The organism is Maricaulis sp. B-26, from assembly GCF_056857855.1.
Genome location: NZ_JBSXNX010000019.1, coordinates 1 through 55,427 on the forward strand (window position 1 = coordinate 1; position 55,427 = coordinate 55,427).

Consider the following 55,427-nt stretch of genomic DNA (forward strand, 5'->3'; position numbering starts at 1 on the left):
AGGATGCCGGCTGATGCCGGAGTGTTGCTGTAAGTGTGAGTGACATCAGGGACATCCTGCACACGGAGATTTACCGGAGCCCTCACGGGCTCCCTCTCGAAACCGGTCTGGACAGACAGTCAGCGCTTTTGCTGCCTCTCCTTACCGATGGCCACCACCGGGCCCTGCTTTGGTCAGTCAGCAGAGACGGGCAGGCTCCGTACTCCCCACACCCCCGGCGAACCAGGCCGGGCCTCGAGCGGTGCGAGAACGGGGAAGAGTCTAAGCGAGGTTTGGTGGGTGGGGATAAGTTGCGAATACGCGCCCCTCAGGCGCTGGGCTTGAATGCCTCCCGCAACTCCCGTTTGAGCACTTTTCCGATAGCGCTGCGGGGGAGTTCGTCGACGATCCGGATGGCCGAGAGGCGCTGCATCTTGCCGAGTTTCGCATTGGCGGTGTCGAGGATATCCGCCTCGCTGGCCGTCTTGCCCGGCTTCAGCACGACGAAGCCGACCGGCGTTTCGCCCCAGTCCTTCGAGGGCACGCCGACCACCGAGACATCCGCGACGGCCTCCTGTTCCATCAGAATATCCTCGAGGTCCGACGGGTAGATATTCATGCCGCCGGAAATGATCATGTCCTTCGCCCGGCCGACGATGGTGAAGAAGCCGTCCGCATCCCTGCTGGCCAGGTCGCCAGTGCGGATGAAGCGCTCGCCCTCCGGACTGATCCATTCCGCCTCACGCGTCTTTTCCGGCTTGCCGTGATAACCCGTCATCATCGCCCCGGACCGGCCAACGACTTCGCCCACAGTGCCAGGCGGGACTTCCCGGCCCTCGCTGTCGATGACGCGTATGTCGTGGCCCGGCATCGCCTTTCCGACCGTGTGGAGCTTGTCGGGGTGTTCATGAGCGAGGAGGACGCAGGTCCCGCCGCCTTCCGTCATCCCGTAATACTCGACCAGTCCGCCGGGCCAGCGTCCGAGCACGTCGGCCTTGAGCTCTGCAGAGAACGGCGCCGATGTCGCGAATTTGAGCCGGAACCGGTCGAGATCGAAATCGCCGAAATCGGGCAGCGCCATGATCCGCTGATACTGGACCGGTACGAGCATGGTGTGGGTAACGCCATGTTGTTCCGCCAGTTCGAGATAGCGGCGGGCGTCGAATTTCGGCATCAGGACGACGCATCCGCCACCCGCGAGGGCGGGCAGGAAATGGACCAGTGTCGTGTTGGAATAGAGGGGCGTGGACACGAGAGCCACGGCATCGGGGCCGAAACCGGGCGGATCGGTCAGGCTGTTGTGCGGCCAGCGCATGCGGTGCGACTGGACGATTCCTTTCGGGGTCCCGGTCGTGCCGGACGAATAGATGATGTTGAACGCCATGTCCGGCCGGATATCGACCGGTGCCGGCGGGCTGCCCGGGGGCATAAGCCAGGCTTCGAATGCCTCCCCGTCGCCCCCGGCGCCGAGCGCGACCCGGCGCGCGGCGATATCCGAAGCCGCGGGCGCCAGATGGGCGGAGACCCCGGCATCCGTGAAAAGGTGCCCTGCCCCGCAATCCGCGACCATGGAGGCGAGCTGGGCCGGCGTCGCGGAGGGCGACAACGGCGCGATAGCGGCACCGGTTCTAAGCGTGCCGATGAAAACGGCGGCATAGGCGATCGAACTCGCCGCGCAGATCGCCACCACATCGCCCGGTTTGACGCCATCGCGCTGGAGCGCTGCTGCGACGCGGTCGGCCAGCGCGTCGAGTTCGCCGCGCTTGATCGTCTGACCTTCGCAAATCAGTGCGGTACCATCGGGGTTTTCCAGGGCTTGCAGGGCGAAAAGTTCGGCAAAGGTGCCGAAGGGGCGAGCGACATATTCCTGGATGGCAGCGGGCGTCTCGGTCATCGGCTTATTCCATACCGTACACGGGAATGCCGCAGAATGCCTCGCTCGCCGGAGCTTGTCGCGGCCCAATACCAGTCCGGATTGCGGTTGCACCCTGCCCGCGCAAAAAGAAACGGGGCCGCCTTTCGGCAACCCCGTCACAAAGACCTGTGAAGTCGGCCTGCTATTCGCCCAGGCGGGCGCGGAGGCAGGCGCAGTTCTTCATCTCGCGCTCGCACATCTTGTCGAGCCACTGGTCGAGCGCCTCGGAGAGAATGCGCTGCTGGGACCAGTTCATCTGCACCGCAACCGTTTTGAGTCGGCGTTTCTGTTCGGCGCTGAGGCGTACCCCGGCCTTGAAGACGGAGGCCGGGTCATAATGCTCGTGGTGCGCCTCATCAGAGGCCATCGCGGCCATGCCGCCGCAGCAGCCGCTCTCGACCGGCGGCGTATCGCGAGACGAGGTTTCGCGGGCGTGACTCTCGGCGGAAGAAGACGGCGCCGATGCGGGCGCTTCCCGGCGCACCGGGCGAGGCGAAGGCGATTCCGCCGGACGCGTGGGAAGGCGGCGCAGGCCACGGGCTTCGCCGTGTTGAGCCGGGGTGTTCTCGGTCGGAGCGTGCTCCGGCTTGCGGGCGATCAGAGGGGCATTGGCCTGCGGTTCGATATCGCGGCGCTCATGGGGCTCGTCCGTGTAGGAGACATGCGCCAGGGGCGACGGTATGGCGGGCGAAGCGTGTCCCTTCCGGGCGAGCAGTCCGCTGTGCAGGCTGGCATATTTGGAACTCATGGCAATAACTCGGTCTGGGCGTTGACGCGAAGGGCTCAGGCGCTGTGACGGCGGCCGAAAGGCTGGCCGAAGCGGCGGCGTTCGATCTTGCCGGCCGGCGGACCGGCATCCGCCTTGCGGCGTTCAACACCATCCCAATTGCTGTTCGCACCGACTTCCTCGGCCGGAGGCTGGGTCGTCGTGACACGGCTGCCGAAAGCGGAGACCGCGGCCGGCTCGATCCCGAAGATGTCGTCGGCGGGCTGCGGGTCGTGTCCCGGCTGCGTCGGATGCGTGCCGGAAGCGGCAGGACGCACGGGCGCAGGAGGCGCGGTCGGTGCAGGAGCCGGAGCAGGACGCGGAGCCGGCGGAGGCGGCGGTGCAACCGCCTGCGGACGGGCCTGCTCGCCCTCGGCTTGGGCCAGTGCGGCGCTGACCGGGGTGAGGATGTCGTCCTCCATCGTCATGCTCGGCTTGTGCAGCGGGGCCTTTTCGTCGCGCATGCGAAGGAGCCGATCGCCGAGATAGGTCCAGAGATTGGCCACTTCCTTGGCCGAGCGGCCCTGCGGATTGGCCTCGCCGACCGTGCGCCCGTCGATCATGCTGGCGGCGAAATCGACGCGGTGATGCAGGGTGACCGGGGCGACCATGCCGTGCTGCGAGAGCGCGACGGCCGTCTCGCCGGTAATCCGGGCCCGGGCGGTGGCCGAATTGATCACGAAGACGAGCGGCTTGTGCTGCATCTGGATGATGTCCACCGTCGGCCCGACGGCACGCAGATCGTGCGGGCTCGGACGGGTCGGCAGCACGACGAGGTCGGCATGCGTGATGACTTCCGCGATCGTGGAGGTCACGGCCGGGGGCGTGTCGATGATGATGAGCTTGTAGCCCGCATCCTCGAGCGCCTTGATGTCGCGTGCCAGGTTCGGCACGGAGATCTGCGCGAAGGCCGGCGTCTCGCTGGCACGCGCATTCCACCACTTGGCCATCGAGCCTTGCGGGTCGGTATCGATCAGCGCGACCGGGCCTGCGCCGGCGCGTTCGGCTTCCACCGCAACATGTGCGGAGACCGTGGTCTTGCCGGATCCGCCCTTCTGTGAGGCGAAGACGACGACTTGGGCTTTGCTGGACATCTCGGACACCTTTCCTCGCACCGGATTCCCTGTCTTGTCAGGCACAGGAAAGCAGTCAGGTGTTGCGGCACGGATAAGTGAGGTCCCGAAAATTTACGACAATTCGCGTCGCAAACGATTCAAGTTTGAACGATCTCGCGCCCGGGCCGGCGCGGGCATGCCAAGATTCCTGATTTGTCGTTCCGTGTCAGAGCGATGGACAGCGTGCAAAGGACTGCACATATACTCGCCCCTGCCGCGGGCGCAGCGGAAATTATTTCGCAAACGGTCCGGAGTGCCGCACAGACGGCAAGCTTCCTGCCCTATTTGTTCCAGCGCACGGCGTAGAGATCGAAGCGGCGGTCCTTCAGATTGCGGACGGTTCCGTCATGGCGGGCCCAGTCGAGATCGGTGAGGTCCATGTCGGCGATCTCGACCGTCTCGACATTCTCCGTGCACTCCGCGGCGATACCGTCGCGCGCGAAGGGAAAGTCGCAGGGGGTCAGAATGCAGGACTGGGCGTACTGGATATCCATGTTTTCCACGCCCGGCAGATTTCCGACATTGCCGGACATGATGACATAGCACTGGTTTTCGATGGCCCGTGCCTGGGAGCAGTAGCGTACGCGCATATAGCTCTGGCGGTTGTCCGTGCAGAACGGCACGAAGAGCATTTTCGCACCGGCATCGACGAGCCGGCGCGCGAGTTCGGGGAATTCGCTGTCATAGCAGATCAGCACGCCGATCGGCCCGCAATCGGTCTGAATCGCGGTCACGGTGTCGCCGCCGCGGATATTCCACCAGTGCCGCTCGGACGGCGTGGGATGGACCTTTTCCTGCTCGTGCACCGAGCCGTCGCGCAGGAAGACATAGGCGACATTCTTGATCTCGCCGCTTTCGGTGCGGGTCGGATGAGAGCCGCCGATAATGTTGATGTTGTAGCCGATCGCCATCTCGCGCATGGCATCGACGAAATGCGGCGTGTACTCCGTCAGCCGCTCGATCGACTGGGCCGGCGTCAGGCGGGTTTCCTCCAGTGCGAGGAGCTGGAGCGTGAAGAGCTCCGGGAAGATCACGAAGTCGCAGCGATAGTCCGAGGTCACATCGACGAAATACTCGATGTTGGACATGAACTCCTCGAAGCTCGAGACGCGCCGCTGCTGGAACTGCACCGTCGCGACTCGCACCACGTCCTTGTTCCCCGGCGGCGCGGTCTCGCTGCGCGGGCTGTCGACGGCGTAGGGATTGCGCCAGACCATGTGCGAGGCGCTTCCGCCCGAAGCGTTGTCGTAATCCATGTATTTGCGCAGCACGCCGATCGGCTCGAAGCCCATGCGGGTCTGGAAGCGGATGACCGGGTCGTTGATCTCCTGGGCCATGACCGCGTCGAGATAGTCCTGCGGATCGGGATATTGCTTCCTCTTGCGCCCCCAGCCCGGCATGCGCCCGCCGAACACGATCCCCTTCAGCCCAAGCCGCTCGCAGAGCTCGCGCCGGGCGTCGTAGAGGCGTTGTCCGATTCGCAGGCGGCGGCGCTCCGGATCGACGCAGACTTCCATGCCGTATAGCCAGTCGCCCTTGGGGTTATGACGCGAGCCGAAGCCATTGCCGGTAATCTCGTTCCAGCTGTGCGGGGATAGCGCGGCTTCCTCGTCGATGACGAAACTGGCCGCATAACCGACGATATCGCCTTCGTATTCGACGACGACCTGGCCTTCCGGGAAGTTGATGATCTGCCCCTGAAGCATGCTCTGCGAATAGGTCTCCATTTCCGGATAGACCTTCTCGACCAGCGCCGAGATGCCGGGAATGTCGGAGAGGGTCGCATTGCGGACATTCAGGGATGGCCGCTTGGACGTCTTGGGCATGGAGAACTCGCTTATTGCCGCTTACCAGCAATCATTACGCCGCCTCTGGCGTCAAGGTATAGACGATGTAGCGCGAACCGCGGGCGTCGGACCGCCGCGAACTCGATGACGGACCAGGTAATTTAAAGCGGCCGAGTTCGCCAGAATATACTGATGGCGCAAATCAGAACGCCTGTTTGGCTGGTACAATAACAGGCTCTTCACGGCCGCGCCGGTGTTTCCGGGCAAATGCGTGATCAGGATCACGATAGGGCCGGTTCCCGATCACGAAAGCGTGGACCCGGGAGACGTCGCGAATATTCGCCCTAATATCCCCAGGAGTGCAGACGAGAGACCCGCAAGATGTTCATCAAATCCCGAAAGACCTGGCAGGGCCGCGAGAGCGATGTCACCCCGCAAGCCCTTTATCTTGACCGCCGCAAGATCATGGCGGCAGGCGGTGCGCTGGCTGTTGCCGGTCTGACCGGCGGGTTGGCTGCCGGTGCGCAGGCACAGCCCCTGCCCCCGCGCGGGCGGCGCGTCACATCCGGGCCGCTCGTCGCCTCCCCGACCGATTATGGCGTTCCGGACGCCTCCACACCTTATGATGCGGTCACGGGCTATAATAATTTCTACGAGTTCGGCGTCGGCAAGAGCGATCCCGCGCGCTATGCCGACGCCATGACGACGGATCCCTGGTCGATCGAGGTCGAAGGCCATGCCGCGCGCACGGGCCGGTTCGCCCTGGAGGACGTCGTCAACTTCTCCGTCCTGGAGGAGCGTATCTACCGGCTGCGCTGCGTCGAGGCCTGGTCGATGGTCATTCCCTGGGTCGGTGTGCCGCTCGCAGACGTGCTCGCCCAGTTCGAACCCACTTCCGATGCGCGCTACGTGCAGTTCGAAACCTATCTGAACCGCTCCGAAATGCGCGGCACACGCTTCCCGGTACTGGACTGGCCATATGTGGAAGGCTTGCGGATGGACGAAGCCATGAACGAGCTCGCCTTCGTCGCGGTCGGGCTTTACGGCGAAGTTCTGCCCAACCAGAACGGAGCACCGGTCCGCCTCGTCGTGCCGTGGAAGTATGGCTACAAATCGATCAAGTCGATCACCAAAATCCGCTTCGTCAGCGAACAGCCGGCGACGTCCTGGAATATCTCCGCGCCGAACGAGTACGGCTTCTATTCCAACGTCAATCCGAACCGGGCCCACCCGCGCTGGAGCCAGGCGAGCGAACGCGTGATCGGCAGCGGCCTCTTCAATCGCCGCGAAACCGAGATGTTCAACGGGTATGGCGAGCAGGTCGCCCATCTCTATGCCGGCATGGACCTGATCGAGAATCATTGAGTATGGCGAAATCCGCTTTTCTGCGCGTGGTGGGCCAGCACTGGCTCAAACCGATTGCCTTCTGGCTGCTGGCGGCTCCCGGTATCTGGCTGGCCTGGCAATGGGGATCCATGCTCACGGGGCAGCCGCACGAACTCGGTTTCAATCCGATCGAGACGACCCACCGATTCCTGGGCGACACGGCCCTGCGCATCCTGTTGATCACCCTGATGGTCACGCCCGTGCGGGACATCACCCGCTGGCTTCCGATCATGAAGATCAGGCGGCGGATCGGCCTGGCGGCTTTCTGGTATGCCCTGGCGCACGTGCTCGCCTATCTGGGTCTCGACCTCTATGTGGCGGCCGGTTTTTCGGTGCCGGGCGCCTTCGACGGTTTGTGGGACGATGTGGTCGAGCGGATCTACATCACGCTCGGCATGACCGCCTTCGTCCTGCTCATCCCGCTCGCGCTGACCTCATTCAATGCGATGATCCGCGCGCTGGGCACACGCAACTGGCAACGCCTGCACTGGCTGATCTATCCGCTCGCCATCATCGCCGTCTTCCATCACGGCTTCATGGTGAAGGGTTTTCAGCTCATGCCTTGGATTCACGGTTCGATCCTGTTCGTCCTGCTGGCCTATCGCGTCGTGAAGAGCGCCCGGCCTAGATCGCGGACCAGCGCGGCCGCGTCCTGACGCTTCAGGATCAGCAGGACGAGACAGGATACCCAGACCGCGCACGCCGCCATGAAGAGCCCGCCGCCATCCTGGTTCGGATCGATACCCAGAGGGGTGAAGAGGTGGAAGTTCACGGCGCCGGTCATAATGGCCAGCCCAAACGCGCTTCCCACCACCTGCAGACGCCGGAATGCGGGTATAAATCCTATCAATAGACATGTTGAAGCAATAAGTTCCGCCGAACCGATAACGTATTGACTGAAGAGCCCTGTGTGGTCGAACAAGCCCGGCGCACCCAGACTGGCGGCCCAACCATCGAGCCGGCCGAAGATTTCCTGCGTCTCCGGAGCGTCGGTGAACTTGTAGCGGAGGGAATCGAGAAAGATCAGGCTGACGAAGACGGGCAGCACGATAAGGATGGTCTGGCGAATGCGAGCGAGCATGGAAAATCCTCAGCAATGACGGCCCTCGCCGAGCGTGCAGCCGGGCCATGTATCCCCGCAGCATTATGGGGTATCAGCGTCACACGCCATTCACCCTTTCGCGATCAGTCCACGGAACCCGCATGACCCTGCACATCACTGACCGTTTCGACAGCGGCAATATCGTCGTCGAGAATGCCGGCAACCCGTCCGATATCCGCCTCGCCATCCGCAAGGACAACAGGTCGGACTTCTATCAGTGGTTCCATTACCGGGTGACCGGGGCGGCCGGCGAGCCGCTCACCATGCGCCTGACCAATGCGGGTGCGGCAGCCTATCTGGAAGGCTGGCCGGGCTATCGCGCCTGCGCCTCCTACGACCGCGAGACCTGGTTCCGGGTCGATACGGACTATGTCGAGGACCAGCTCGTAATCCGCCACACGCCGGAATTCGACACGGTCTGGTATGCCTATTTCGCCCCCTATTCCATGGAGCGTCACCTCGACCTGATCGCCTGGGCGCAATTGCACGACCGCGTCGAGCTGGACGTGCTGGGCTATACGCATGACGGCCAGAGCATGGACAAGCTGACGATCGGCGAGCCTGGCACGGACAAGCGCACGATCTGGGTGACGGCGCGCCAGCACCCCGGCGAGACCATGGCGGAATGGTGGATGGAAGGTTTTCTGGGCCGCCTGCTGGACGATAGCGATCCGGTCGCGCGGACCCTGCTGGACAAGGCCGTCTTCCATGTCGTGCCCAACATGAACCCGGACGGCAGCAGGCGCGGCCATCTGCGCACCAATGCGATCGGGGTCAATCTCAACCGCGAATGGGACAAGGCGAGCATCGAGAATTCGCCAGAGGTCTTCCATGTGCTCGGCGCCATGCGAGAGACCGGGATCGACCTGGCCCTCGACGTCCATGGCGACGAGGCCCTGCCCTACAACTTTATCGCCGGCGGCGAAGGCGCGCCGAATTTCGACGAAAAAGGCCAGGCCCTGCTCGATGGGTACAAGTCGGCTCTGTGCGTTGCCAGCCCCGATTTCCAGACCGAACATGGTTACGATGTGGACGCGCCGGGAACGGCCGACCTTTCCATCTGCACCAATTACCTGGCCAATGAATTCAAATGCCTGGCGATGACGCTGGAAATGCCCTTCAAGGACAATGACAACCTGCCAGACCTGGCCCAGGGCTGGTCTCCGGAGCGCTGCCGCAAACTCGGCGCCGCCAATCTGGACGCCATGCTGGCCATGGTGGACCAGCTGCGGTGATCCTCTACGTCGATGCCGATGCCTGTCCGGTCAAGGACGAGGTGATCCGGGTCGGGGAGCGCCACGGCCTGGAAATGCTGTTCGTCTGCGATGGCGGCATAAGGCGTCCGCAGTCGCAATGGGCTCGGCTCGTCATCGTCGACCAGGGCGCCGATGCAGCCGACGACTGGATCGCGGAACAGATCGGACCGGGCGATATCTGCATCACGGCGGATATCCCCCTCGCCGACCGCTGTATCAAGGCAGGCGCCGATGCCATCGATCCGCGCGGCAAACCCTTTACGCCGGACAATATCGGCTCTGTCCTCGCAATGCGGAATCTGATGACGGATCTTCGCAGTGCCGGCGAACAGACCGGCGGCGCGAAACCCTTCTCCCAGCGGGACCGGTCCGACTTTCTCAATGGTTTCGAGGCGCTGATCCAGAAGATCCGTCGTCGTCCGCCCGCCCCGCGCGCTTGACGGGCAATGGGGGACTGGGCGTAAGCTCCCGCCAGTTCACGCCCGAAGAGGGTCCTGGAGGGAAATCATGGGTAAACTTCTCGGCGGCGTCGCGATCGGCGCCCTGATCGCCGGCGCCGGCATTCATTTCTATTACGGTCTCAGTCATGAGGACGGTGCCGAAGTCGCGGCTCCGACCGAAGTCGCGGAGACGGAAGCCACGGTCGAGGGCGCACGCGAATTCCTCGCCGAAGTCGAGGAAGAGACGCGCGATTTCGGCGAGTTCGGCGCCCGGACAGCCTGGGTCTATGCCAACTTCATCACCGAGGACACCGAGTATCTGGTCAGCCGGATGAGTGCCCAGGCCACCGAAATGTCCGTCGAGGCCGCGGTCGAGACCGCGCGCTGGGCCGATGTCGATCTGCCGCTCGATCTGCGCCGCAAGATGACGGCCCTCACCGCCGGCATCACACTGCCCGCGCCGTCCGGGGAAGGCCAGGCGCAGCGCCTGGCGGAGCTGACCACGGCCATGGCGTCGGACTATTCGACCGGCACCATCGACCTCAATGGCGAGACCCGGACGCTCAACGACCTGCAGGCGATGATGGGCACCGAGCGCGATCCGGCCGTGCTGCAGGAAATGTGGAATGAGTGGCGCGCCGCCATCCAGCCCGCCCAGATGAGCGAGAACTACGCCGAGATGGTGGAGATCGCCAATGCCGGCGCCCGCGAACTCGGATTCGCCGATCTCGCCGAAATGTGGCTGTCGAACTACGACATGCCGGCGGACGAGATGGAGGCCGAGGTCGAGCGCCTTTGGGGCCAGGTTGAGCCGCTCTACGAGCAGCTCCACTGCTATGTGCGCGACGGTCTGAACGAGTATTACGGCGACGAGGTGCAGACCGAGACCGGTCCGATCCGGGCCGACCTGCTGGGCAATATGTGGGCCCAGGGCTGGGCGCCGATCAATGACATCGTCAGCGCTGGCGAAGCCGATGCAGGCTACGACCTGACCGCCCTCCTGGAAGAAAACGACTATGACGCCACGGAAATGGTGCGGGTGGGCGAGCGCTTTTACACCTCGCTCGGCCTCGAGCCGCTGCCGGATACCTTCTGGGACCGCTCCCTGATCACCGCACCGGAAGGCCGCGACGTCGTCTGCCACGCCTCGGCGTGGAATCTGGACTATGCCGACGATATCCGGATCAAGATGTGCACGCTGGTCAATGCCGAGGACTTCCGCACCGTCCACCACGAGCTGGGGCACAATTATTACCAGCGCGCCTACAACACGCAGGACATCCTGTTCCAGACCGGCGCCCATGACGGCTTCCACGAAGCCATCGGCGATTTCGTCGCCCTGTCGGTAACGCCTGAATACCTGGTCCAGATCGACCTGCTCGATGAGGCCGATGTGCCGGACGCGTCCGCCGATGTCGGCCTCTTGTTCAACACCGCGCTCGACAAGATCGCTTTCCTGCCCTTCGCGGTGATGATGGATCAGTGGCGCTGGCGGGTGTTCCGCGGCGAAATCACGCCGGAAAACTACAACGAGGCCTGGTGGGAGCTTCGCAACCAGTATCAGGGCATCACGCCGCCGGTCGAACGCCCGGACGACGCCTTCGACCCCGGTGCCAAGTACCATATCGCCAATAATGTCCCGTACCTGCGCTATTTCCTGAGCTACATCCTGCAGTTCCAGTTCCACGAGGCGGCCTGCGAGATGGCCGGCTGGGAAGGCCCGCTGCACCGCTGCTCGGTGTACGGAAACGAGGAAGTGGGCGCACGCTTCAACGCGATGATGGAAATGGGGGCGTCAGAGCCCTGGCCGGATGCGCTGGAAGCCTTCACCGGTACGCGCGAAATGGACGGCTCGGCGATCATCGCCTATTTCCAGCCGCTCATGACGCATCTGGAAGAAGAGAATGAAGGCCGCGCCTGCGGCTGGTAATTCTGCGCTTCAATCAAGACGAGAAAGGCGGCTCCAAGCGGGGCCGCCTTTTTCGTTCTGGCGATCAGACTTGCTAGCCGCCCAGGAAAACCCGCTCGATCGTCCACCAGAGCGCGAGCGCCGCGATCAGGCCGGATGCGACTTGTACTGCCAGCGTGTGCCAGTGCGCGCTGCGGAAGCGCATGAAAGTCAGCCAGACGGCGAGGATAATGGACAGCTGACCCAGCTCGACCCCGACATTGAAACTCAGCAGCGCCGGGATGAACTGGTCCCGCGGCAGGCCGAGATCGAGCAGAACGCCAGCAAACCCCAGCCCGTGGAAGAGGCCGAAGGCGAAAACGAGAAGCGGCCGCCAGCGCGGCGGCTCCTTGCGGACGACATTCTCGATGGCGACGAAGGCGATGGAGAGCGCGATGATGGGCTCGACGATCGCCACGGGGACGGCAACGAGGCCCAGTGTCGCAAGCGCCAGAGAAATCGTGTGCGCTGCCGTGAATGCGGTGATCTGCCAGATCAGCGGCTTCAGCCGGGTGGCTGCGAAGACGAGGACCAGAACGAAGAGGATATGATCCAGCCCTTTGGGCAGGATATGCTCATAGCCCAGCTTGAGATAAAGGCTGACAACGTCGAGGACGGTCTGCTCCGTAGCGGCAATCAACACACGCATCTCCCTGCAAAAAGAACGGGAACGCTAGGGCCGGCCCTCCGGTGCATCAAGCGCGTTCGGCGGTTGATCGGGTCCGGCTTTACCCCCTACACCGGTCCCAACGACTTTTGCGTCGCCCGAGTCGCTCCAGACCGGCCGACCGGAGAACGGGGAGTACCGGCATGAGCGAAACATTCTCGTCCAGCGTGGACGTGTCCGACGAGGACATTCACTGGGATTTCAAGGACGCCATGTCCTATGGCGGCTATCTGGCGCTCGACCGGCTGCTGACCTCGCAGAAGCTTTTGACGCAAGAGCATGACGAAATGCTCTTCATCGTCATCCACCAGGTCGCGGAACTCTGGATGAAACTCATCATCCACGAGACCGAGGGCGGTATCGCCCATCTCCAGCGGGACGATGTCGGTCCGGCGCTGAAAATGTTCACCCGTGTCAGCCGCGTGCAGGAACAGCTTATCCAGGCCTGGGACGTGCTCGCCACGATGACGCCGACCGATTATCTCGCCTTCCGCGACGAGCTGGGACAGAGTTCGGGCTTCCAGTCCTTCCAGTATCGCACGCTGGAATTCCGGCTCGGCAACAAGAATGCCGCCCTCGCCCGCGTCCATGCCGACAACCCGCCTGCCAACGCCATGGTCATGGGCGCGCTGGAAGCGCCGAGCCTCTGGGACGAGACGCTGAAATTCCTGGCCCGCAAGGGTTACGCGATCCCGCAATCCTGTCTCGAACGCGACTGGAAGGAGCCCTACCAGGCTTCCGCCGAGGTCGAGGATGTCTGGCGCGAGATCTATCGCGACAGCGAGACCCATTGGGAAGCCTACGAGCTGGGCGAAAAGCTGGTCGATCTCGAGCACAAATTCCAACAATGGCGCTTCAACCACATGAAGACGGTCGAGCGCATCATCGGCTATCGCCGCGGCACGGGCGGCACGAATGGTGTTTCCTATCTCGTGAAGGCGCTGGATCTGCGCTTCTTCCCGGAAATCTGGACCGTGAGGACGAGCCTCTGACCATGGCGCGGATATGGGACATATCGCAGACCCTGCGGCCCGGTCTTCCGGTCTGGCCCGGCGACACGCCGTTCGACATCGAGGAGACCTGGACGATCAGCGATGACTGCCCGGTCAAGGTCTCCAAACTCACCCTGTCGACCCATTCCGGCGCCCATGGCGACGCGCCCTCGCACTATGACGTGCATGGTTCCGATATCGCCTCGGTCGGACTCGATCCTTATCTGGGCCCCTGCCGCCTGATCACGGCCACCGGGCCCGGCGAGGCTGTCATGCCCGACGAGATCGACTGGGAATCGCTCGCAGGCGAAACGCGCGTATTGATCCGGACCTATCCGCAGTTTCCGCATGACGAATGGGACGAGGATTTCCGTGCCATTGCCGCCGATACGATCGAGCGCCTGGCGCAGGGCGGCGTTCGCCTGATCGGGGTCGACGCCCCCTCCCTCGATCCGCAGGCCTCCAAGACGATGGGTGCGCACCACGCCGTGCGCCGGAACGATATGCGTATTCTCGAAGGCCTTGTGCTCGATGGCGTGCCCGACGGTCGCTATGAACTCATCGCCCCGCCCCTGAAGATCGCCGGCGCCGATGCGGCCCCCGTGCGCGCCGTCCTGAGGGAGATCGACTGATGCTGCCCGACCCTATCCGCCAACTCGATGCCGACGATCCGCTCAAGGATTTCCGGGCGCGCTTCGACCTGCCGCCGGGCGTGGTCTATTTGGACGGCAACTCCCTCGGCGCGCTGCCCAAGGCCACCGCAGACCGGATCGCCGATGTCGTCGGGCGCGAATGGGGCCAGGACCTGATCCGGTCCTGGAACAGCAATAACTGGATCGAGGCGCCCCGCCGCGTCGGCGCGAAGATCGCCCGCCTGATCGGTGCCGAGCCGCATGAAGTCGTGGCCGCCGATTCCACATCCATCAACGTCTTCAAGGCGCTATCGGCCTGTCTTCAACTTCGCCCCGGACGCACGACCATCCTGACCGAACGCGGTAACTTCCCGACGGACGGTTATATGATGCAGGGCCTCGCGGCCATGTCCGGCGGCAAGGTCACGGCGAAGCTGGTCGAAACGGAGGAGATCGAGGACGCGCTGGACGACGACGTTGCTGCCCTGCTCCTCACCCAGACACACTACAAGACCGGCCGGCTGCACGACATGACGGCGCTCACGGACGCCGCCCACGCCGCCGGCGCGTTGACGATCTGGGATCTCAGCCACTCCGCCGGCGCCCTGCCCGTCGATCTCGACGGCGCCCGTGCCGATTTCGCCGTCGGCTGCGGATACAAGTATCTCAATGGCGGTCCGGGCGCGCCCGCTTTCATCTACGCCGCCGAGCGTCATCATGACGACGTGATGCCGGCCCTCTCCGGCTGGCTCGGCCATGCCCGCCCCTTCGACTTCCTCGACGATTACGAGCCGGCCGGCGGGATCGACCGTTTCCAGTGCGGCACGCCGGGCATTCTCGGTATGGCGGCTCTGGAGTGCGGTCTCGATCTCATGCTCGAGGCGGACATGAAGGATATCCGCGCCAAGTCCATTGCGCTCTGCGATCTCTTCATCGAACTGGTCGAGACGAGGCTGGACGGGTTCGAAATCGTCACGCCGCGCGACGGCGAGGCGCGCGGCAGCCAGGTCTCCATGACCCATGAGCACGGCTATCCGATCATGCAGGCGCTGATCGAGCGCGGCGTCATCGGCGATTTCCGCGCGCCGGATATTCTGCGCTTCGGCTTTACCCCGCTCTACACGCGCTATGAGGACGTCTGGCGCGCCGTTGAGACGCTGGCCGAGATCATGGAAAGCGGGGCCTGGCAGGACGAGCGGTTCGCTGTCCGCTCGGCCGTCACCTGACCCGGGGACATGTTACCGATCCCGCACTGGCGAAGGGTGGGCGAAGACGGCGTATCAATGGTTCAATCTCGTCAGCTATCCGTTAGTCTGACGGCGAATTCGCAGGCGATCCGGCCTGCCGACCGGTTTCAGGGAGTCCCGCGATGCGGCAATTCTACGTCTTCATCAAATGCGAGCTCGGCCACACCTATGACGTGGCGGCGAAGCTGGTCGACACGCTCGACGAAGCGCCCATGGTGCATTCCATCTCCGGCGCCTTCGACCTGCTGGCGCATTTCAACCTCGATGACGATGCGGATATCGGCCGCTTCGTGAACCAGAAGGTCCAGACCATCGAGGGCATCAAGGACACGCAGACCATCATCTGCTTCAACGCCTTCACACGCGACAAGGGGCTCAGCGACGGCTGAGCCGCGTCGGAGCTGACGAGAGAAAACCATGCATTTCGGTGTCTTCGACCTCTTCAAGATCGGGGTCGGCCCCTCAAGCTCGCATACGGTCGGTCCGATGAAGGCCGCGCGCCGGTTCGTCCTGAATGTGCAGGAGGAGCACGGCGCCGACTCCATCCACCGGCTGGAGGCGGAACTCTATGGCTCGCTGGCCCTGACCGGCCTCGGTCACGGCACGGATACGGCCGTTCTGCTCGGCCTGGAAGGCAATCATCCCGCCTCCATCGATCCGGACACGATTCCGTCCCGGCTGGAGCGGATCCGCGAGGAGAAGTCCCTCAAACTCGCCAATGGCCGCGAGATCGGTTTCGAGGAACGCCGCGATTTGCATTTCCGGGGCGATATCCGCCTGCCCTTCCACTCGAATGCCATGAAATTCCGGGCGTTCGGCGAGGGTGAAGAGCCGCTCAAGGAAGAGATCTGGTATTCGATCGGCGGCGGTTTCGTCATCGACGAGCACGAGGCCGGGCGCAATTCCGCCGCCGAGGTGAAGGAAGGCGAGCCCTTCCCCTTCAATTCCGCGGAAGAATTGCTGGCCATCGGCGAGCGCGAGGGCCTGTCCATCCACCGCATCATGCTGGCGAACGAGCGCACCTTCCTGCCGGAAGATGCGATCCGGTCCGGCATCGAGAGCCTGTGGTGGACGATGGAGACCTGTATCGACCGCGGCCTGACCCAGGACGGCATCCTGCCCGGCGGTCTCAATGTCCGCCGCCGTGCGCCCAAGCTCTACAAGGACCTCAAGGCCGAAGAGAAGAACCCGACCGACGATCCGCTTTCGGCAATGGACTGGATCAATCTCTGGGCCATGGCGGTGAACGAGGAAAATGCCGCCGGCGGACGCGTCGTGACCGCGCCGACCAATGGCGCAGCCGGGGTGATTCCGGCCGTGGCGCGTTATTTCAACAAGTATCACCGCGACCCGGACGATGAGGACGCGCTGCAGCGCTTCTTCCTCACGGCCGCGGCGATCGGTTCGCTCTACAAGAAGAACGCCTCCATCTCGGGCGCGGAAGCGGGATGCCAGGGCGAAGTGGGCGTGGCCTGCTCCATGGCTGCTGCGGCCCTTGCTGCCGCCATGGGCGCGAACAACAACCAGATCGAGGACGCCGCCGAGATCGGCATGGAACACAATCTGGGCCTCACCTGCGATCCGGTCGGCGGTCTCGTCCAGATTCCCTGCATCGAGCGAAACGCGATCGGCGCCATCAAGGCGATCGACGCGGCCCGCCTCGCGCTGCGCGCCAATTCGGCCGACATGAAGGTATCGCTCGACCAGGTCATCGAGACCATGCGCCAGACCGGCGTCGACATGCAGGAAAAATACAAGGAAACCAGCCAGGGCGGGCTGGCCGTGAATGTCGTGGCCTGCTGATCCGGCAGCCTTGTCCGGCGCACGAAAAAGGGCGGCTCCGATCGGGGCCGCCCTTCTGGTTTCAGCTTTGAAATCGCCTACGCCGCTTCGTGCTTCACGAGGGCGTCGGAGACAGCGTATTTCGCCTCGGTCTTCTCGGCGATTTCCTCGAGCGTGGCGCCCGGGGCGAGCTCGATCAGCTCCAGACCGTCATCCTTCACGTCGAACACGCCGAGCGTGGTGATGATGCGGTGTACGCAGCGCTGGCCGGTGAGCGGCAGCGTGCATTCCTTGAGGAGCTTGGGTTCGCCCTTCTTGTTGGCGTGATCCATGATCACGACGACGCGCTTGACGCCGGCGACCAGGTCCATGGCGCCGCCCATGCCCTTCACGAGCTTGCCCGGGATCATCCAGTTGGCGATATCGCCGGTCTCGGAAATCTCCATCGCACCGAGAATGGAGAGGTCGATATGACCGCCCCGGATCATGGCGAAGCTGTCGGCGGAGGAGAAATAGCTCGTCCGGCGCAGTTCGGTGATGGTCTGCTTGCCGGCATTGATCAGGTCCGGATCGACCTCGTCGTCATAGGGGAACGGGCCCATGCCGAGCATGCCGTTCTCCGACTGGAGCGTCACATCGATGTCTTCATCGATATAGTTCGCCACCAGGGTCGGAATGCCGATGCCGAGATTGACGTAGAACCCGTCCTCGAGCTCCTGGGCGGCGCGGGCCGCCATTTCATCGCGTGTCCAGGCCATCAGGCAGTCTCCCTTTCACGGATCGTCCGCTGTTCGATGCGCTTCTCGAAATCACCCTTGAACACGCGCTGGACGAAAATGCCCGGCGTGTGGATGGCATCCGGATCGAGCTCGCCCAGTTCCACGATTTCCTCGACCTCGGCGATGGTCACCTTGCCGGCGGTCGCCATCATCGGGTTGAAATTACGGGCGGTCTTGCGGAAGACGAGATTGCCCTGCGGGTCCGCCTTCCAGGCTTTCACGATGGAAACGTCGGCGGTCAGGCCGGTTTCCATGATGTAGGTCTCGCCGTCGAACTCGCGATGCTCCTTGCCTTCCGCGATCAGCGTGCCGACGCCGGTCTTGGTGAAGAAGCCCGGAATACCCGCGCCGCCGGCCCGGATACGCTCGGCCAGCGTACCCTGCGGGTTGAATTCCAGTTCCAGCTCGCCGGACAGGAATTGACGCTCGAATTCCTTGTTCTCGCCGACATAGGACGAGACCATCTTCTTGATCTGGCGCGCATCCAGAAGGATGCCGAGGCCGAAACCGTCGACGCCGCAATTGTTCGAGATGACGGTCAGATCCTTCACGCCGCTCTCGTGCAGGGCGGCGATGGAGTTCTCGGGGATGCCGCAGAGACCGAAGCCTCCGGCCATCAGCGTCATCCCGTCGAATGCCAGCCCCTCAAGGGCGCTTTTGGCATCGGGATATACCTTTTTCATGCGGACCTCTGTCGAAAGTTGATAACTGGTTCATGTTTATATCGCGGCGCAGCAGAAATGCTAGCCAGCGGGTGTTTTTCGGGATTTTCCGTCCACCCTCGCATCGATCTCGATCGCCAGCGCGCCACCGAAGAAGACGGCGTAGGAGGACCAATAAATCCACAGCAGGAAGACCACAAGGGCACCCAGCGAGCCGTAGACACCGAAGTCGACCACCTGCGAGACGTAAAGCGAGAACCCCTTGGACAGTCCGAGCCAGAGCGAGGTCGCCACGAGGGCCGCGATCGTCGAGGCACGAAGCCCGACCGCTTCGCGGCGGCGGCGCATCGTCATCCGGTATAGAAGTTCCAGCGCGATGAACATGAAGACGGCCGCGACCGTCCACTCATTGATCACGCCGCCGATATCGAGCGGAGCAAAGCCCAGGAATTCCAGGGCCTGGCGCAAAAAGACCGGAATGAAGAGCACGGCCAGATTGGCCATTACGAGAAGAATACTGCCGATAAGGACAGCGAACAGGGCCAGTACGTTGAAATGAATGACATTGCGTATGTCCCGGTCCTCAGCGAGATGATTCAGCCCGGCGATCACGGCCTTGGCTCCGCGCGCGGCCGCGAACAGCGAGATGGCGAGCGCGATCGCGCCATTGACCGAGAGTGCCGCGATCGGGGCATCGGCCAGCCTGCCCATCTGACCGAGCACGAATTGCTGGGCTCCGACCGGCATGATCTCCGCGAAACGGGCGATCTGGGCCTCGGCATCCTCTACCGAGAACAACAAGCCATAGGCCGACATGACAAGCGCGATGGCGGGAAACAGGGCCAGCATGCCGAAATAGGAAGCCCCGCCGGCAAACAGCATCACGTCCCGGCCCATAGCCCGGCTGATCGCGGCGACGACAATCCCGCCGACACTGAGGACTGGTTGGGGTATGGGCAGGCGATCTTTAAGGGACTTGATCATGACGCGCCGCTGAGGCCCCCTTGGCATCCGGAGGCCGAGTCGGAGCCGCCGCGAATTCCGGCGCCGAGAATAGGATGTCCCGATGTCATTTTCCAAGGCCGTTGATCTGCTGCGACTGGCGCGGATGGCGAGCGGCTATGTAGGCGTGTCCCTGCCCGAAATCGAGGCCGAGTTCGGCTGCGTCCGGCGAACGGCGCAGAGGATGACGGACGCCCTCACCCAGGTCTTTCCCGATACGGAGGACTATTACGACGGCGAGGGTCACAAGCGCTGGCGCGTTCCGCGCCGCCGGGTCGGCGAGTTTTTCGCGCCGGCAGCCGATGAAGTGGCGGCGCTCGAACTGGCATCCTCGACGCTGGAGCGTCAGGGCCTGGACAGTGAAGCCGGCAAGCTGCGCTCGCTGAGGGAAACCATCAAACTGCTGACACCGGACCGCAAACGGGCAGGCCTGGAGGCCGACGAGGAAGCGCTGCTGGAGGCGATGGGCCATGCCGCCCGTCCCGGCCCGCGCCCGGCGTCGGATCCGGATGTCGACGCGGCGATCGCACAGGCACTCAAGGGCCCCTTCGTCCTGCGCATGCGATATGTCGGCCGCCGGGATACCGAAGCGTCCGAACGCGAGGTCGAGCCCTACGGCCTTTTGCTTGGCGCAAGGCGATATCTGGTCGGCCGCGACCGCCGGCGCGGCGACGGAATCATGCGGCATTATCGCGTGGAAGACATCGTCGAGGCCGATGCCACCGAGGACTGGTTCGCCCGAGACGAGGATTTCGACTTCGAGGCCTATGCCAGCCGGGCCTTCGGCGTGTTCCAGAATGACGAGGAATATGGCGAAGTGGTCTGGAAGTTTACGCCCGAGGCTGCCCCGCATGCGGCGCGCTACCGTTTCCATCCCGATCAGAGCAGCGAGACCCTGACCGACGGTTCCCTGCTGGTACGCTTCATGGCCTGCGGATACCTGGAAATGTGCTGGCACTTGTATGCTTGGGGCGATCAGGTCGAGGTGGTCGAGCCGAAGGCCCTGGCCGACATGGTCGCCGGCCATCGTCGCGACGACTTCCCCGCCCTGCCCTGATGGCGGGGAAGCGACGCATCAGCGGACCGCGATACGGACCGAATCCGGAGCGAGCCAGGACGGCATGGAATGACCGTCCGCCGCGCTCATGGCCAGCTGGTAGCCCTTGTTGAGATAACGGCAGACCGAGCGCAAATCCTTCACGTGCAGGCAGCTGATCTCGTCGCCCGGACGCTGCATGCGGTAGTAACCGTCGCGGAAGCGGTGCGGCACCATATTGCGCATCGCGCCGCCGACACCTTCAACATATGCATTGATCGCAATCGCCATGATCGTCTCCATCGGTGTGTTATTCGATGAAGATGAGAATGACGGCCGCGCATGACAAAACCTGTCACCCCACGAATCGGCTTGGCAGATGGCCAAAAATGAAACGCCGGCCGTTGGGGGCGGCCGACGTTTCGGGGCTTTGATCTGTGAGAGCAGCGAACGAGCGAGGGACTGGTTGATTGTCCGCTGACCTCGTGTGTGACAATGCCTGTACAGCGCTGAACCCGACATGAACGGATTTGCAGTCGCGTTCACCTTGCCGAAACGGGCTCTGAATTATGACTTACGGAATCTTCTCACCCGGCCCGAGCGAATTCCTGCCGTGAACATCCCGCTACGCCCGCGCATTACCCCGGCCATGCTTGCCGAAATGGCTGAAAGCCATCAGCGATTCCTCGCCCGGGAACGCCGCGTGCCGCGTGCGGATTTTTCCGGCTACGACCTGACAGGCCTGGATATGAGCGGGGTCGATTTTCGCCGCGCCAATTTCCGGCATGCCGACCTCTCGAATGCCGACCTGTTCGACGCGAATCTCGCCGGCGCCAGCTTTTGCGGCTCCGACCTGACCGGCGCCGATTTCACCTGCGCCGACGTCACAGGCGCGGATTTTCGCGGCTGTACGCTCAACGGAACGAAATTCGTCCGCGCGCAGTGCGCGAATACGGACTTCCGCGACTTCGCCTGTCTCCTCCCCGACGAGGACGGCAAGGTTGCCGCCGTCATGGAGCGGACCAATGCAAAGGCAGCCCGCTTCGCCGGCGCCCGCCTCGACCATGCCCGTTTTATCGGGATACGGGCGGTCGGAACGGATTTCTCCGATGCCGGGCTGGCGCATGCCCGCTTCAACCGGGCCAGCCTGACCAGTGCGGTCTTTGCCGGGGCGCGGTTCCACGTCACCGATTTCGACGGCGCCAATCTGTCCAAGGCGGATCTGCGCGGAACCGTGATCACCGATCTTTCCGAACACGACCGCGAAGAGGCGAGCGGGCTCGAGCGCGTTCGTCTTCTGCATGCCAGAACCGACGGGACGCATATCGGTGCCCTTCCCGACCGGCCGGCGCCCGTGATTGCGGCCAGCGACGCGAACGGCCGCAGCCTGGCAGACCGGATGAGCGACCATGTCCGCCGGGCCGAAGGGCAATCGGGCAAGGGCGAGGCACCGGATTTCACGGGACTCGATCTGCGCGACACCGGCTCGCTCGCCGGGCAGGCCCTGATCGCCCTGCCCGCCACCGGCGCCATTCTCGCCGGACTGGACCTCAGTGGCGCTCATCTCCAGGGTGCCCGTCTTCGCGGCGCGGACCTGTCCGGCTGCGACCTGCGCGGTGCCGATCTGCGCGGAGCGGACATGTCCGACGCGCATCTGACCGGAGCCGATCTGCGCGAAGCCCGGCTCGACATCCTGTCGCTCGGCACGCGCGACGTGCCTACGCGGATCGCCGGCGCGACTCTGCGCTATGCCGATCTGCGCGGCGCCCAGCTCGAGGGTGTCGAAGCGGAAAAGGCCGATTGCAGCTGGGCCCGCATGGACGAGGATATACGCGCCCTGCTGGACGCCGCGCGCATGGACGACGTTATCCTGCGCTGACCGTCGCCCTCAGGCGTCCTTCGGGTCCTTGAGCGTCCAATCCGCGAGAACGTCCGATCGGTCGCTGCCGGGTTTTCCGGTGACGCCCTGCACGGCGCTCGGCGTTCGGGAAAAACGCGGTGCCGGCGCCGGTTGCCGCACGCCCTCGATCTCCACATAGGTCTCGCGAGCCATCATGTGCGGGTGTTTCGCCGACTCTTCGTAATCGAGCACAGGCGCGAAGCAGGCATCCGTCCCTTCCAGCAATTCGCACCATTCATCGCGCGTTCTCTGCCTGAAAATCTCCGCGAAGACCGGACGTGCCGTGTCCCAGTTCCCGCCAGCCCAGTCGGCCGGGTATTCCGCGGCATCCACGCCGACCTTCTCGCAGAGCAAGGCGTAGAATTCCGGCTCGATCGGCCCGACCGAGACATGGCGTCCGTCTGCGCATTCGTAGACAGTGTAGAAATGGGCACCGCCATCGAGCAGGTTGGCTGCCCGCTCAGCCTTCCAGAGACCGACCGCTGCGAGCTGGTATTGCGAGGACATGAGCGAGGTCGCGCCGTCGACGATCGCCGCATCGACCACCTGCCCCTCACCATGGGTGCGCGCATGGTGCAGCGCTGCGAGCACCCCCGTCGCGAGATAGAGCGCCCCGCCGCCGAAATCGCCCACAAGATTGAGCGGCACGACCGGCGTTTCCTTCGTCCCGATCGCGCCGAGCGCGCCTGTCAGGCTGATATAATTGATGTCGTGCCCGGCGGCATGCGCGAGCGGACCGTGCTGCCCCCATCCGGTCATTCGGCCATAGACCAGCGCCGGATTGCGCGTGAGCGCCACATCGGGGCCGAGTCCCAGCCGCTCCATCACGCCCGGGCGATAGCCTTCCAGCAGAATGTCGGCTTTTTCGATCATGTCGAGGCAGAGCGCGTGTTCCGCCGCGTCCTTGAGATCGAGCGCAATGGAGCGCCGTCCGCGGCCCATGACGTCGCCCGGACCACCGCCCATGGCGCCCGGCCGGTCGATGCGGACCACGTCGGCGCCCATGTCGGACAGCATCATCGCGCAGAAGGGTGCCGGACCGAGTCCGACGAATTCCAGCACTTTAACGCCTTTTAGAGGTCCTTGCGGTTTCATGGTTACTACCTCGCGAATCGTAATTTCCAGAAGCGTGACACTTGTGACAAACTCACGAAATACGGGATCGCCGAGCAATTCGGCAGGGGGACGCATGGGACGCACACTGGACGTCCTGCTTTTCGGCATGTCCGACAGGCTCGACAGCCTTGCCGAAAAGCTTGGAAAACTGGCCATAAATGGCCGGATTGTAAGGGCAGATTCGCCGCCGGCGCGGCGTCGCCGCCACTGGGCGGGCGGCATCATTCTCGCCGAGTGCGATAATGATGTGGAAGATGGCCTGAAAGCGTTCGCGCGCTTCTCCGAGGCCGAATTCCCTGTGCTTGTCGTTGGCCCCGGCACCTATCGCAATCACGAAAAGATCGATGCCTGGCTGCGCGAACCGGCTTCTCCGGTCCAGTTTGCGGCCCGTGTGCGAGCACTTTTTCGCCTCCACACAATGGAGACGGTCGCCCGTCGCCGGGCGGAAGTTACTGCGCTCTACGGCAATCGCAGCACGCCCGTGGAACGGCAGGTCTCGTCACCGGCCATTCTCTATGTCGGCGATGCCTCGCCGCGCTTCATGGGACTGCAGCACGCGCTGACCACGGCCGATGCCGAGTTGGTTGCGGCCTTCTCCTCCTATTCGGCGTTCGATTACCTGCACGAGCGGCCTTTCGACGCCGTCGTACTTAATGCCGTAGGCAAGCGGGAGATCGCTTTCACGATCTCCTCCGCCATGCGCCGCAATGCGCGCCTCTACCATACCCCGGTCCTGCTGCTGGCCGACGATATCGAACCGGAAGCCGCCGAAGAGGCCTTCGCGCGCGGTGTCTCCGATATCCTGCCTGCGAAAGCCGACGATAATGAACTGCGCGAGCGCATTCTCACCCTCACCGCCGAACGCCGGCGGCGGCGAGAAGCCAAGGCGGCGCTCGAAGCCTGCCGGGATCCGCGCACGCTCGAGGTCGATACCGGCCTGTTCAACACGGCCTTCCTGACCTCGCACGTGCAGGACCTGCTCAATGCGGCGCGCGACGACACGCTGAATTTCTCGCTCATTGCGCTGCAGACCATTCTGCCGGACGGTTCGGAACGGCCGGACGACGTCTCGGCGGAGAAGGCACGCCGGCAATTCGCCGCCATGCTGCGTCATCTCCTGCGAACCGAGGATGCCGCGAGCCGGTTCTCGACCGATATCTTCCTCGCTGTCCTGCCCTATACGGACCAGGCCGGAATCGATGCGGTGGCCGCCCGTGTGGCCGCGATCGCCGAGTGCACGGCTTTCGAAAGCGATGATCCGCTCCGCCCCTTCCGGCTCACCGTCCGGGCGGCACCGGTGCAGACACGTCCGGGAGAAACGGCGGAAGCCCTCATCGAACGCGCACTGCGCGGCCTGGATGGCCCGCGACCGGTAATCGCCCAGGCCTAGGACCGAGACGGGTTCAGGCCGGCTGGCCCGCTTCGGCCTCGCGCGCCGCATTCGCGATATCGGCCAGCGGGATCATGGCACGTTCGATCGCCCGCAGACGGTCTTCCGGTTCGTCCCATTCGGCCCGAAGCACGATCTTGCCGTCGGGACGGACCTTGAACAGGGCCTGATTCTTCGAGATATGCGCCACCAGCCCGGCCGGATCGATGAAACGATCCCCGCGCAGATGAATAACGGCGCCCTTGGGGCCCGCATCCACCTTCTCCACACCCGCGCGCTTGCACAGCGCTTTCACCGCGACCACACGCAGGAGCGTTTCCACTTCCGACGGGAGCGGACCGAAACGGTCGATCATCTCGGCCGCGAAGGCCTCGCGCTCGGTCTTGCTGTCCAGCGATGACAGGCGACGGTAAAGCTGCATCCGGACATCGAGGTCCGGCACGTAATGATCCGGGATCAGGACGGCGCCGCCTGCATTGATCTGGGGCGACCATTCGCCTTCATCCTCAGCCTCTCCGCCGCCGCGCAGCGAGGCTACGGCTTCCTCCAGCATGGACTGGTAGAGCTCGACGCCGACATCCTTGATATGACCGGACTGTTCCTCGCCGAGGAGATTGCCGCCGCCACGCAGGTCGAGGTCGTGCGAGGCGAGCGTGAAACCCGCGCCGAGCGAGTCGAGCGAGTGCATCACCTTCAGGCGCTTTTCCGCGCTCTCGGTGATCTTCTGCTGGGCCGGCGTCGTCAGATAGGCATAGGCGCGCGTCTTTGACCGGCCCACACGCCCGCGCAACTGGTAGAGCTGGGACAGGCCGAAACGGTCGGCACGATGGACGATCAGCGTGTTCGCGGTCGGGATATCGATACCGGATTCCACGATCGTGGTGGACAGAAGCACATCGTAGCGACCCTCATAGAAGGCCGTCATGATGTCCTCGAGCTGGGTCGCGGCCATCTGGCCGTGGGCCGCCACGAAGCTCACTTCCGGCACGCTCTCGCGCAGGAAGGTTGCCGTCTCTTCGAGATCTGTGATCCGCGGCACCACGAAGAAGGCCTGACCGCCACGATACTTCTCGCGCAGCAAGGCTTCGCGAATGGTCACAGCGTCGAACGGCGCGACATAGGTTCTCACAGCCAGACGGTCGACGGGCGGCGTCGCTATCAGCGACAGGTCCCGAATACCCGTCAGGGCGAGCTGGAGCGTTCGGGGGATGGGTGTCGCGGTCAGCGTCAGGACGTGGACATCCGCCCGCAGCTCCTTCAGCCGCTCTTTGTGCTTCACGCCGAAATGCTGCTCCTCGTCAACGACAAGCAAGCCGAGATCGGAGAATTTCACGGTCTTGGCCAGCAGAGCATGTGTCCCGATGACGATCTCGACCTTGCCTTCGGCGAGTTCGTCGCGAGTCGTTTTCGCTTCCTTGGCGCCAACCAGGCGTGAAAGCTGGCGCACCTTCACCGGCCAGCCCCGGAAGCGCTCGGAGAAGGTCTTGTAGTGCTGGCGCGCGAGCAGTGTCGTAGGGGCGACGACTGCCACCTGCTGGCCCGACATGGCCATGATGAAGGCCGCACGCAGGGCGACTTCGGTCTTGCCGAAACCCACATCGCCGCAGATCAGCCGGTCCATCGGGCGGCCGCGTGCCAGGTCGCCGAACACATCCTCGACCGCATTGAGCTGATCGTCGGTCTCCGCATAGGGAAAGGCCGCGCAGAATTCGTCATAAATGCCGCTTGGCGGTTCGACGGGATCGGCCTTCTTGGACATGCGCTCGGCCGCGATCTTGATGAGCTGGTCGGCCATGTCGCGCAGGCGTTTCTTCGCCTTCGCCTTGCGCGCCTGCCAGGCCACGCCGCCCAGCTTGTCCAGCTGTGCGCTTTCCGCATCCGCGCCATAGCGCGAGAGGAGTTCGATATTCTCCACCGGCAGATAGAGTTTGGCACCGCCGGCATATTCAAGCTCGATGCAGTCGTGGGGCGCGTCCTGTACCGGCAGCGTCTTCAGTCCGATGAAGCGCCCGAGACCGTGATCTGCATGGATGACGAGGTCGCCCGGCCCGAGCGAACCGGCCTCGACGATGATGTCGGCCGTCTTGCGCCGTTTGCGCGGTCGCGCCAGCCGGTCGCCGAGAATGTCCTGCTCGGACACGACGGCCAGTGTTTCGGTCTCGAAACCGTGCTCGAGCGGTAATACGACGCGGGTGACGGTGCTGGCCGCTTGTGCCATCACGTCGGACCAGCTCTCGCAGGCGATGATGCCGCGCACGCCGTGATCGCCGAGCACGCTGGAGAGGCGTTCCGATGCGCCATTCGACCATGAGGCCAGCACAACGCGTTTGCCCGCCTTCACCAGATCGCGAACATGGGTCGCCGCCGCGTCGAAGACATTCGTCGACTGGGCTGCGCGTTCGGCCGCAAAACTCCGGCCCTGCTTGCCGCCCATCTCGATCGTCTGCGGCCCGGGCTCGCTGAAAGCGGTGTAGCGACGCACGCTGCGGCCGCTGAGGACCGTGTTCCACTCGCCTTCGCCGAAATAGAGGGCGTCGGGAGCCAGCGCCCGGTAGGACGGGGCCGAGAGCGAGCTTTCGTGCTTCGCCTCGGCGACCGCCTGGCGCGCCTGGTAGTAATCGGCAATCTGCTTGAGACGCTCCGTGAGCGCGTCGTCGGCGAGATGGTCGATACTGACCAGCGCAGTCTCTGGCAGGTAATCGAAAACTGTCGCGGTGCTCTCGTAGAAGAGCGGCAGCCAATGCTCGACGCCTGCGGGACGGGCCCCTGCGCTGACGGCTTCATAGACCGGGTCGCCGCCCTGTACGGCCCCGAAAGTTTTCACGAAGGCCGAGCGGAAACGCGAAATACTGGCTTCATCGAGCAGGACTTCGGATACCGGCGTGAACTCGATGCCGTCCAGCTGCCGCGTGGAGCGCTGGGTTTCCGGATCGAAAGCACGGATCGATTCCAGCGTATCGCCGAAGAAATCGAGACGGACGGGCTCCGAGGCGCCCGGCGGGAAGACGTCGACCACCCCGCCCCGCACGGCGTAATCGCCCGGCTCCATCACCGTGGCGGTACGGGCATAGCCATTGGTGGCGAAATGGGTCTTCAGATCCTCGACATCGACGCTGGCGCCGGGACGGATGGCGATCGCCGTGCCCTGCAGCACCGATTTCGGCGCGCAGCGCTGGGACATGGCGTTGATCGTGGTCACCACGAAGCAGGGATCGGGCACCTGACCCGAAGCCAGCCGCGCCAGCGTGGCTGCCCGCCGCGCCGCCACGCGCGGGGTCGGCGAAATACGGTCATAGGGCTGGCAATCCCAGGCCGGAAGACGCAGGATTTCCTCGCCGGGCGCGAAAAACTCCAGCGCGGCGGCGAAAGCTGCAGCCCGCGAATCGTCCCGGGCAACGAATACATTCACCCCGCCGCGCAGGCGCGCCGCATCGGCGAAAACCAGGGCATCGAGCCCTTCCGGCGCTCCGCAAACCGTTGCGGTCCCGCTCACCCGGGCGATCATCTCGGCGTCAGACATATCCGGCCATTCCTGTTGGCGTCGCGCTGATCGAAGCCGGCGCGACGGCGATCTGCTTCAGACCTTGGGTCCGTCGCCGAACTCCGCATCGTCCTCGACCCGGAAAGCCTTCAGCGCATCCATGATCGGCGTGTCGAATTCCGCCGGCGTCTCGGTCCGCCCGATGATCCAGCCATAGATCTCCTGATCGGGCTGATCGAGCAGGTGTTCGAAGGCATCGAGTTCCGCATCGCTCATTGCGTCGAGCCGGTCGTCGGCGAACCGGCCGAGAATGAGATCGGCTTCCTTGAAGCCCCGGCGCCAGGCGCGGATACGGAGCTTCTTGCGTTGGGTTTCCGGTGTCTGTGTCATGGCTTGCGCATATAGTCCTCCAATCGCGCTACGTCGACCGGTGGCAGCGGTCGAACTTGCCGATAAAGTACAGGCGATGCGCCCGGAGATTCTCTTTCCCCTCTTCCAGGATGTGACCGCCCTGCCCGGGATCGGTCCGCGTCTGGCTGCCCTGGTGTCGAAAGTCGCGGGACCGCGCGTGCGCGACGTGCTTTTCACCCCGCCGACCGGACTGGTCGACCGCAGCCGCCGTACCTTGATCACCGACGCGCCGGCGGGAGAGATCGTCACGCTGACCGCGCGTGTCGACACTCACATTCCCGGACAGCGGCAGGGCCAGCCCTACAAGGTGCGGCTGATGGATGAGAGCGGGTTCCTCAATCTCGTCTACTTTCATGCGCGCAAGGACTATCTCACCAAACTCCTGCCCGTCGGCGAGACGAGGGTGGTCTCGGGACGCGTCGAACGTTTCGGCTCGGAAATCCAGATCGTTCATCCCGACATCGTGATGTCCGAAGAGGCGGCAACCGATATGCCGCTGATCGAACCCGTCTATCCTCTGACCGCCGGCCTGACGGCCAAACCGATGCGCAAGGCGGTCGACGGAGCACTCGATCTCGTCCCGGATCTACCCGAATGGCACGAGCCGGCGCTGGTGCAGGAGCATGGTTGGCCTGATTTCCGGACCGCTATCCACGCCCTCCACCGCCCCGAAAGCGCGACGGATATGGACGCGGATGCACCTGCTCGCGAACGCCTTGCTTTCGACGAGGTCTTTGCACGCCAGTTGGCGCTCCAGCTCGTCCGGGCCCGTCGCAAGGCGCAGTCGGGACGATCTCTCAAGGGAGATGGACATCTCGTCCGGCAAGTCCTCGAGCACGCGCCCTTCGCACCGACCGGCGCCCAGAACCGGGCCTTCCAGGTGATCCGGGTCGATATGGAATCCGACGCCCGTATGACGCGCCTCCTGCACGGCGATGTCGGGGCGGGCAAGACCTTCGTCGCCGCCATCGCCGCGGCCCAGGCCGCGGAGGCCGGGTGCCAGAGCGCGATCATGGCACCGACCGAAATCCTCGCCCGGCAGCACGCCAAGACGCTTGCGCAACTGCTTGAACCGGCCGGACTAAACGTCATCGCCCTGACCGGGCGCGACAAGGGCAAGGCGCGCGAAGCCCTGCTCGAGCAGATGCGCGAGGGCGAGGCGCATGTGATCTGCGGCACGCATGCACTCTTCCAGGACGGAATCGATTTTCGCGACCTCGGACTTGTCGTTATCGACGAGCAACACCGGTTCGGCGTGTCCGATCGCATGAAACTGACCTCGAAAGGACATCGCCCCGACACGCTGGTCATGACGGCCACGCCGATCCCGCGCACCCTCTCCCTCGCCGTCTACGGCGATCTCGACGTTTCGCGGCTCGACGAAAAACCGTCCGGGCGCATTCCGCCGGAGACGCGTCTGATCTCCATGGAAAGACTGGGTGACGTCGTCGAAGGCGTTCGCCGTGCCATCGCGAAGGGAGACCGCGTCTACTGGGTGTGTCCGCTGGTCGAGGAGAGCGAGGTCTCCGAACTCTCCGCCGCCGAGGATCGCTGGCGGCATCTGCGCGCCGCCTTCGGAGACGAGCGCGTAGGCTTGCTGCACGGGCGTATGAAAGCTGCGGAGAAGGAGAAGGTCGCGACCGCTTTCCGCAATGGCGAGATGGACGTGCTGGTCGCGACGACCGTCATCGAGGTGGGCGTGGATGCGCCGGACGCGACGGTGATGATCATCGAACATGCCGAGCGCTTCGGCCTGGCCCAGCTGCATCAGCTGCGCGGACGCGTCGGGCGCGGCGACAAGCCGTCATCCTGCCTTCTGCTTTACAAGGGGCCACTGGGCGAGACCTCCAAGTCCCGCCTGGAAACGATGCGCGAGACTGATGACGGCTTCCGGATCGCCGAAGAGGACTGGCGGCTGCGCGGTGCCGGCGATCCGCTCGGCCTTCGTCAGAGCGGCCTGCCGGATTTCCGCATGGCCGATCTGGAAGCGCACGGCGACCTCATCGCGCTCGCCAATGACAGCGCCCGATTCTATGTGCACCAGGATCCCGAACTCACCGGGGAACGGGGCAAGGCGCTGCGCGTGCTTCTCTATCTCTTCGACCAGGACCAGGGCGTACGCCTGATCCGTTCGGGCTAGCCTTTCGGCTTCACTTCCGGCGGCAGCTTGTCCTGCACGTCCTGGGGCAACTTGTCCGGCGAGACCATGCCGAATGAAATGATCAGCTTGGCCGCCTCTTCGACAGACATGTCGATCGGGATCGTGTTCGAACGCTTGGTGTAAAGCAGAAAACCCGAGGTCGGATTCGGCGTGGTCGGCACGAAAAGACCCACAACGTCCTCGCCGATATGCGTCCGCATGGAGCCCCGGCCTTCCGCCGAGACGAACGCAACCACATAAAGCCCTTCCATCGGGTATTGGACCAGCACCACCTCCTTGAAGGAGTTGGCATTTCCGGAGAACACCGTCTCCACGATCTGCTTCAGCGCGCCATAGACATTGCGCACGAGCGGAACCCGGTTCACGACCCGTTCGCCGACGGAAATCAGCGTCCGGCCGAAAATGTTTGCGGCCAGCGCGCCCAGAGCGGTGAGCATGACCACGGCGATCAGCACCCCCAGTCCGGGAATGGTGAAATCGCCCGGAAGATAATTCTCCGGATTATAGCGGGGCGGGATCAGGGGCTTGACCACATTGTCGACGAAGCCGACGAATGTGACGATGAGATAGAAGGTGACGCCGAGCGGTGTGACGATCACGATACCGGTCAGGAAACTGTTGCGAAGCCAGCGAAACATGACGCTCCAGTCGAGAGGTTGCACGCAGCGCGTTCCGGGGGTTTTCACGGCTGCAAGGCGCACAATACGGTAAGCCCGGCGGGACGCCAACGCATTGATCCGTCCGGCGCAAAACGAGGTGTACAGGGTAGTTATGGCCGTCAGTCCAATGTCGCTCGCCCGTTGGGTCATCCTTCTCGGCATTGCCGGATTCGTCATCCTGCTGGCACTGGCGGGCTGGTTCCTGCGCGACCAGGTCTTCCAGACTTTCCAGGACCCGGGCGAACCCTTCCAGACCTATACGCCGCCGCCGGGTGCCGATTATGCCGAGGCCGACGGCTGGTTCGCGTCCGGCGAGTTCAGCAACGAGGAACAGGCGGCGATCTTCTTCGTGCACCCGACCACTTACACCGGTGGATCGAACTGGGTGGCTCAGCTGGACAAGGACAGCGCCGTCGAGGCCGTGGTCAGCAATGTTCTGCCGAACTATGCCGCGCCCTTCGCCAATTCCGGCGTCCTCTTCGCGCCCAGATACCGTCAGGCCTCCCTCTATACCTTCATGAACAATCGCGAGGACAGCGTGCTCGCGCGCCTTTTCGCCTATGGCGATGTGCGCCGCGCCTTCGCCAGCTTCAGAAGCCGTGCGGGCGAGGACCGGCCCCTTATTCTTGTCGGTGTCGGCCAGGGCGGACAACATGTCCTGGGCCTCCTGCTCGACGAATTTGCGGACGACGACACTCTACGCGAACGGCTCATCGCCGCCTATGTCATCGAAGCCCCGGTGCCGCTGGACCTTTTCGACAGCCGCCTGAGCGAGATTCCGCCCTGCGAGACGCCGGAGGACGTCCGATGCGTCTTCGCATACAGCTATGCAACGCAATCTGAAGATGCGCGCATCCGCATCCTCACGGAGCGCCTGATGAGCTGGACGCCGGAAGGCCGGCTCGATTTCGTGGATGGCCGCGGCCTGCTTTGCGTCAATCCGATTCTCGGCGCGCGGACGACGAATTACGCCTCGGCCCGCCTTCATCGCGGCGGAGTGAATGCCGAAGGCCTGCCGCCGGACGCGACCCCCGCCCCGGTCACAAGCCAGACGGGCGCCCAATGCGGCGAGGGAATCCTGTTCGTCGAGGAACCGCGCTATGCCGGACTGCGCCGGCCGTCACGCCTGGCGGAAGACTACCGCTTCCCGCCCTTCAATCTTTTCTATGAGGATCTGCGTCTCGACGCGGCGCGTCGGACGTTCAACCTGACCACGATCCTGCAGGAGGAACGGCGCTGGGCGCCGCCTCTGGAAACGCCGGAAGAGATCGAAGACGCACCGGTGGTGCCGATTCCGGACCGTCGGCGCTGGCCGTGAGGCCAACGCTACGGGCCCGGATCAGAGGCCCTTTGCGAGCGCGTCGAATTCGAGCAGTCGGCCGACGAGGCCCTCGAACTCGCTGAGCGGCACCATATTCGGACCGTCCGACGGCGCATTGTCCGGATCCGGGTGGGTTTCCATGAACACGGCCGCGACACCGATCGACACGGCAGCGCGGGCTAGCGTCGGCACGAATTCGCGCTGACCGCCCGACGTGGTGCCCTGGCCGCCTGGCTGCTGGACCGAATGTGTCGCGTCGAACACGATCGGTGCGCCGAAACCGGCCATGATCGGCAGAGAGCGCATGTCCGAGACGAGCGTATTATAGCCGAAGCTGGCACCGCGCTCGCAGGCCATCACGTTCGGATTACCCGCGCCCGCGATCTTGCCGATCACGTTTTTCATGTCCCAGGGCGCGAGGAATTGCCCCTTTTTCACATTGATCGGCTTGCCGGTTTCGGCAGCCGCGATCAACAAATCCGTCTGGCGGCAGAGAAAGGCCGGAATCTGGAGCACGTCGACCGCTTCCGCCGCGATCCGCGCCTGTTCTTCGGTATGTACGTCCGTGAGGACGGGCAGGCCGCTGGTTTCACGAATCTCCGCGAACACCGGCAAGGACGCTTCCAGACCCATACCGCGCGCACTGCTCAGGCTCGTCCGGTTGGCCTTGTCGAAAGAGGTCTTGTAGATAAGCCCGATGCCGAGACGATCCGCGATCTCCCGCAATTGCGCCGAGACTTCCAGGCCGTGTTGCCGGCTTTCCAGCTGGCACGGACCCGCAATCATGGTGAGCTTGCGGTCATTGCCGATCTCGATCGGCGCCCGGCCGGGCTGCGGCACGGAAATGACGGAATTTACCTGGCTCACGAACACTCTCCCTTGGCACCGCAGACGTGATGTCTTGAACCACGACGATGCTGGCTTCTGACCTGATCCGATATCGGCCCTTACGCGTAGATACACAAGGGACGAGCAGGATGACACTACACCAATGACACAAAACCGCACTAACGGGACCTCACTGGTCTGGTTTCGACGGGACCTTCGACTGGACGACAATCCGGCACTGCACGCGGCGATCCAGAGCGGACGCCCGCTCGTCCTGCTTTTCCTGCGGGAGCCCGACCGTGACACGACACCATCGCCCGGCCGCGCGTCGGACTGGTGGCTCCACCACTCGCTGACGTCTCTTCAGCAGTCGGTGCAGGCGCTCGGCGGCCGCCTGGTTTTCAAAACCGGTGATGCCGAAACGGCAATCCCGGCGATCGCCCGCGAATGCCGGGCGCAGGAAGTGTTCTGGAATCGCCGCCAGCTTCCCTGGTTAGACGAACGCGATGCGGACATCGCCCTCACGCTCAGGGACGAGGACATCCGGCCTCATGTCTTTCGGGGCACGCTGCTCGACAATTCGCTCGAAGTCCTGAACGGTCAGGGCGCGCCCTACCGCGTCTTCAGCGCATTCTGGCGCGCCTTCAACAAGACCTGTTCGCCCGATCGGCCCCTGCCCGCACCGGCGCAATTGCACTGCGCACTCACCGGTCTGGACAGCGAGGTTCTCGACCAGTGGAAACTGCTTCCCCGCTCGCCGGACTGGGCAAGCGGGTTCACGCCGGAATGGCTGCCGGGCGAAGCAGGCGCGCGCATCCGGCTGGAGAGTTTCCTCAAAGCGGCGCTTGCCGGATACAAGGAGAATCGGGACCGGCCAGATATAGCCGGCACATCGCGTCTTTCGCCGCACCTTGCCTGGGGCGAAATATCGCCGCGCGCCGTCTGGCATCTCGTACGCGACCGCGCCGAGCAGACCGGCCAGTTCAAGTCGGCCGAGAAATTCCTCGCCGAGATCGGCTGGCGGGAATTCGCCTATTATCTCTTCCATCATTTCGGGGATTTGCGACGAACGAATTTCAACCGCGATTTCGATCGCTTTCCATGGCGCGAGGATCCGGCCGGATTTACTGCCTGGTGCAAGGGCCTGACGGGCGTGCCGATGGTCGATGCGGCCATGCGCGAATTATGGACCACGGGCTGGATGCACAATCGCAGCCGGATGATCGTGGCCTCTTATCTCATCAAGCATATCGGCTGCCATTGGGAAGACGGTATGCGATGGTTCGAGGACACGCTGGTCGACAGCGATATCGCGATAAACACGGCCAGCTGGCAATGGGTGGCTGGCTCCGGGGCGGATGCCGCACCCTATTTCCGCATCTTCAATCCGTCGAGCCAGGGCGAGAAATTCGACCCTTCGGCCGACTATGTCCGTAAATGGGTCCCCGAGATCGCGGACCTGCCCGACCGTTACATCCACGCACCGTGGGATGCGCCCGCATCGGTGCGCATGGCGGCGGGCCTGCGACTGGGCGAATCCTATCCTCAGCCCGCCGTGGGATTGTCGGAAGGCCGCGAGCGAGCGCTGGCCGCCTACCGGACCATGAAAGAGAGGCGCGACGCGTCGGAGGACGCCTGACGTCTCAGCTTTCGCGCAGGACGTATCGGATCGACTGTCCACGCGCCTCGAATTCGCAGCCGACCCAGCGCCCCGCCTCGTCATACCAGAGATCGACGGTCAGACTGCCCGTCATGCGGATCCGGTGCGCATCGACAATGCCGCTCGAGGTCGCGATGCGGTCCGGACCGAGATCCTGGACACTCACTTCCAGCGGCTCGCCGGTTTCGGTGTTCAGGATCGCTCGGGCACTTTGCGGATAGCCGCGCCAATGGCTGGACGGTATGAGCGCGGGAAAAGTGCCCTCGTTTGAGCGAAATCGCTCGCCGGCGCGTTCGATCTCTACCTGTGACCTTTCACCTGATTTGAGCGTGGATGCGGCAAGGCGCTGCAATTCCCCGCCCCGCCATATCTCCGTCGCATCGTGCTCGTAGCGGAACACGGTGACCGGTCCGAAGCGCACGTGCAGATCGATCTCGACATCCACTTCCAGACTGCCGTCCGGCCGCACGTCGAAACGCACGGCATGCTCGCCGAAGGGCGAACCGTTGCGATAGACGTCGAACACGATGTCATCGGGAGCCTGGGAGGCGCCTCGCTCCGGCGTATCGGACGCACTCGCAGGCGCCAAGGCCGCGGTTACGGCAAGAAGTGCGGTTGCAGGAGCAAGGATAAGGCGCATCATGTGCAGGTTACGATCCCGTGCTGTCATCGGATCAGCCCGGCCCCGGTTTTTCTCTGGGTCTGCCCGCCGCAGACCCTATATCCCTGATAGATGAAGCCTGAAGGGAGTCTGTCTTGACCACTGCCGCCTCCGTCATCGATCTGATCGGAAACACGCCGCTCGTGCGCCTCAAGCGCGCGTCGGAAGAGACCGGTTGCGAAATCCTCGGCAAGGCCGAATTCCTCAATCCCGGCGGGTCGATCAAGGACCGCGCCGCACTCGGCATCATCCGTGCTGCCGAGGCCAGCGGCGCCCTTCGCCCCGGCGGAACGATCGTCGAGGGCACGGCCGGGAATACCGGCATCGGCCTCGCCATGGTCGGCGCAGCGCTGGGCTATCGGGTCGTGATCGTCTTCCCGCGCACCCAGTCGCAGGAAAAGAAGGATGCGATCCGCCTCCTCGGCGCCGAGCTTATCGAAGTGGACGCGGTGCCCTACGCCAATCCGGCCCATTATGCCCGCTATTCCGGCCAGCTCGCCGAGGAACTCAATGAAAGCGAGCCGAACGGCGCCATCTGGGCGAACCAGTTCGACAATGTCGCCAATCGCGATTTTCACGCCCAGACGACGGCGAAGGAGATCTGGGAGCAAACCGGGGGCAAGGTAGACGGTTTCGTCTGCGCCGTCGGATCGGGCGGCACGCTGGGCGGCGTATCCAACGGCCTGAAAGCGCACAATGGCGATATCCAGATCGGCATTGCAGATCCGGGCGGTGCGGCGCTCTACGGATTCTATGCGCATGGCGAGCTCAAGGCAGAGGGCACCTCAATCACCGAAGGCATCGGCCAGAGCAGGATCACTGCTAATCTCGAAGGAATCATTGTGGACCGTGCCTATCGCATAGCCGACGAGGAAGCCCTGCCCATCCTGTTCGACCTGGTGCAGGAAGAAGGCCTCTGCCTGGGCGGCTCGGCCGGCGTGAATATCGCCGGCGCCATGAGTCTCGCCAGGGAGCTGGGGCCCGGACACCGGATCGTGACCGTGCTCTGCGATCACGGCTCTCGCTACCAGTCGAAGCTCTACAATCCGGAATTCCTGCGCGAGAAGGGACTGCCCGTCCCGTCCTGGCTGGCATGATGCTCGATCCGGTCATAAGCGCGGACGAGGCTATCGGCCTGCACGGATCGCCCGGAACGGTGTTTCTGGACGCCAGCTGGACTTTTCCCGGCGGACCGCAATTCCGTGCCGGCGGCTATATCCCCGGCGCGCGTCCTTTCGATATCGACACGGTACGCGACGAGACCAGCCCCCTGCCCCACATGCTGCCGCCGGCCGACGTCTTCGAACGCCATGCGCGTTCGCTCGGCCTGTCGAATGACGACACGCTGATCGTCTACGACCGGATCGGCCTGTTCAGCGCCGCCCGTGTCTGGTGGATGTTCCGGGCGATGGGGCATGAAAATGTCCGTGTCCTTGCCGGCGGCCTGCCGCAATGGATCGCGCGCGGCGGGCCTGTCGCCGACACACCGGGCGAAGTGCCTGACCAAGGCGATTTTCGCGCCCAGTTCCGCGCCCATTGGCTTGCCTCGCTCGAGGATGTCCGCGAAGCGCTGACCTCCGACAGGCACCAGCTTCTCGATGCGCGCGCACCGGACCGCTTCGCGGGCGACGGGCCGGAGCCCCGGCCGGGTATGCGGTCCGGCCATATGCCGGGCGCGGTCAATCTCCACTATGCAAGCCTGCTGGACAGCGACGCATGTCCCGTGGCCGGCCTGCGCGACATGCAGGAGGCCGGAGTGGATATGAGCCGCGACCTCATCGCCACCTGCGGCTCCGGCGTTACGGCCTGCATCATCGCCCTGCTTCTCGCCCGCAATGGGCGTCATGCCGCTGTTTATGACGGATCCTGGGTTGAATGGGGCAGCCGGAGCGATACACCGGTGGTCACACAAGCGGACGAAAGCTGACGAGGCCCCGGGATGAAAGACGATACCAAACTTACACGACTGGGACGGCCTCATGACGCGCGCGGTCTGGTCAATCCCGCTGTGGCCCGTGGCTCGACCATGCTCGCCCCGTCCGCCGGAGAGCTCTACAATTTTCCGCCCGGCCGAAAGCATTATGGACGCGTGGGGCTTGAAACGCAGGACGCGCTTCGCGCAGCGCTGAGCGAACTCCAGGGTGGTGTCGGCTGTGCGCTGACGAATTCGGGGCTGCTGGCAAATACGCTGTCGATCATGACGGCCGTCGAGGCCGGAGGCGAAGTCCTGGCCGCTGATTGCATCTATGGACCCGTTCGAGGTTTCCTGACGAATACGCTGTCAAAACTAGCGATTAGCACACGTTTCTTCGAGCCGCGCATGAGCCGGGAAATCGGCGATCTCATCACGGACGAAACCCAGGCCATCCTGCTCGAATCGCCCGGATCGCTGACCATGGAACTCCAGGACGTCCCGGCGATCGCCGCGGTCGCCCGCGAGAAGGGCGTCATCACCATTATCGACGACACCTGGAGTGCGGGCCTTACCTTCAAACCGCTCCAGCTGGGAGTCGACCTCGCCGCCCAGGCCCTGACCAAATATGTCGCTGGCCATTCGGATATCCTGATGGGCGCCGTTGTCGCCCGCGACGAAAAGATGGCTGCCAGGCTGCAGGCCACCGAGCGCAGCTTTGGTATCTACGCCTCACCCGACGACAGTTTTCTCGCCCTGCGGGGGCTGCGGACCATGTCGATCCGCATGCAGCGCAGCGAACAAAGCAGCCTAGCGATTGCGGAGTGGCTTGCCGCACGGCCGGAAGTCGGCGCGATCCGTCACCCGGTCCGCCCCGATCATCCCGATCACGCGATCTTCCGTCGCGACTTCACCGGCGGATGCGGGCTATTTTCCTTCGAGCTTCCCGGCTGGGACATTCCCCGCAGCGAGCGCTTCCTGGACGCCCTGGAGATTTTCGGTCTGGGATTTTCCTGGGGCGGCTATGAAAGCCTTGCCATTCACTGCGACCCGCAGCTCAAGCGAACGACGACGGCGCACCGCCATGAGGGAGCGCTCATCCGCCTCTCCATCGGCATGGAGGCGCCGGACGACCTCATCGCGGATCTCGAAAAAGGGTTCGCCGCAGCAGCGGGTTAGCACGCTTTCCCAGGAGACCTGATATGTGGATTTTTCTGCTCTGGTGGCTGGTCGACGACCATATCGCCGCTGCGCTCGAAGCGCCGGGCATCGGTGAGCTGCCCATCTGGGTTCCGCTCATCATCGGGATCGCCTTCAGCTTCACTTTCAGCACCGATGTCGGGAAGCGTTCGCGCCGTTACGATTGATCGCGCAACAAAAGAGCCTATCGGGCCAAGCGGCCCGCAAGCGCGACCGCGCGCCGGGCGGTCAGCCCGCCCATCGGAGGCCATCGCGCAGCGATTGGCCGTGAGATCGAAGGAATGGCGCCCCCGGCAGGACTCGAACCTGCAACCATCCGCTTAGAAGGCGGGCGCTCTATCCGGTTGAGCTACGGAGGCAAAAACGCACGGCCGCGCGGTCAGTGCGACCAGGGCTGTTTGCGGTCGGCGGAGAAATTGTCGCCGTAGGATTTGACGTAGCGCTTGGCTTCGTGCGGCTCGATCACCTGGAAGGGAATGCCCTGACGCTTGGCATAAGCCACCGCCTCTTCCTGGCTCTCGAAGCTCAGCTTGATCTGGCTGCGCATGTCGGACGAAGAGGCCCAGCCCATGAGCGGGTCCGGGCGCTTGGCCATCTCCGGAGAGAATTCCAGCAGCCATTTCTTGGTCTTGCCACGTCCCGACTGCATCGAATTGCGGGCGGGCCGATAGATCTTTGCGAACATGCGCCTCTCCGATTTCAACCGGACCCGGTCCCGGGTCCAATCCAAACTGGCTCGTCATAATGGTCGGGGCGGCAAGATTCGAACTTGCGACCCTCTGGTCCCAAACCAGATGCGCTACCAGGCTGCGCTACGCCCCGTCCGGGTGACCTTATGTAAGGGCCCTCGCCAGATGGCAAGCCTACTCCGCGTCCTCCGGCGCATCAGCCGCAGCAGCGTCCGCATCCGGTGTCGCGAAAATGGGGTGAATGACCGTATCGCCGGGGCGCAGGCCCGTTTCGAATGCGCGGCCTGCAGCCAGTTCGAGCACACCGGTCACTTCGGCATCGGCCGAGAGGCTGCGGCGCGACCCGGCCTGGGCGAAAGCGATGATCTTCGCGATGCTGCCATCGGCCCGGATGAAGACCAGATCGAGATCGATCAGTGTGTTCTCCATCCACATGGAGGCCCGGCGAGCCGGATCGTAGTGGAAGAGCATACCGGCATCGGCGGCAAGCGATTCGCGCCACATCAGCCCGCGCTCCATCTGCGCCGGCGTATTCGCAATCTCGGCCTGGATGGTGAACTCGCCCTCGGCGGTTACGAGGGTCACCGGCTCGGGTGCACCATAGTCCACGACCGCATCACGCGCAGTCGGTGTGCTGGACGCAGTCGACGCCGTCTCGTCCTGGGCAAGGAGCTGGGCGGGGAAAATCAGAGTGGCGGCGCCGAAAACGGCGCTGAGAAGTGTGTTACGCATGTCTGCAAGCTAACCTTCACCAGCCGGACGCGCAATCGTCGCGCGCGGAGGGATGCGCATACGACGCAGCTCGTCCGGCTCGGATGATCAGGCCATTGCAGGGACGCGAATTTCCGCCGCCAGCGCACCCTTGGGACCTTCGACGCAACGGACTTCGAGACGGTCACCCGGCTGGATGTCGTCCATGCCCGCGCGGCGCAGTGTCGCCGCATGAAGGAAGACATCGCCCTCGACTTCAGCGCAGGTCACGAAACCGTAGCCGCGCAGCGCATCGAACCATTTGACCACCGCTTCGCAGAAGGGTGCATTCGATACGGCATAGGGGTGAAAGCGTCGCGGCCGTGTTTCAGCCTCGGTATCGCCGCCCACCATTTCGACGAGTTCGACCGCCTGGCGGCCCTTCTCGCCGCGAACGGCTTTGCAGGTGACCTTCGCATTGGGCAGCGCCGGCCCCTGGCCGAAACGCCTCAGACAACTCGCGTGCAGGAGGATGTCACCCTGCCCGTCCGTGGCGTCGATGAAACCGTATCCACGGGCGGGGTCGTACCATTTGATGCGACCCTCAAGGACGACAACTTCAGTATCTTCAAAAACTTCGTGAGCCAAAACCATGACAAAACTCTCTCGGACAACCCTCAGGGGAGAAACTTTACCTAATTTTAACACTCGGGAGAAGCCTCTTCCCCCATCTTGTTGCGTTTTGCTTCCGCGAAATGTTCCAATTGAGAGCTGTTCTCAGCAACGTTAACACAATATCTTGTGTTTTGGCCTCCTCGGTCATCCTACCGGATGCGGAAGGCTCTGAAATTTACCCTGTTTCATTTTTCTCGTATTAGGCGAGTATTTTGTCGTATTTCAGACATATTTCGAGCACGCTGCGACCGCTTCCGCGGGAGAAAAGCAGACCGCTCCCGTCAAAGTCGCAGCATTGCCACCCTGAAAACCATGCCGGCGGGTACGTTCCCGGCGATCGGTCACCGGGAAAACGGGATCCCGCCCTTAAGCGGAGGTGTCGTCGGAGATCGAGGCTGCGATCCGGTCGGCTTCGTGAAGCCGCTCGACCGCATCGGTCGCCCGGAAGATACCGCTATTCGAGCCGTGTTCCGAACATTCGACGGATTCGACCCAGCAACGGCCACCGGTTGCCTCGCGCACGATCTCGTCAGCCTTGCGGAAGGCCATTTCGGCCATGCGCTCGCAGCTTGTCCCGGGCACGACGCGAACACGGGCAATGCCCTTCTCGCCGAGCGCCACGAGCGCATCGCGTTCCGGATCGTCCTCGGCCACAAGCAGGGTGTGGTCGAACATTTCGTGCAACCAGTCCCGGATACGCCCGAAACCGCCCTTACCGAAATCGAGCACCCAGCCGCGCTTGTCGAGCTGTTCGGCCGCAAACACGAAATGGAAGCCGAAGGAATAGCCGTGCAGGAGATGGCAGTCGCTATCGGCCGCCCATTGCCGCGAACAGCAGGACAGGCCGCGCTCATTGCCATAGGTCTTGGTCGAAAGATGAGCCATTCCCGGCGCTCCTGTCGTGTCCGTCGGATCGGACAGCGCCTATAGACCGTGCACGGCGCAATCGCAATTCATCATGTAAGACACACGGCCTGCATCTCCGTGCCCGACCGGCCCGCGCGATCGACAGCGCCGGGAGCTGATTTCCATCGATGAAATGGAGAGGATCGCGTGGCAGGCCCTAGGGGAATCGAACCCCTCTTTCCAGGTTGAAAACCTGGCGTCCTAACCGATAGACGAAGGGCCCGCGGCGATGAGGTCGGTCGTATAGAAAAGCCTGAGCGGCGTGGCAAGCGGGAAATTCGGAAAATCGTCAGTCCAATGCAGCTGCCATGTCCTCGAGTTGCAGCTGGACCCGTCTCCGGCCCTGCCAGGTATCAAGTTTCACGCGCCCGGCGACATGCCAGAGCCGCTCACCCGATTGCAGCAATGCCTCGCCAAGGGGCGTATCGGCGCAGCGGAAACTGATCCCCTGCACGCTCGCGCCACTGGTGTCCTGCAGGGTGAAGCGCACATGATCCGTCCCCACCCGCTTGGCGAAGCTCACACGCATGCGCGCCAGAGCAAAGCGTGGCTCCGGATTGCCCTGCCCGAACGGTCCCGCCGCTTCGAGCAATTCGGCCAGCTCCGGCGTCAGGCCCGATGCCGTGAGCACGCCATCAAGCTTCATCGCCATAGCATCCGTGGCTGCCGCCAGCTCCGGCGCCAGTCGTTCGTCCAGAAACGCGATGAGCGCGTTGATGGCATCCGGGTGCACGGTGAGCCCGCCGGCCATGGCATGCCCGCCTCCGGCCTCGAGGAGGCCCGCTTCCCGCGCCGCCGCGATCGCGCCTCCGAGATTGACGCCCGGGACGGACCGTCCCGATCCCTTGCCGACAGGCGTGTCGCGGCTGGAATCGATACCGATAACGATAGCCGGCTTGTCGAAGCGTTCCTTCAGACGTCCGGCGACGACGCCGATCACGCCGGGGTGCCACCCCTCGCCCGATGCCACGAGGATTGCCCGGTCGCGCCCCTGCTGCGCCACCTGGGCCATGGCAGCGTCGAGCACCTCGGCCTCGATAGCACGACGCTCGGCATTGAGCCGGTCGAGCTGGCCGGCAATGCGCTCGGCCAGTGCCGGGTCTTCGGTCGTCAGGAGTCGGGCGCCGAGATCGGACTTGCCGACACGTCCGCCGGCATTGATGCGTGGCCCGATCAGGAAGCCGGCATGATAGGTCGTGGCTTCGCCGTCCACGCCAGCGACGTCGGCGAGCGCCCGCAGACCGAGATGCGACCACCGGCCCATGGCCTTGAGCCCCTGGGCCGTGATGGCGCGATTGACGCCGGTCAGCGGGACCACATCGCAAATCGTGCCCAGCGCGGCGAGATCGATCCAGTCCAGCAGGTTCGGCTCGTTCTCGGCGGTCACCGTCCCGCGTCGACGGCCTTCGCGGTTGAGCGCGGCAAGAAAGACGAAACTCACTCCGGCCGCCGCGAGATGCCCGCAGCCGGACGTGTCGTCGGGACGATTGGGGTTCACCAGCGCGACCGCCGGCGGAAAGTCCTCATCCATCAGGTGATGGTCGATGACGATGACGTCGAGGCCGATGGAATCGGCATGGCGCAACGGCTCGTGCGCAGCCGCGCCGCAATCGACGGTAATCACCAGATCGCTGCCGCGCGCCTTCAGCGTATCGAAGGCGGCGATAGTCGGGCCATATCCTTCATCCACGCGGTCGGGCACATAGATGTCCGCCTCATGGCCGAAATGACGGAGCCAGCGCGCGATCTGCGCGGCGGAGGTTGCCCCGTCCACGTCGTAATCGGCGAAAATCGCAATCCGCTTGCCTGCTCTCATCGCATCCCAGACGAGGCCGGCGGCCTTGTCCATGTCCTGAAAGCTGGACGGATCCGGGAAAAGCTCCCTCAGGCGCGGGGTGAGAAATTGCGCGGCCTCTTCCGCCCCGACCTCGCGCCCGGCCATGACGCGGGCGAGCGCGTCCGGAATCTGCTGCTGACGGGCAATGGTGGCAACGACCGCATCGTCTGCCGGACGCATCAACCATTTGCGGCCGCCGAGCGACGCCGTCACCCCGAGCAGCGGCGAATTCGTGAGTTCGGGAGACTCGGTTTCGACGACCATTCTTGGGCTACTCCTGGCGCATACAGCCCGACGGGGCGGAGATGAGGCCGCCCCGCTGGCTGTGCCGGACAGCCTGGCCTGAAATCAGGCGTCCGGGCGGGCCGAACGGATGCGGCGGATCGAATGATCGGCCGAGTCGAGCAAAAGCGTATGCGTATGCGTCATGCCGCCGGACTTGCGCACGCCCTCCACCAGATCGCCGTCGGTCACGCCGGTCGCCACGAAGAGGCAGTGGCTCGATGCCAGTTCCATGAGGTCGTACTTGCGGTCCAGATCGGTCACACCGACACGGGCTGCCCGTTCACGCTCCTCGTCATTGCGGAAGAAGAGACGCGCCTGCATCTGGCCGCCGATACAGCGCAGGGCCGAAGCTGCCAGAACGCCCTCGGGCGCACCACCCTGACCGATATACATGTCGACATTGGTGCCCAGGCCCGCAGCGCCCATCGCGCCGGCCACGTCGCCGTCGGAAATGAGACGGACGCGGCCGCCGACGGACTTTACGCCGTCGATGATGTGCTGGTGGCGCGGGCGCTCTAGCACGCAGACGGTAATCTCCGATGCCGGCACGTCCTTGGCCTTGGCGAGATTGGTGACGTTTTCCGCCGCCGTCGCATCGAGATCGACGACGCCGGCCGGCAGGCCCGGGCCGATGGCAATCTTGTCCATATAGGTGTCCGGCGCATTGAGCAGACCGCCACGCATGGCAAGCGAGAGGACCGCGAGCGCGTTGTTCATGCCATTGGCCGTAAGCGTGGTGCCTTCGAGCGGATCGAGTGCGATGTCGATCTCCGGACCTTCGCCCGTACCCACTTCCTCGCCGATAAACAGCATCGGGGCTTCGTCACGCTCCCCCTCGCCGATCACGATCCGGCCCTTCATCGGAATGGCATTGAGCCCGTTGCGCAGGGCATCGACGGCGGCCTGGTCGGCGGATTCCTTCTCGCCGCGGCCAATCCAGTCATAGGCCGCCACCGCGGCCGCTTCCGCAGCGCGCACGGCCTGAAGTGCCACATTGTTGAGGGCTCGGGTATCGCTCATCGAGGGGGTCTCCATTCATCCGCCGGGCCAGGATGCCCGCGGGTAGGTCAGTCGGTCTTGCTCAGTCCTGTGGCGGCGAGGTGCGGTCCTGCCCCTCTGCCACGAAATCTTCCGGCGGCACGGTGTCGGTCCGGTTCGCCTCGTCGGCCAGCGCGTTCAGCATTTCGCGCTTGCGCAACAGGGCCATCGCCTCGTGATCCATAACCTGTTCGGCACCGGGTTCCAGAGTATGCTGCGGGATCGTTGCCGGAGCGCTGTGCCCTTCGCCTTCTGCAGCGATCCGGGCATTTACCCAAGCGGGATTCGCCTCATCGCCCGGGATATCGATGCCGGCGCACGAAACCAGGGCAAGGCTGCACGAAACAAAGGCAAATATGCGCTGCATGACATCTCCCCGCGCTGGACGCGCGTCACGCTTTCTATACGCTGATATGTGTCAGAGTCACCCGCGGATCACAAGGACGCCCCATGAGCGGTCACGACGCTTCTTCCGGAGACAATGGCAAGGACACACCCTGGCGTGCCATGAGCGAGCAGGAATTGCAGGCGCTCGAAGACGTTTCGCGCAATCTGATGCAGGCTTCGCTGAAATCGCAGAAGCTGATGTCGGACGTGATGCGCAAATCCCTGGAGGGCGACGCCGTCCTGCCCAAGGCCGATCCGTTCAATGCCGCGCCGGAATTCGGCGAGGTCTGGCGCAAGATCATGGCCCAGCCCGAACTCGTCATGCAGGCCCAGGCCGACCTGATGAAGGGCTATCTCGACCTCTGGGCCAGCACGACCCAGCGCGTCATGGCCGGCGAAGCCGAACCGGTGGTCACGCCTGAACCCGGCGACAAGCGCTGGCGCAGCGAAGACTGGCAGGAGAATCCGCTCTTCGACGCGATCAAGCAATCCTATCTGCTCAATCAGCATTTCATGATGGGTCTGGTCCATGGTGTCGACGGCGTCGACGAGAAGACAAAGCGCAAGGTCGAATTCCTGACCAAGCAGATGACGGACGCGCTGTCCCCGACCAATTTCGCGCTGACCAATCCGGACGTTCTGCGCGAAACCATGCAGAGCCATGGCGAGAACCTGACCCGGGGGCTGCAGAACCTCATGCGGGACCTGGAAGCCGGCGATGGCCGCCTGGCCCTCACGCAGACGGACATGGAAGGCTTCGAAGTCGGCAAGGATCTCGCCACTGCACCGGGCAAGGTCATCTTCCAGAACGAGATCATGGAACTGATCCAGTACGCCCCGGCTACGGAGACGGTGAAGCAACGCCCGCTGCTCATCGCGCCGCCCTGGATCAACAAGTTCTACATCATGGATCTGCGGGAAAATAACTCCATGATCCGCTGGCTGACCCGGCAGGGCTTCACGGTTTTCCTGATCTCCTGGGTCAATCCCGGGCCGGAACTCAAGGACAAGACCTTCTCCGACTATATGCATGAGGGCCTGTTCGCCGCCCTGCACGCGGTCGAGGCCGCGACCGGCGAGACCTCGGTCAACGCGGTGGGCTATTGCGTCGGAGGCACGCTGCTGGCTTCCGCCCTTGCCTGGCTGGAAGCGGAAGGCCAGTCCGACCGGATCGCGTCCGCGACCTTCTTCGCCGCGCAGGCCGATTTCGAGCTCGCGGGCGACCTTCTCATCTTCATCGACGAGTACTGGATCGCCGAGATCGAGCGGCTGATGGACGCCCAGGGCGGTGTGCTCGACGGACGGACCATGGCCGACACCTTCAACCTGCTGCGATCGAACGATCTCGTCTGGTCCTTCGTGGTCAACAACTACCTGCTCGGCCGTCAGCCCCAGGCCTTCGACCTGCTGTACTGGAATGCTGACCAGACCCGCATGCCCAAGGCGCTGCACCTCTGGTATCTCGACAATCTCTACCGGCAGAACAAGCTGTCGAAGGGCGAGCTGGAGCTGGACGGACACATGCTCGATCTGGGTAGCGTGAAGACGCCCTGCTATGTCCAGTGCTCGCGCGAGGACCACATCGCGCCCATGCCCTCGGTCTACCGCACCGCGAAATCCTTCGGCGGCGATGTCCGCTTCATGCTGGCCGGTTCGGGTCATATCGCCGGGGTGATCAATCATCCCGATGCGAAGAAATACCAGCACTGGACCAATGACGCCCTGCCCGACACGGTGGAGGACTGGATCGCCGGCGCCGAGGAACATCCCGGCTCGTGGTGGGAGAACTGGCGTGCCTGGCTTTATGAGCGCTCCGGCGAAGACGTGCCGGCGCGCGAACCGGGCGAAGGCAAACTCAAACCCCTGCGCGACGCGCCGGGCGAGAATGTCCTCGTCCGCAGCGATGCGCCCGCACGATCGAAGACGGGCGATACGAAGGAGCCGGCTGAATAGCGAGTCCTGTCCGACCGGTCAGGCGTCGAAGCGCTGACCCGGAATGGCGAATTGCAGTTCGATATAACGGGCATAGAGGCCGCCCCGCGCCAGCAATTCCTCGTGCCGCCCCTGGTCCACGACCTGCCCCTCATCCATCACGATGATGGAATCGGCATTGCGAACCGTCGCGAGACGATGAGCGATGACGATGGTTGTCCGGTTCCGGGAGACCCGTTCCACCGCCGACTGGATCACCTGCTCGCTTTCCGAGTCGAGCGCACTCGTCGCTTCGTCCAGAAGCAGGATCGGCGCGTCGCGCAGGATGGCGCGCGCGATCGCCAGGCGCTGACGCTGGCCACCCGAAAGCGTGCCCGCATTTTCGCCGAGCTGGGTTGCATAACCCTCCGGCAGATCGCTGATGAAACCGTGCGCATTGGCGGCAACAGCCGCAGCGACGACATCATCGTCCGAAGCGTCCGGGCGTCCGAAGCGGATATTGTCGGCCACGCTGCCGCTGAAAAGCGGCGCATTCTGCTGCACGATGGAAATGGCGCGACGCAATTCGGCCGGGTCGAGCCGGCAGATATCAATCCCGTCCACGGTCAGCCGCCCGGCCTGCGGATCGTAGAGCCGCAGCAATAGCTGGAACAACGTGCTCTTGCCGGCGCCCGACGGCCCGACCAGCGCGATGGTCTCGCCGGGCTGCACATGAAGAGAGACGTCGCGCAGCACGACTTCGTTCGGACGTCCGGGATAGGCGAAGCTGACACGCTCGAAGGCGATCTCGCCGCGCACCGGTTCCGGCAGCGCGAGCGCGTTTTCCGGCACGCCGATCCCGGTCTCCGCCGAAAGCAGCTCCATCAGGCGTTCGGTCGCCCCGGCTGCCCGCATCATCTCGGCATAGGTTTCGGTCAGCATGCCGACGCCGCTCACGGCCACGAAGGCGTACATCACGAACTGGGTCATCGCGCCCGGCGTGATGGCGCCGGTCTGGACCTGCACGGCGCCGAACCAGAGCACGGCGATCAGCCCGGTCAGAATCACCGAGAAAATGATAGCGGTCATCGCGGCACGGACGCGGATCCGGCGCAGCGATGCACGGAAGGTCGTCTCTACGGCCGTGGCGAACCGGGCCTTTTCCTCCGGCTCGCGCGTAAAGGCCTGCACCGTCTCGATCGCGCGCAGGCTTTCGCTGGCCCGCGCCGAGGCTTCGGCCAGGCTGTCCTGGCTGGAGCGCGACAGACGCTGGACCCGCCGGCCGAACAGCATGATCGGACCGAGAATGACCGGGCCCAGCGCCAGCACCATCAGCGCCAGCTGCCAGTTCACCACGACCATCAGCGACAACGCACCGAGCGTGGTCGCAACCGTACGCAGGGCCACCGAGACGGAAGACCCGACCACGGTCTGGATCAGCGTCGTGTCGGTGGTGAGACGGGACAGGACTTCGCCCGTCCGCGTCGTGGCGTAGAAACCCGGATCGAGGCGCAGCAGATGATCGAAGACCGCCCGGCGCAGATCCGCGACGACCCGCTCACCAAGCCGGCTGATGAAGTAGAAACGCAGCGCACTGGCGATACCGAGGAGGAAAGCGACCACGATTCCGGCCAAGAAATAGGCCGACAGATCAGACCCGATCGCAAATTCCGTACAGACCGCGGACGACGAGGCTCCGCCGAAGCCGCAATCAACCACCAGGCGGAAAGCCGCCGGCAGCAGCAGGGTCAGGCCCGACGCAGAGACCAGGAATACGGCAAAGGCCGCGAGAAGGCCCGGATAAGCCAGGATATAGGGCACGAGCCGGCGTAGTGGCCGCATGCTTCGCGCCTTGTCCCGATGTTCGCGGTCCCGCTCGAGCTCCGAGGCGAAGCCGGATCCGCGATCTTCGTCGGCCTGCAGCGCCTCGTTCTGGGAATTAGCGGCCAAATCGCCTCTCCTCGGTCGGTCCGTTCAAGCCTGCGCGGCCGCGGGCTTGCGCGCAATAATGAAGACGCCCTTGGTCTTGCCGGGCTGCCATTGATGTTCGATTTCGAAACCGGCCCTCCGGAGGCTTCGCACGAGCTGTTTGACGGTAAAGACCTTTACCTGCGGAAAGAAGCCCAGCAGTCGCGCGATCGGGATGATCGGCGCCATGAACCACATCGCATCGCCCAGACAGGCCGTGCTCGAGACGAAAACGCCGCCGGGCTTGAGCATCGATCGGACCTTGGCGATGGCCGCACCTCGATCCGCGAGAAGGTGCAAAATGGACAATCCGAGCACCGCGTCGAAACGCCCCGGCGCGCTGTCGAAGTCTTCGATCCCGACCTGTTCGAATGTCACATTCCCGACGCCCGCATCCCTGGCCCGCTGCCGGGCAATGTCCAGCATTTCTCCGGAAATGTCGGTCGCAAGGATATGGCGAACATGCGGTGCATGCAGGATGGCGGTGCCCCCGGTTCCGCAACCGAATTCAAACACCTCGTCTTCAGGGGAAAGACAGGCCCGCGTCTTCTCCAGCTTGTAGGCGTAGGATTCCTCGTCGGCGATCGGCTGGGCGGCGTATTTGGCAGAGACACGGTCCCAGAAACGGACATTGCGGTTCATTGCGTTTTCCTGTTTGTGCATTTCCCAGCCCGGATGTACGTATACATAAATCGATTATCGACCCCGCATTTTTCTGGAACAGGCATACATAATTCGATGAACTGGACGAGCATCGCCTTCGACTGGAACCAGATCCGTACCTTCCTCGCAGCCGTCGAGGAAGGATCCTTCTCTGCGGCCTCCCGGGCGCTGGGGCAGACGCAGCCGACCGTCAGCCGGCAGATATCCGCCCTCGAGGAGGCGCTCGGCCTGACCTTGTTCGAACGCGAACACAGCGGTCTGACCCCGACCGAGTCCGCACTCGAACTGCTCGAACACGTCCGCACCATGGGAGAAGCCGCACAGCGCATCTCGCTCGCGGCTTCGGGACAGTCCCAGACGATCGAGGGACATGTTTCCATAACCGCGACCGAAACCTTCGCGGCGCATTTCCTGCCGCCCGTCCTGGAAAAACTGCGAGCCAGAGCGCCGCGTATCGATGTCGATATCATCGCTGCCAACGAGCTGCGCGATCTTCGCAAGCGCGAGGCCGACATCGCGATCCGGCATGCCCGCCCCGACCAGCCTGACCTGATCGCCCGCCTGATCGGCGAGACGTCTGCCCATCTCTATGCCTCCAGGGATTTCCTCGAGCGGCACGGCCATCCCGTTTCGCCCGAGGATGCCGCGGAGAATTACGACTTCATCGGCTTCGACCAGAACGCCCGCGCCCTGCCCTATATGCACGAGATCGGATTGCCGCTCCGGTTGGAGAGTTTCTGGCTCAACAGCGGCAACGGTCTCGTCATGATCGAATTCATGCGGCGCGGCCTGGGCATCGGCTTCCTGACCCGTGACATGGCCCGGCACTATCCGGATCTCGAACAGGTCCTACCCGATCTGCCCGGCATCCCCGTTCCGGTCTGGCTGGTTACCCATCGGGAATTACGCACCAGCCGCAGAATTCGTCTGGTCTTCGATCTCCTGGCGGAGGAGCTGTCGCGGGGCTACAAGAGCTGACACGTTTTCAGCACCAAGGCAGCCAGATAGAGTCCCGCCCCGAAGACGGTATGCGTCAGAAAGGTGTTCATACGTGCCGCAACGGGATCGGGCATCCGGCTCGCGGCAAACCCGGCTCCCATGCCCGGCTGCAGAATGGCATAAGGGAGGATGACACTCGCCACACCGACCCCGAGCGCCGGTCCGGGCGTCGGCGCCTCGACCCATGCCGGCCCGGTTATGGCAAGTAGCACACCCGCCAAAGCGATCCCGACCGTGTAGTGCGCGGCCCAACCGACCGCGCGTTCGCCCGGCACCGGAGGAGATGCGGCAATCTGCTCATGACGCAAGCGCCCCTGCACCAAATGCCCCAGCCAGCGGCCGACGAGCGCATAGTCAAGCGCGGCGTGTTTGAATATCGACGCTCGCAGCATCGTCCAGATGTCCAGACATAACGTCGCCCCGGAACCAATCAGAACGGCATGCGCTGCAGATGACCAAAACTCAGTCATCCGCCGCCCCCCGCGCAGTGACGCGCCAGCAGGCTGCGGTGAAACGTACCGTGCCATCGTAGATGTAGGGAGCGAAAGCCGGTCGTACGCTGTCCAGAACCTTAGTTTTCAATCCGTCATCGGCTTCCGTCAGTGCGCGCGCAACGGGTCCCAGGCGGGTCAGGTAAGTCGTCAGTTCCGCCTCAGGAAAGGTGCAGACGGTATCGACCGGTACGATCCGGGTTCCACTCCAGCCGCTCTGTTCCAGGATACTGCAAACCCGGACCTTATCTGCCAGGGCAAACTGGCCCGGCGCGTCTGGATCGCGCGCCGGCAATGCTGGAAGCAGAGGCGCAGCTGCCCGTTCGGCACAGGTCATGAAGGGGTTCTCCTCCATGCAGCGCCACGTAATCGCATAAAGCTCACCATCGGTACGCAAAGTTCGACGCAAGCGGCTGAAGGCACGAACGAAGTCGTCGAAAAACATCACGCCAAAGCGCGAAACGATTCGGTCGAACGAACGTGGCCCGAACAGCTCTTCGGCGGCGTCGCCCAGCACGAATTCAGCCGGGATACCGGCCTGCTCCACCCTCGATCTGGCCGCGTCGATCATGGGCTCCGAAATATCGATTCCAACACACTGCCCCTTCGGCCCCAGTTTCCGCGCGATCGCGGCTGTGGTTGCGCCTGTCCCGCACCCGACATCCAGAACACGCACATTCCCGCCATCCGGAATGATACTGGCCAGCTGATCCTCGAACGGTTTGAGCATGCGATCCGTCAGCGCCTGCGCCTCGGCCCACTGCTGGCCAGCCGCCCCTTTCCAGTAGTCCGTCAGCCCTGTTTCCTCATTTTCCTGGTTCATCACTCTCTCCCTGAACTTGCGCCCGAGCGACGCAGAGCACACTCTGCCAGTTCAAGTTCACTTGAGGTCAAGGATGAAAGATCTGGATATTGCTGACGTCGCAAGAAGGACCGGCGTACCGGCCTCGACGCTGCGCTATTACGAGGAAAAGGGGCTGATCGTATCAACCGGACGGCACGGACTTCGCCGCCTGTTCGATCCCGGTATCGACAAGCGCCTCGCCCTGATCGCGCTAGGCCGGGCCGCCGGCTTCACCCTGGACGAAATTGCCATCATGTTCGGTGAGCGCGGGGAGCCGGATATCGATCGCAACAAACTGGCCGCCAAGGCCGACGAGCTGGACCGCACCATCCGACGCCTTGAGTCCATGCGCGACGGGCTGCGTCATGCGGCTGCCTGTCCCGAAGAGCGCCACATGGACTGCCCGAGATTTCAGCGCATCCTCCGGGCCGCCGCATCTGGCGCCATCCGGGCACCGGAACGCCAAAAGAAAACGGGCGGTGCCAGCCGGCACCGCCCGTGATCTTGTCGCGTTGTTCCGAAACGCTTAGCGCTTCGAGAACTGGAAGGAACGGCGGGCTTTCGCGCGGCCGTACTTCTTGCGCTCGACGACACGGCTGTCGCGGGTCAGGAAGCCGCCGGCCTTGAGCACGCCGCGAAGGCCCGGCTCAAACATGGTCAGCGCCTTGGAGATACCGTGACGCACGGCACCGGCCTGGCCCGACAGACCGCCACCCTTGACGGTGGCGACGATGTCGAATTCGTCAACGCGTTCGGCGGCCTGCAGCGGCTGCTGGAGCAGCATGCGCAGAACCGGGCGCGCGAAATACTTTTCCTGTTCCTGGCCGTTGATCGTGACCTTGCCGTTACCGCGCTTGATCCAGACGCGGGCGACCGCGTTCTTGCGCTTGCCGGTAGCATAGGCACGGCCGTGTTCGTCGATCTGCGGCTCGGCCGGAACAGACTCTTCCGTGGCGACGACACCGGTGTCGGCGTCGTTCATCACGTCCTTGAGGTCTTCGAGCGAGCGGGCTTCTTCAGTCATATCAGCCTCGCGTATTCTTGGAGTTCATGGACTTGAAATCGACCACTTCCGGCTGCTGAGCCTCGTGCTTGTGGTCGGGACCGGCGTAAACGCGCAGGTTCGAGAACTGCTGGCGCGCCAGCGGGCTGTCTTTCGGCAGCATGCGCTGGACGGCTTTCTCGACGACGCGCTCCGGGAAGCGGCCATCGAGCAGCTTCGCGGGGCTGGTTTCCTTGATACCGCCCGGGTGGCCGGTGTGGTGGTAGTAACGCTTGTCGTCACGCTTGCGGCCGGTGAACACGACCTTCTCGGCGTTGATGACGATGACGTTGTCGCCCATGTCCACGTTCGGGGTGTAATCCGGACGGTGCTTGCCGCGAAGACGCATCGCGATGAAGGACGCGAGACGGCCGACAACGGCACCCTCTGCGTCGATCACGACCCACTTCTTCTCGACTTCCGCCGGCTTGACGTTGAAAGTCTTCATAATGATCCTGCCTCAGGCCTGTCTGGCTCGGGTTGAATTCGAGCGCGCGGTTTAGGGGGCATTTTCAGTCCGGTCAAGCACCGTGTGAATTTCAGGCGTAATTTTATACACCTACGAATACGGTGAAATAATACCACATACTGCATCGCTGTCATTTACATGTCGCGATCGCATTGTATTCCAAGCGCGTTTTCTCCCGTTTGGAGTGTTGTATGTTTGTGTCCCGCCGTGATTTTCTGCGTAATTCCGCTGCCACATCTCTCGCCTTCGCCGGTCTCCCGGCGCTAATGGCCGAAGCCACCGCCCCCAGCATCACTCAGCCGCCGCTCAACCAGATAACAGGCTATGGCTCGCTGATCGCCGATCCCACCGGCCTGTTCGACCTGCCCGAAGGCTTCAGCTACCAGGTTCTCTCGTCCATGGGCGATGCGATGACCGACGGCCTGATCGCCCCGGGCGATTTCGACGGGATGGGGTGTTTCGGGCGCGAGGACGGGAAAATCGTCCTGATCCGCAATCACGAGCTCTGGCCGGGCGAAGTGCAGAAATCGGCCTTTGGCATGGATGGGGCCGGGCTCGACCGGATCGCCCGCGACAAGGTCTTCGACTGGACCCCGCTGGACACGCCCCATCTCGGTGGCACGAGCCATCTCGTCCTCGATCCGGAAACCCTCGCCGTGGAAGCGCAATATCTCTCGCTCGCAGGCACGATGAACAATTGCGCCGGTGGCATCACCCCCTGGGGCAGCTGGATCACCTGCGAGGAAACCGAATTACGCCCGGGCGAAACGGCCATGAAGGATCACGGATATTGTTTCGAGGTGCCGTCTTCGGCGACAGGACTGGTCACGCCGGTGCCGATCAAGGCCATGGGCCGCTTCCGGCACGAGGCCGTGGCGGTCGACCCGAATTCCGGCGCCGTCTACCAGACCGAGGACCGCGACGACCTCGCCCTCTTCTATCGCTATCTGCCGGACGTGCCGGGCGAACTGGCGCGCGGCGGTCGGCTGCAGGCGCTCGCGATCAAGGGCCGCCCGGGCATGGATACGCGCAATTGGGCAGAGTCGCGCAACAGTATGGAAGCCGGTGCCTGGTACGAGGTCGAATGGGTCGATCTCGACGATGTCGAGGCGCCGGAATCCGACCTCGCCATCCGCGGCCATGCCGATGGTGCGGCCCAGTTCACCCGCGGCGAAGGCCTGTGGTGGGGCGATAACGAATGCTACTTCACCTGTACGGACGGCGGTCCGGCCCATATCGGGCAGATCTTCCGCTACCAGCCGAGCCCTCTCGAGGGCCAACCGGGTGAAACGGACGAGCCTGGGCGCATCCAGCTCTTCGTGCAGACCGACGATGCACGG

The 55,427-nt window shown here is 63.8% G+C and carries 52 protein-coding genes, 3 tRNA genes and 1 pseudogene (1 of these 56 running past the window's edge); 24 read left to right on the plus strand and 32 right to left on the minus strand.

From position 1 onward, the window contains the following. Positions 1-307: 307 nt before the first annotated feature. The 4 genes and pseudogenes from AC13HB_RS05780 to AC13HB_RS05795 all read right to left on the minus strand — a co-directional run bounded on the left by AC13HB_RS05780 (position 308) and on the right by AC13HB_RS05795 (position 5,601). On the minus strand, positions 308-1,873 hold the full coding sequence (locus AC13HB_RS05780; RefSeq protein ID WP_482948786.1) for a class I adenylate-forming enzyme family protein: 1,566 nt from the start codon (positions 1,871-1,873) through the stop codon (positions 308-310). 163 nt (positions 1,874-2,036) lie between these two features. Further along, positions 2,037-2,642, minus strand: a complete 606-nt coding sequence (locus tag AC13HB_RS05785) for a hypothetical protein (protein ID WP_482948787.1) — start codon at positions 2,640-2,642, stop codon at positions 2,037-2,039. A 488-nt stretch (positions 2,643-3,130) separates the two neighbouring features. Further along, a pseudogene (locus AC13HB_RS05790) lies at positions 3,131-3,754 on the minus strand (AAA family ATPase); the annotation flags it as partial. A gap of 302 nt (positions 3,755-4,056) precedes the next feature. After that, positions 4,057-5,601: a GNAT family N-acetyltransferase gene (locus AC13HB_RS05795; protein ID WP_482948788.1), complete on the minus strand. Its 1,545-nt coding sequence runs from the start codon at positions 5,599-5,601 to the stop codon at positions 4,057-4,059. 342 nt (positions 5,602-5,943) lie between these two features. Between AC13HB_RS05795 and msrP the strand changes: the two genes are divergently transcribed. Then, complete coding sequence (gene msrP / locus AC13HB_RS05800; RefSeq protein WP_482948789.1) at positions 5,944-6,927, plus strand: protein-methionine-sulfoxide reductase catalytic subunit MsrP; 984 nt, start codon at positions 5,944-5,946, stop codon at positions 6,925-6,927. A gap of 2 nt (positions 6,928-6,929) precedes the next feature. Then, entirely contained in the window at positions 6,930-7,604 is a 675-nt protein-coding gene (locus tag AC13HB_RS05805) for a protein-methionine-sulfoxide reductase heme-binding subunit MsrQ (RefSeq protein ID WP_482948790.1), read from the plus strand. Here the strand turns inward: AC13HB_RS05805 and AC13HB_RS05810 are convergent. Further along, positions 7,547-8,029 (minus strand): hypothetical protein, encoded by a 483-nt coding sequence (locus AC13HB_RS05810; protein WP_482948791.1) that lies wholly within the window; start codon positions 8,027-8,029, stop codon positions 7,547-7,549. The two genes, AC13HB_RS05805 and AC13HB_RS05810, sit on opposite strands and share 58 nt — an antisense overlap. Before the next feature lie 128 nt (positions 8,030-8,157). On the opposite strand from AC13HB_RS05810, the gene AC13HB_RS05815 reads away from it, so the two are divergent. The 3 genes from AC13HB_RS05815 to AC13HB_RS05825 all read left to right on the plus strand — a co-directional run bounded on the left by AC13HB_RS05815 (position 8,158) and on the right by AC13HB_RS05825 (position 11,676). Further along, a complete protein-coding gene (locus tag AC13HB_RS05815; RefSeq protein ID WP_482948940.1) occupies positions 8,158-9,285 on the plus strand; it encodes a M14 family metallopeptidase in 1,128 nt (375 codons plus the stop codon). Beyond that, a complete protein-coding gene (locus tag AC13HB_RS05820; RefSeq protein ID WP_482948792.1) occupies positions 9,282-9,746 on the plus strand; it encodes a YaiI/YqxD family protein in 465 nt (154 codons plus the stop codon). Before AC13HB_RS05815 ends, AC13HB_RS05820 begins: the two co-directional genes overlap by 4 nt. Positions 9,747-9,813: 67 nt before the next feature. Beyond that, on the plus strand, positions 9,814-11,676 hold the full coding sequence (locus AC13HB_RS05825) for a M2 family metallopeptidase (protein WP_482948793.1): 1,863 nt from the start codon (positions 9,814-9,816) through the stop codon (positions 11,674-11,676). Positions 11,677-11,749: 73 nt separating this feature from the next. Here the strand turns inward: AC13HB_RS05825 and AC13HB_RS05830 are convergent, their stop codons facing one another. Beyond that, a complete protein-coding gene (locus AC13HB_RS05830) occupies positions 11,750-12,337 on the minus strand; it encodes a HupE/UreJ family protein (RefSeq protein WP_482948794.1) in 588 nt (195 codons plus the stop codon). A 167-nt stretch (positions 12,338-12,504) separates the two neighbouring features. On the opposite strand from AC13HB_RS05830, the gene kynA reads away from it, so the two are divergent. The 5 genes from kynA to AC13HB_RS05855 all read left to right on the plus strand — a co-directional run bounded on the left by kynA (position 12,505) and on the right by AC13HB_RS05855 (position 17,035). Further along, entirely contained in the window at positions 12,505-13,353 is an 849-nt protein-coding gene (gene kynA, locus AC13HB_RS05835; protein ID WP_482948795.1) for a tryptophan 2,3-dioxygenase, read from the plus strand. A 2-nt stretch (positions 13,354-13,355) separates the two neighbouring features. Further along, on the plus strand, positions 13,356-13,985 hold the full coding sequence (gene kynB, locus AC13HB_RS05840; protein ID WP_482948796.1) for an arylformamidase: 630 nt from the start codon (positions 13,356-13,358) through the stop codon (positions 13,983-13,985). Further along, positions 13,985-15,211, plus strand: coding sequence for a kynureninase (gene kynU, locus AC13HB_RS05845; protein WP_482948797.1), 1,227 nt, complete (start codon positions 13,985-13,987; stop codon positions 15,209-15,211). The genes kynB and kynU overlap by 1 nt, the downstream gene beginning before the upstream one ends. Before the next feature lie 143 nt (positions 15,212-15,354). Next, positions 15,355-15,621 carry an Lrp/AsnC ligand binding domain-containing protein gene (locus AC13HB_RS05850; protein ID WP_482948798.1) on the plus strand — a complete coding sequence of 89 codons (267 nt, stop codon included), beginning with the start codon at positions 15,355-15,357 and terminating at the stop codon, positions 15,619-15,621. Positions 15,622-15,649: 28 nt separating this feature from the next. Continuing rightward, a complete protein-coding gene (locus tag AC13HB_RS05855; protein ID WP_482948799.1) occupies positions 15,650-17,035 on the plus strand; it encodes an L-serine ammonia-lyase in 1,386 nt (461 codons plus the stop codon). A gap of 77 nt (positions 17,036-17,112) precedes the next feature. Here the strand turns inward: AC13HB_RS05855 and AC13HB_RS05860 are convergent, their stop codons facing one another. Genes AC13HB_RS05860 through AC13HB_RS05870 form a run of 3 tightly spaced genes read right to left on the minus strand, consistent with a single transcriptional unit; the run spans position 17,113 to position 19,439 of the window. Next, positions 17,113-17,772, minus strand: a complete 660-nt coding sequence (locus AC13HB_RS05860) for a CoA transferase subunit B (protein WP_482948800.1) — start codon at positions 17,770-17,772, stop codon at positions 17,113-17,115. Beyond that, positions 17,772-18,476: a CoA transferase subunit A gene (locus AC13HB_RS05865; RefSeq protein WP_482948801.1), complete on the minus strand. Its 705-nt coding sequence runs from the start codon at positions 18,474-18,476 to the stop codon at positions 17,772-17,774. Before AC13HB_RS05865 ends, AC13HB_RS05860 begins: the two co-directional genes overlap by 1 nt. 60 nt (positions 18,477-18,536) lie before the next feature. After that, positions 18,537-19,439, minus strand: coding sequence for a YihY/virulence factor BrkB family protein (locus tag AC13HB_RS05870; RefSeq protein WP_482948802.1), 903 nt, complete (start codon positions 19,437-19,439; stop codon positions 18,537-18,539). A gap of 82 nt (positions 19,440-19,521) precedes the next feature. Here AC13HB_RS05870 and AC13HB_RS05875 point away from each other — a divergent pair, with 82 nt between their 5' ends. Then, entirely contained in the window at positions 19,522-20,514 is a 993-nt protein-coding gene (locus AC13HB_RS05875) for a helix-turn-helix transcriptional regulator (RefSeq protein WP_482948803.1), read from the plus strand. 18 nt (positions 20,515-20,532) lie between these two features. On the opposite strand, the gene AC13HB_RS05880 is transcribed toward AC13HB_RS05875, so the two are convergent. After that, on the minus strand, positions 20,533-20,784 hold the full coding sequence (locus AC13HB_RS05880; RefSeq protein ID WP_482948804.1) for a hypothetical protein: 252 nt from the start codon (positions 20,782-20,784) through the stop codon (positions 20,533-20,535). Between the two features lie 229 nt (positions 20,785-21,013). Between AC13HB_RS05880 and AC13HB_RS05885 the strand changes: the two genes are divergently transcribed. Further along, entirely contained in the window at positions 21,014-22,372 is a 1,359-nt protein-coding gene (locus AC13HB_RS05885; RefSeq protein WP_482948805.1) for a pentapeptide repeat-containing protein, read from the plus strand. Between the two features lie 9 nt (positions 22,373-22,381). Here AC13HB_RS05885 and AC13HB_RS05890 read toward each other — a convergent pair whose 3' ends face one another. Further along, the gene (locus AC13HB_RS05890; protein WP_482948806.1) at positions 22,382-23,488 is read right to left on the minus strand and encodes a CaiB/BaiF CoA transferase family protein; all 1,107 of its coding nucleotides are present in this window, start codon (positions 23,486-23,488) and stop codon (positions 22,382-22,384) included. Between the two features lie 94 nt (positions 23,489-23,582). Between AC13HB_RS05890 and AC13HB_RS05895 the strand changes: the two genes are divergently transcribed. After that, entirely contained in the window at positions 23,583-24,899 is a 1,317-nt protein-coding gene (locus AC13HB_RS05895) for a PleD family two-component system response regulator (protein WP_482948807.1), read from the plus strand. A gap of 13 nt (positions 24,900-24,912) precedes the next feature. On the opposite strand, the gene mfd is transcribed toward AC13HB_RS05895, so the two are convergent. Then, positions 24,913-28,419 (minus strand): transcription-repair coupling factor, encoded by a 3,507-nt coding sequence (mfd, locus tag AC13HB_RS05900; protein ID WP_482948808.1) that lies wholly within the window; start codon positions 28,417-28,419, stop codon positions 24,913-24,915. 57 nt (positions 28,420-28,476) lie between these two features. Continuing rightward, on the minus strand, positions 28,477-28,770 hold the full coding sequence (locus AC13HB_RS05905) for an FAD assembly factor SdhE (RefSeq protein ID WP_482948809.1): 294 nt from the start codon (positions 28,768-28,770) through the stop codon (positions 28,477-28,479). A 76-nt stretch (positions 28,771-28,846) separates the two neighbouring features. On the opposite strand from AC13HB_RS05905, the gene recG reads away from it, so the two are divergent. Then, the gene (gene recG, locus AC13HB_RS05910) at positions 28,847-30,931 is read left to right on the plus strand and encodes an ATP-dependent DNA helicase RecG (RefSeq protein ID WP_482948810.1); all 2,085 of its coding nucleotides are present in this window, start codon (positions 28,847-28,849) and stop codon (positions 30,929-30,931) included. On the opposite strand, the gene AC13HB_RS05915 is transcribed toward recG, so the two are convergent. Next, positions 30,928-31,590: a DUF502 domain-containing protein gene (locus AC13HB_RS05915; protein ID WP_482948811.1), complete on the minus strand. Its 663-nt coding sequence runs from the start codon at positions 31,588-31,590 to the stop codon at positions 30,928-30,930. The genes recG and AC13HB_RS05915 overlap by 4 nt on opposite strands. A 148-nt stretch (positions 31,591-31,738) precedes the next feature. Here AC13HB_RS05915 and AC13HB_RS05920 point away from each other — a divergent pair, with 148 nt between their 5' ends. Continuing rightward, the gene (locus AC13HB_RS05920) at positions 31,739-32,929 is read left to right on the plus strand and encodes a DUF3089 domain-containing protein (protein WP_482948812.1); all 1,191 of its coding nucleotides are present in this window, start codon (positions 31,739-31,741) and stop codon (positions 32,927-32,929) included. A gap of 21 nt (positions 32,930-32,950) precedes the next feature. On the opposite strand, the gene kdsA is transcribed toward AC13HB_RS05920, so the two are convergent. Continuing rightward, positions 32,951-33,799, minus strand: a complete 849-nt coding sequence (kdsA, locus tag AC13HB_RS05925) for a 3-deoxy-8-phosphooctulonate synthase (protein WP_482948813.1) — start codon at positions 33,797-33,799, stop codon at positions 32,951-32,953. A 124-nt stretch (positions 33,800-33,923) separates the two neighbouring features. On the opposite strand from kdsA, the gene AC13HB_RS05930 reads away from it, so the two are divergent. Then, entirely contained in the window at positions 33,924-35,399 is a 1,476-nt protein-coding gene (locus tag AC13HB_RS05930; protein WP_482948814.1) for a cryptochrome/photolyase family protein, read from the plus strand. A 4-nt stretch (positions 35,400-35,403) separates the two neighbouring features. Here AC13HB_RS05930 and AC13HB_RS05935 read toward each other — a convergent pair whose 3' ends face one another. Then, entirely contained in the window at positions 35,404-36,090 is a 687-nt protein-coding gene (locus AC13HB_RS05935) for a DUF6134 family protein (protein ID WP_482948815.1), read from the minus strand. An 86-nt stretch (positions 36,091-36,176) separates the two neighbouring features. Here AC13HB_RS05935 and AC13HB_RS05940 point away from each other — a divergent pair, with 86 nt between their 5' ends. From AC13HB_RS05940 to AC13HB_RS05955, 4 genes are read left to right on the plus strand one after another with little or no spacing between them, the layout of a single operon-like run. After that, complete coding sequence (locus AC13HB_RS05940) at positions 36,177-37,178, plus strand: cysteine synthase A (RefSeq protein WP_482948816.1); 1,002 nt, start codon at positions 36,177-36,179, stop codon at positions 37,176-37,178. Further along, positions 37,178-38,008 carry a sulfurtransferase gene (locus AC13HB_RS05945; protein ID WP_482948817.1) on the plus strand — a complete coding sequence of 277 codons (831 nt, stop codon included), beginning with the start codon at positions 37,178-37,180 and terminating at the stop codon, positions 38,006-38,008. Before AC13HB_RS05940 ends, AC13HB_RS05945 begins: the two co-directional genes overlap by 1 nt. A 12-nt stretch (positions 38,009-38,020) precedes the next feature. Continuing rightward, a complete protein-coding gene (metC, locus tag AC13HB_RS05950) occupies positions 38,021-39,172 on the plus strand; it encodes a cystathionine beta-lyase (RefSeq protein ID WP_482948818.1) in 1,152 nt (383 codons plus the stop codon). Positions 39,173-39,195: 23 nt separating this feature from the next. Further along, the gene (locus AC13HB_RS05955) at positions 39,196-39,360 is read left to right on the plus strand and encodes a hypothetical protein (RefSeq protein ID WP_482948819.1); all 165 of its coding nucleotides are present in this window, start codon (positions 39,196-39,198) and stop codon (positions 39,358-39,360) included. 115 nt (positions 39,361-39,475) lie between these two features. Here AC13HB_RS05955 and AC13HB_RS05960 read toward each other — a convergent pair. The 10 genes from AC13HB_RS05960 to AC13HB_RS06005 all read right to left on the minus strand — a co-directional run bounded on the left by AC13HB_RS05960 (position 39,476) and on the right by AC13HB_RS06005 (position 45,680). Beyond that, positions 39,476-39,552 (minus strand) — tRNA-Arg (locus AC13HB_RS05960). A 20-nt stretch (positions 39,553-39,572) separates the two neighbouring features. Next, positions 39,573-39,878, minus strand: coding sequence for an ETC complex I subunit (locus tag AC13HB_RS05965; protein ID WP_482948820.1), 306 nt, complete (start codon positions 39,876-39,878; stop codon positions 39,573-39,575). Positions 39,879-39,938: 60 nt separating this feature from the next. Further along, positions 39,939-40,015, minus strand: a tRNA-Pro gene (locus AC13HB_RS05970). A gap of 41 nt (positions 40,016-40,056) precedes the next feature. Beyond that, on the minus strand, positions 40,057-40,614 hold the full coding sequence (locus tag AC13HB_RS05975) for a DUF192 domain-containing protein (RefSeq protein WP_482948821.1): 558 nt from the start codon (positions 40,612-40,614) through the stop codon (positions 40,057-40,059). An 87-nt stretch (positions 40,615-40,701) separates the two neighbouring features. Further along, positions 40,702-41,226 (minus strand): cold-shock protein, encoded by a 525-nt coding sequence (locus AC13HB_RS05980; protein ID WP_482948822.1) that lies wholly within the window; start codon positions 41,224-41,226, stop codon positions 40,702-40,704. Between the two features lie 387 nt (positions 41,227-41,613). After that, on the minus strand, positions 41,614-42,132 hold the full coding sequence (locus AC13HB_RS05985; RefSeq protein WP_482948823.1) for a 6-pyruvoyl trahydropterin synthase family protein: 519 nt from the start codon (positions 42,130-42,132) through the stop codon (positions 41,614-41,616). Between the two features lie 169 nt (positions 42,133-42,301). After that, positions 42,302-42,376, minus strand: a tRNA-Glu gene (locus tag AC13HB_RS05990). A gap of 66 nt (positions 42,377-42,442) precedes the next feature. Then, complete coding sequence (gene recJ, locus AC13HB_RS05995) at positions 42,443-44,254, minus strand: single-stranded-DNA-specific exonuclease RecJ (RefSeq protein ID WP_482948824.1); 1,812 nt, start codon at positions 44,252-44,254, stop codon at positions 42,443-42,445. An 84-nt stretch (positions 44,255-44,338) separates the two neighbouring features. Beyond that, positions 44,339-45,295, minus strand: a complete 957-nt coding sequence (gene glpX, locus AC13HB_RS06000) for a class II fructose-bisphosphatase (RefSeq protein ID WP_482948825.1) — start codon at positions 45,293-45,295, stop codon at positions 44,339-44,341. A 61-nt stretch (positions 45,296-45,356) separates the two neighbouring features. Then, positions 45,357-45,680: a hypothetical protein gene (locus AC13HB_RS06005; protein WP_482948826.1), complete on the minus strand. Its 324-nt coding sequence runs from the start codon at positions 45,678-45,680 to the stop codon at positions 45,357-45,359. Positions 45,681-45,763: 83 nt separating this feature from the next. Between AC13HB_RS06005 and phaC the strand changes: the two genes are divergently transcribed. After that, positions 45,764-47,653 carry a class I poly(R)-hydroxyalkanoic acid synthase gene (gene phaC / locus AC13HB_RS06010; protein ID WP_482948827.1) on the plus strand — a complete coding sequence of 630 codons (1,890 nt, stop codon included), beginning with the start codon at positions 45,764-45,766 and terminating at the stop codon, positions 47,651-47,653. Between the two features lie 18 nt (positions 47,654-47,671). Here the strand turns inward: phaC and AC13HB_RS06015 are convergent, their stop codons facing one another. Together AC13HB_RS06015 and AC13HB_RS06020 are read right to left on the minus strand one after the other, a co-directional pair. Then, on the minus strand, positions 47,672-49,453 hold the full coding sequence (locus AC13HB_RS06015; protein WP_482948941.1) for an ABC transporter transmembrane domain-containing protein: 1,782 nt from the start codon (positions 49,451-49,453) through the stop codon (positions 47,672-47,674). A 132-nt stretch (positions 49,454-49,585) separates the two neighbouring features. Then, positions 49,586-50,221 (minus strand): class I SAM-dependent methyltransferase, encoded by a 636-nt coding sequence (locus AC13HB_RS06020; protein WP_482948828.1) that lies wholly within the window; start codon positions 50,219-50,221, stop codon positions 49,586-49,588. A gap of 96 nt (positions 50,222-50,317) precedes the next feature. On the opposite strand from AC13HB_RS06020, the gene AC13HB_RS06025 reads away from it, so the two are divergent. Further along, positions 50,318-51,220, plus strand: coding sequence for a LysR family transcriptional regulator (locus tag AC13HB_RS06025; protein WP_482948829.1), 903 nt, complete (start codon positions 50,318-50,320; stop codon positions 51,218-51,220). Here the strand turns inward: AC13HB_RS06025 and AC13HB_RS06030 are convergent. Next, the gene (locus AC13HB_RS06030) at positions 51,208-51,711 is read right to left on the minus strand and encodes a DUF2938 domain-containing protein (protein WP_482948831.1); all 504 of its coding nucleotides are present in this window, start codon (positions 51,709-51,711) and stop codon (positions 51,208-51,210) included. The two genes, AC13HB_RS06025 and AC13HB_RS06030, sit on opposite strands and share 13 nt — an antisense overlap. After that, positions 51,704-52,555 (minus strand): class I SAM-dependent methyltransferase, encoded by an 852-nt coding sequence (locus AC13HB_RS06035; protein ID WP_482948832.1) that lies wholly within the window; start codon positions 52,553-52,555, stop codon positions 51,704-51,706. Before AC13HB_RS06035 ends, AC13HB_RS06030 begins: the two co-directional genes overlap by 8 nt. A gap of 73 nt (positions 52,556-52,628) precedes the next feature. Between AC13HB_RS06035 and AC13HB_RS06040 the strand changes: the two genes are divergently transcribed. Further along, the gene (locus AC13HB_RS06040; RefSeq protein WP_482948833.1) at positions 52,629-53,078 is read left to right on the plus strand and encodes a helix-turn-helix domain-containing protein; all 450 of its coding nucleotides are present in this window, start codon (positions 52,629-52,631) and stop codon (positions 53,076-53,078) included. Between the two features lie 24 nt (positions 53,079-53,102). Here AC13HB_RS06040 and rpsI read toward each other — a convergent pair whose 3' ends face one another. Together rpsI and rplM are read right to left on the minus strand one after the other, a co-directional pair. Beyond that, positions 53,103-53,600 carry a 30S ribosomal protein S9 gene (gene rpsI, locus AC13HB_RS06045; RefSeq protein WP_482948834.1) on the minus strand — a complete coding sequence of 166 codons (498 nt, stop codon included), beginning with the start codon at positions 53,598-53,600 and terminating at the stop codon, positions 53,103-53,105. Position 53,601: 1 nt separating this feature from the next. After that, on the minus strand, positions 53,602-54,066 hold the full coding sequence (gene rplM, locus AC13HB_RS06050) for a 50S ribosomal protein L13 (protein ID WP_482948835.1): 465 nt from the start codon (positions 54,064-54,066) through the stop codon (positions 53,602-53,604). Positions 54,067-54,278: 212 nt separating this feature from the next. Here rplM and AC13HB_RS06055 point away from each other — a divergent pair, with 212 nt between their 5' ends. Continuing rightward, positions 54,279-55,427: the 5' portion of an alkaline phosphatase PhoX gene (locus AC13HB_RS06055; protein WP_482948836.1), read on the plus strand. The gene runs 273 nt beyond the window's last position; 1,149 of the gene's 1,422 nt are visible here — the first part of the coding sequence; the start codon lies at positions 54,279-54,281; its stop codon lies off the right edge, out of view.

What these genes read in the sequence shown, in the direction of transcription:
- AC13HB_RS05780 (WP_482948786.1), bottom strand. Translation starts at nt 1,873, where the DNA reads ATGACCGAGACGCCCGCTGCCATCCAGGAATATGTCGCTCGCCCCTTC.
- AC13HB_RS05785 (WP_482948787.1), bottom strand. Translation starts at nt 2,642, where the DNA reads ATGAGTTCCAAATATGCCAGCCTGCACAGCGGACTGCTCGCCCGGAAG.
- AC13HB_RS05795 (WP_482948788.1), bottom strand. Translation starts at nt 5,601, where the DNA reads ATGCCCAAGACGTCCAAGCGGCCATCCCTGAATGTCCGCAATGCGACC.
- msrP (WP_482948789.1), top strand. Translation starts at nt 5,944, where the DNA reads ATGTTCATCAAATCCCGAAAGACCTGGCAGGGCCGCGAGAGCGATGTC.
- AC13HB_RS05805 (WP_482948790.1), top strand. Translation starts at nt 6,930, where the DNA reads ATGGCGAAATCCGCTTTTCTGCGCGTGGTGGGCCAGCACTGGCTCAAA.
- AC13HB_RS05810 (WP_482948791.1), bottom strand. Translation starts at nt 8,029, where the DNA reads ATGCTCGCTCGCATTCGCCAGACCATCCTTATCGTGCTGCCCGTCTTC.
- AC13HB_RS05825 (WP_482948793.1), top strand. Translation starts at nt 9,814, where the DNA reads ATGGGTAAACTTCTCGGCGGCGTCGCGATCGGCGCCCTGATCGCCGGC.
- kynA (WP_482948795.1), top strand. Translation starts at nt 12,505, where the DNA reads ATGAGCGAAACATTCTCGTCCAGCGTGGACGTGTCCGACGAGGACATT.
- kynB (WP_482948796.1), top strand. Translation starts at nt 13,356, where the DNA reads ATGGCGCGGATATGGGACATATCGCAGACCCTGCGGCCCGGTCTTCCG.
- kynU (WP_482948797.1), top strand. Translation starts at nt 13,985, where the DNA reads ATGCTGCCCGACCCTATCCGCCAACTCGATGCCGACGATCCGCTCAAG.
- AC13HB_RS05850 (WP_482948798.1), top strand. Translation starts at nt 15,355, where the DNA reads ATGCGGCAATTCTACGTCTTCATCAAATGCGAGCTCGGCCACACCTAT.
- AC13HB_RS05855 (WP_482948799.1), top strand. Translation starts at nt 15,650, where the DNA reads ATGCATTTCGGTGTCTTCGACCTCTTCAAGATCGGGGTCGGCCCCTCA.
- AC13HB_RS05860 (WP_482948800.1), bottom strand. Translation starts at nt 17,772, where the DNA reads ATGGCCTGGACACGCGATGAAATGGCGGCCCGCGCCGCCCAGGAGCTC.
- AC13HB_RS05865 (WP_482948801.1), bottom strand. Translation starts at nt 18,476, where the DNA reads ATGAAAAAGGTATATCCCGATGCCAAAAGCGCCCTTGAGGGGCTGGCA.
- AC13HB_RS05870 (WP_482948802.1), bottom strand. Translation starts at nt 19,439, where the DNA reads ATGATCAAGTCCCTTAAAGATCGCCTGCCCATACCCCAACCAGTCCTC.
- AC13HB_RS05875 (WP_482948803.1), top strand. Translation starts at nt 19,522, where the DNA reads ATGTCATTTTCCAAGGCCGTTGATCTGCTGCGACTGGCGCGGATGGCG.
- AC13HB_RS05880 (WP_482948804.1), bottom strand. Translation starts at nt 20,784, where the DNA reads ATGGCGATTGCGATCAATGCATATGTTGAAGGTGTCGGCGGCGCGATG.
- AC13HB_RS05885 (WP_482948805.1), top strand. Translation starts at nt 21,014, where the DNA reads ATGAACGGATTTGCAGTCGCGTTCACCTTGCCGAAACGGGCTCTGAAT.
- AC13HB_RS05890 (WP_482948806.1), bottom strand. Translation starts at nt 23,488, where the DNA reads ATGAAACCGCAAGGACCTCTAAAAGGCGTTAAAGTGCTGGAATTCGTC.
- AC13HB_RS05895 (WP_482948807.1), top strand. Translation starts at nt 23,583, where the DNA reads ATGGGACGCACACTGGACGTCCTGCTTTTCGGCATGTCCGACAGGCTC.
- mfd (WP_482948808.1), bottom strand. Translation starts at nt 28,419, where the DNA reads ATGTCTGACGCCGAGATGATCGCCCGGGTGAGCGGGACCGCAACGGTT.
- AC13HB_RS05905 (WP_482948809.1), bottom strand. Translation starts at nt 28,770, where the DNA reads ATGACACAGACACCGGAAACCCAACGCAAGAAGCTCCGTATCCGCGCC.
- recG (WP_482948810.1), top strand. Translation starts at nt 28,847, where the DNA reads ATGCGCCCGGAGATTCTCTTTCCCCTCTTCCAGGATGTGACCGCCCTG.
- AC13HB_RS05915 (WP_482948811.1), bottom strand. Translation starts at nt 31,590, where the DNA reads ATGTTTCGCTGGCTTCGCAACAGTTTCCTGACCGGTATCGTGATCGTC.
- AC13HB_RS05920 (WP_482948812.1), top strand. Translation starts at nt 31,739, where the DNA reads ATGTCGCTCGCCCGTTGGGTCATCCTTCTCGGCATTGCCGGATTCGTC.
- AC13HB_RS05930 (WP_482948814.1), top strand. Translation starts at nt 33,924, where the DNA reads ATGACACAAAACCGCACTAACGGGACCTCACTGGTCTGGTTTCGACGG.
- AC13HB_RS05935 (WP_482948815.1), bottom strand. Translation starts at nt 36,090, where the DNA reads ATGACAGCACGGGATCGTAACCTGCACATGATGCGCCTTATCCTTGCT.
- AC13HB_RS05945 (WP_482948817.1), top strand. Translation starts at nt 37,178, where the DNA reads ATGCTCGATCCGGTCATAAGCGCGGACGAGGCTATCGGCCTGCACGGA.
- metC (WP_482948818.1), top strand. Translation starts at nt 38,021, where the DNA reads ATGAAAGACGATACCAAACTTACACGACTGGGACGGCCTCATGACGCG.
- AC13HB_RS05955 (WP_482948819.1), top strand. Translation starts at nt 39,196, where the DNA reads ATGTGGATTTTTCTGCTCTGGTGGCTGGTCGACGACCATATCGCCGCT.
- AC13HB_RS05965 (WP_482948820.1), bottom strand. Translation starts at nt 39,878, where the DNA reads ATGTTCGCAAAGATCTATCGGCCCGCCCGCAATTCGATGCAGTCGGGA.
- AC13HB_RS05975 (WP_482948821.1), bottom strand. Translation starts at nt 40,614, where the DNA reads ATGCGTAACACACTTCTCAGCGCCGTTTTCGGCGCCGCCACTCTGATT.
- AC13HB_RS05980 (WP_482948822.1), bottom strand. Translation starts at nt 41,226, where the DNA reads ATGGTTTTGGCTCACGAAGTTTTTGAAGATACTGAAGTTGTCGTCCTT.
- AC13HB_RS05985 (WP_482948823.1), bottom strand. Translation starts at nt 42,132, where the DNA reads ATGGCTCATCTTTCGACCAAGACCTATGGCAATGAGCGCGGCCTGTCC.
- recJ (WP_482948824.1), bottom strand. Translation starts at nt 44,254, where the DNA reads ATGGTCGTCGAAACCGAGTCTCCCGAACTCACGAATTCGCCGCTGCTC.
- glpX (WP_482948825.1), bottom strand. Translation starts at nt 45,295, where the DNA reads ATGAGCGATACCCGAGCCCTCAACAATGTGGCACTTCAGGCCGTGCGC.
- AC13HB_RS06005 (WP_482948826.1), bottom strand. Translation starts at nt 45,680, where the DNA reads ATGCAGCGCATATTTGCCTTTGTTTCGTGCAGCCTTGCCCTGGTTTCG.
- phaC (WP_482948827.1), top strand. Translation starts at nt 45,764, where the DNA reads ATGAGCGGTCACGACGCTTCTTCCGGAGACAATGGCAAGGACACACCC.
- AC13HB_RS06015 (WP_482948941.1), bottom strand. Translation starts at nt 49,453, where the DNA reads ATGCGGCCACTACGCCGGCTCGTGCCCTATATCCTGGCTTATCCGGGC.
- AC13HB_RS06020 (WP_482948828.1), bottom strand. Translation starts at nt 50,221, where the DNA reads ATGAACCGCAATGTCCGTTTCTGGGACCGTGTCTCTGCCAAATACGCC.
- AC13HB_RS06025 (WP_482948829.1), top strand. Translation starts at nt 50,318, where the DNA reads ATGAACTGGACGAGCATCGCCTTCGACTGGAACCAGATCCGTACCTTC.
- AC13HB_RS06030 (WP_482948831.1), bottom strand. Translation starts at nt 51,711, where the DNA reads ATGACTGAGTTTTGGTCATCTGCAGCGCATGCCGTTCTGATTGGTTCC.
- AC13HB_RS06035 (WP_482948832.1), bottom strand. Translation starts at nt 52,555, where the DNA reads ATGAACCAGGAAAATGAGGAAACAGGGCTGACGGACTACTGGAAAGGG.
- AC13HB_RS06040 (WP_482948833.1), top strand. Translation starts at nt 52,629, where the DNA reads ATGAAAGATCTGGATATTGCTGACGTCGCAAGAAGGACCGGCGTACCG.
- rpsI (WP_482948834.1), bottom strand. Translation starts at nt 53,600, where the DNA reads ATGACTGAAGAAGCCCGCTCGCTCGAAGACCTCAAGGACGTGATGAAC.
- rplM (WP_482948835.1), bottom strand. Translation starts at nt 54,066, where the DNA reads ATGAAGACTTTCAACGTCAAGCCGGCGGAAGTCGAGAAGAAGTGGGTC.